This window comes from Paenibacillus planticolens, from assembly GCF_013141725.1.
Taxonomy (GTDB): Bacteria; Bacillota; Bacilli; order Paenibacillales; family NBRC-103111; genus Paenibacillus_E; species Paenibacillus_E planticolens.
In genome coordinates, this window is record NZ_WHNZ01000007.1 from 173,015 (window position 1) to 230,685 (window position 57,671).

Annotated in this window: 54 protein-coding genes and 2 pseudogenes (1 of these 56 cut by a window edge); 9 read left to right on the plus strand and 47 right to left on the minus strand. The window is 44.0% G+C overall.

Annotated elements, in window-relative coordinates; genetic code table 11:
* From GC097_RS01310 to GC097_RS01365, 12 genes are all read right to left on the minus strand, one after another.
* A protein-coding gene (locus GC097_RS01310) for a DJ-1/PfpI family protein (protein WP_171681538.1) crosses the window boundary here: on the minus strand, window positions 1-203 show its 5' portion. Its footprint begins 1,156 nt before the window's first position; 203 of the gene's 1,359 nt are visible here — the first part of the coding sequence; it begins with the start codon at window positions 201-203; its stop codon lies off the left edge, out of view.
* A 204-nt stretch (window positions 204-407) separates the two neighbouring features.
* Window positions 408-1,412, minus strand: a complete 1,005-nt coding sequence (locus tag GC097_RS01315; protein ID WP_171681539.1) for a Gfo/Idh/MocA family protein — start codon at window positions 1,410-1,412, stop codon at window positions 408-410.
* 24 nt (window positions 1,413-1,436) lie between these two features.
* Window positions 1,437-2,315 (minus strand): DMT family transporter, encoded by an 879-nt coding sequence (locus GC097_RS01320; protein ID WP_171681540.1) that lies wholly within the window; start codon window positions 2,313-2,315, stop codon window positions 1,437-1,439.
* A gap of 34 nt (window positions 2,316-2,349) precedes the next feature.
* A complete protein-coding gene (locus tag GC097_RS01325) occupies window positions 2,350-3,183 on the minus strand; it encodes a PIG-L deacetylase family protein (protein ID WP_171681541.1) in 834 nt (277 codons plus the stop codon).
* A gap of 62 nt (window positions 3,184-3,245) precedes the next feature.
* Complete coding sequence (locus GC097_RS01330; RefSeq protein ID WP_171681542.1) at window positions 3,246-4,277, minus strand: sugar phosphate isomerase/epimerase family protein; 1,032 nt, start codon at window positions 4,275-4,277, stop codon at window positions 3,246-3,248.
* Between the two features lie 44 nt (window positions 4,278-4,321).
* Window positions 4,322-5,896: a response regulator transcription factor gene (locus tag GC097_RS01335; RefSeq protein ID WP_171681543.1), complete on the minus strand. Its 1,575-nt coding sequence runs from the start codon at window positions 5,894-5,896 to the stop codon at window positions 4,322-4,324.
* On the minus strand, window positions 5,893-7,695 hold the full coding sequence (locus tag GC097_RS01340; protein WP_171681544.1) for a cache domain-containing sensor histidine kinase: 1,803 nt from the start codon (window positions 7,693-7,695) through the stop codon (window positions 5,893-5,895). The genes GC097_RS01335 and GC097_RS01340 overlap by 4 nt, the downstream gene beginning before the upstream one ends.
* A gap of 69 nt (window positions 7,696-7,764) precedes the next feature.
* On the minus strand, window positions 7,765-8,595 hold the full coding sequence (locus GC097_RS01345; RefSeq protein ID WP_171681545.1) for a carbohydrate ABC transporter permease: 831 nt from the start codon (window positions 8,593-8,595) through the stop codon (window positions 7,765-7,767).
* Window positions 8,596-8,616: 21 nt separating this feature from the next.
* On the minus strand, window positions 8,617-9,489 hold the full coding sequence (locus GC097_RS01350; RefSeq protein ID WP_171681546.1) for a carbohydrate ABC transporter permease: 873 nt from the start codon (window positions 9,487-9,489) through the stop codon (window positions 8,617-8,619).
* Window positions 9,490-9,531: 42 nt separating this feature from the next.
* Window positions 9,532-10,866: an ABC transporter substrate-binding protein gene (locus GC097_RS01355; RefSeq protein ID WP_171681547.1), complete on the minus strand. Its 1,335-nt coding sequence runs from the start codon at window positions 10,864-10,866 to the stop codon at window positions 9,532-9,534.
* A 208-nt stretch (window positions 10,867-11,074) separates the two neighbouring features.
* Entirely contained in the window at window positions 11,075-12,265 is a 1,191-nt protein-coding gene (locus GC097_RS01360) for a TIM barrel protein (protein WP_171681548.1), read from the minus strand.
* A gap of 36 nt (window positions 12,266-12,301) precedes the next feature.
* Window positions 12,302-13,123 carry a helix-turn-helix domain-containing protein gene (locus tag GC097_RS01365; RefSeq protein WP_312875592.1) on the minus strand — a complete coding sequence of 274 codons (822 nt, stop codon included), beginning with the start codon at window positions 13,121-13,123 and terminating at the stop codon, window positions 12,302-12,304.
* A gap of 155 nt (window positions 13,124-13,278) precedes the next feature.
* On the opposite strand from GC097_RS01365, the gene GC097_RS01370 reads away from it, so the two are divergent.
* The gene (locus GC097_RS01370; RefSeq protein WP_171681550.1) at window positions 13,279-14,433 is read left to right on the plus strand and encodes an epoxide hydrolase family protein; all 1,155 of its coding nucleotides are present in this window, start codon (window positions 13,279-13,281) and stop codon (window positions 14,431-14,433) included.
* A gap of 83 nt (window positions 14,434-14,516) precedes the next feature.
* Here GC097_RS01370 and GC097_RS01375 read toward each other — a convergent pair whose 3' ends face one another.
* The 6 genes from GC097_RS01375 to GC097_RS01400 all read right to left on the minus strand — a co-directional run bounded on the left by GC097_RS01375 (window position 14,517) and on the right by GC097_RS01400 (window position 18,423).
* A complete protein-coding gene (locus GC097_RS01375) occupies window positions 14,517-14,966 on the minus strand; it encodes an SRPBCC family protein (protein WP_246293875.1) in 450 nt (149 codons plus the stop codon).
* Window positions 14,967-15,012: 46 nt separating this feature from the next.
* Window positions 15,013-15,909: an RCC1 domain-containing protein gene (locus GC097_RS01380; protein ID WP_171681552.1), complete on the minus strand. Its 897-nt coding sequence runs from the start codon at window positions 15,907-15,909 to the stop codon at window positions 15,013-15,015.
* A gap of 115 nt (window positions 15,910-16,024) precedes the next feature.
* Complete coding sequence (locus GC097_RS01385; RefSeq protein ID WP_171681553.1) at window positions 16,025-16,273, minus strand: hypothetical protein; 249 nt, start codon at window positions 16,271-16,273, stop codon at window positions 16,025-16,027.
* Between the two features lie 83 nt (window positions 16,274-16,356).
* The gene (locus GC097_RS01390) at window positions 16,357-17,106 is read right to left on the minus strand and encodes a class I SAM-dependent methyltransferase (protein ID WP_171681554.1); all 750 of its coding nucleotides are present in this window, start codon (window positions 17,104-17,106) and stop codon (window positions 16,357-16,359) included.
* A gap of 397 nt (window positions 17,107-17,503) precedes the next feature.
* Window positions 17,504-18,028, minus strand: coding sequence for a GNAT family N-acetyltransferase (locus GC097_RS01395; protein WP_171681555.1), 525 nt, complete (start codon window positions 18,026-18,028; stop codon window positions 17,504-17,506).
* Window positions 18,029-18,153: 125 nt separating this feature from the next.
* Window positions 18,154-18,423: a hypothetical protein gene (locus GC097_RS01400; RefSeq protein ID WP_171681556.1), complete on the minus strand. Its 270-nt coding sequence runs from the start codon at window positions 18,421-18,423 to the stop codon at window positions 18,154-18,156.
* 316 nt (window positions 18,424-18,739) lie between these two features.
* Here GC097_RS01400 and GC097_RS35155 point away from each other — a divergent pair, with 316 nt between their 5' ends.
* The 4 genes and pseudogenes from GC097_RS35155 to GC097_RS01420 all read left to right on the plus strand — a co-directional run.
* On the plus strand, window positions 18,740-18,973 hold the full coding sequence (locus GC097_RS35155) for an RNA polymerase sigma factor (RefSeq protein ID WP_376768352.1): 234 nt from the start codon (window positions 18,740-18,742) through the stop codon (window positions 18,971-18,973).
* A gap of 65 nt (window positions 18,974-19,038) precedes the next feature.
* Window positions 19,039-19,206, plus strand: coding sequence for an RNA polymerase sigma factor (locus GC097_RS35160; protein WP_376768353.1), 168 nt, complete (start codon window positions 19,039-19,041; stop codon window positions 19,204-19,206).
* Window positions 19,207-19,213: 7 nt separating this feature from the next.
* Window positions 19,214-20,596: a DUF4179 domain-containing protein gene (locus GC097_RS01415; RefSeq protein WP_171681558.1), complete on the plus strand. Its 1,383-nt coding sequence runs from the start codon at window positions 19,214-19,216 to the stop codon at window positions 20,594-20,596.
* A 44-nt stretch (window positions 20,597-20,640) separates the two neighbouring features.
* Window positions 20,641-20,868, plus strand: a pseudogene (locus tag GC097_RS01420) (RidA family protein); the annotation flags it as partial.
* Window positions 20,869-20,943: 75 nt separating this feature from the next.
* On the opposite strand, the gene GC097_RS01425 reads toward GC097_RS01420, so the two are convergent.
* From GC097_RS01425 to GC097_RS01435, 3 genes are all read right to left on the minus strand, one after another.
* A complete protein-coding gene (locus GC097_RS01425; RefSeq protein WP_171681559.1) occupies window positions 20,944-21,483 on the minus strand; it encodes a GNAT family N-acetyltransferase in 540 nt (179 codons plus the stop codon).
* A 112-nt stretch (window positions 21,484-21,595) separates the two neighbouring features.
* Window positions 21,596-21,808, minus strand: a complete 213-nt coding sequence (locus tag GC097_RS01430; protein WP_171681560.1) for a hypothetical protein — start codon at window positions 21,806-21,808, stop codon at window positions 21,596-21,598.
* A gap of 163 nt (window positions 21,809-21,971) precedes the next feature.
* Complete coding sequence (locus GC097_RS01435) at window positions 21,972-22,883, minus strand: aminoglycoside phosphotransferase family protein (RefSeq protein WP_171681561.1); 912 nt, start codon at window positions 22,881-22,883, stop codon at window positions 21,972-21,974.
* A gap of 231 nt (window positions 22,884-23,114) precedes the next feature.
* Between GC097_RS01435 and GC097_RS01440 the strand changes: the two genes are divergently transcribed.
* Entirely contained in the window at window positions 23,115-24,572 is a 1,458-nt protein-coding gene (locus GC097_RS01440; RefSeq protein WP_171681562.1) for a flagellar hook assembly protein FlgD, read from the plus strand.
* 116 nt (window positions 24,573-24,688) lie between these two features.
* Here GC097_RS01440 and GC097_RS01445 read toward each other — a convergent pair whose 3' ends face one another.
* The 8 genes and pseudogenes from GC097_RS01445 to GC097_RS01480 form a co-directional block, all read right to left on the minus strand.
* Window positions 24,689-25,732 (minus strand): LLM class flavin-dependent oxidoreductase, encoded by a 1,044-nt coding sequence (locus GC097_RS01445; protein WP_171681563.1) that lies wholly within the window; start codon window positions 25,730-25,732, stop codon window positions 24,689-24,691.
* Between the two features lie 506 nt (window positions 25,733-26,238).
* Window positions 26,239-27,021 (minus strand): annotated as a pseudogene (locus tag GC097_RS01450) (SDR family oxidoreductase).
* A gap of 277 nt (window positions 27,022-27,298) precedes the next feature.
* Window positions 27,299-28,549: a CynX/NimT family MFS transporter gene (locus GC097_RS01455; protein ID WP_171681564.1), complete on the minus strand. Its 1,251-nt coding sequence runs from the start codon at window positions 28,547-28,549 to the stop codon at window positions 27,299-27,301.
* A 238-nt stretch (window positions 28,550-28,787) separates the two neighbouring features.
* Entirely contained in the window at window positions 28,788-29,351 is a 564-nt protein-coding gene (locus tag GC097_RS01460; protein ID WP_171681565.1) for a helix-turn-helix domain-containing protein, read from the minus strand.
* A 197-nt stretch (window positions 29,352-29,548) separates the two neighbouring features.
* Window positions 29,549-29,779, minus strand: coding sequence for a hypothetical protein (locus tag GC097_RS01465; protein ID WP_171681566.1), 231 nt, complete (start codon window positions 29,777-29,779; stop codon window positions 29,549-29,551).
* Between the two features lie 130 nt (window positions 29,780-29,909).
* On the minus strand, window positions 29,910-30,239 hold the full coding sequence (locus GC097_RS01470; RefSeq protein ID WP_171681567.1) for a hypothetical protein: 330 nt from the start codon (window positions 30,237-30,239) through the stop codon (window positions 29,910-29,912).
* 71 nt (window positions 30,240-30,310) lie between these two features.
* A complete protein-coding gene (locus GC097_RS01475; RefSeq protein WP_171681568.1) occupies window positions 30,311-31,066 on the minus strand; it encodes a DUF4184 family protein in 756 nt (251 codons plus the stop codon).
* Window positions 31,067-31,328: 262 nt separating this feature from the next.
* Entirely contained in the window at window positions 31,329-31,502 is a 174-nt protein-coding gene (locus GC097_RS01480; protein ID WP_171681569.1) for a hypothetical protein, read from the minus strand.
* A gap of 499 nt (window positions 31,503-32,001) precedes the next feature.
* Here GC097_RS01480 and GC097_RS01485 point away from each other — a divergent pair, with 499 nt between their 5' ends.
* Window positions 32,002-33,180, plus strand: coding sequence for a DUF4272 domain-containing protein (locus tag GC097_RS01485; RefSeq protein ID WP_171681570.1), 1,179 nt, complete (start codon window positions 32,002-32,004; stop codon window positions 33,178-33,180).
* Window positions 33,181-33,591: 411 nt separating this feature from the next.
* Window positions 33,592-34,680 (plus strand): M24 family metallopeptidase, encoded by a 1,089-nt coding sequence (locus tag GC097_RS01490; RefSeq protein ID WP_171681571.1) that lies wholly within the window; start codon window positions 33,592-33,594, stop codon window positions 34,678-34,680.
* A 443-nt stretch (window positions 34,681-35,123) separates the two neighbouring features.
* Here GC097_RS01490 and GC097_RS01495 read toward each other — a convergent pair whose 3' ends face one another.
* From GC097_RS01495 to GC097_RS01545, 11 genes are all read right to left on the minus strand, one after another.
* A complete protein-coding gene (locus GC097_RS01495) occupies window positions 35,124-39,527 on the minus strand; it encodes a glycosyl hydrolase 2 galactose-binding domain-containing protein (protein WP_171681572.1) in 4,404 nt (1,467 codons plus the stop codon).
* A gap of 252 nt (window positions 39,528-39,779) precedes the next feature.
* On the minus strand, window positions 39,780-40,628 hold the full coding sequence (locus GC097_RS01500) for a carbohydrate ABC transporter permease (RefSeq protein ID WP_171681573.1): 849 nt from the start codon (window positions 40,626-40,628) through the stop codon (window positions 39,780-39,782).
* On the minus strand, window positions 40,625-41,509 hold the full coding sequence (locus GC097_RS01505; RefSeq protein WP_171681574.1) for a carbohydrate ABC transporter permease: 885 nt from the start codon (window positions 41,507-41,509) through the stop codon (window positions 40,625-40,627). Before GC097_RS01505 ends, GC097_RS01500 begins: the two co-directional genes overlap by 4 nt.
* 25 nt (window positions 41,510-41,534) lie before the next feature.
* The gene (locus GC097_RS01510; protein WP_171681575.1) at window positions 41,535-42,797 is read right to left on the minus strand and encodes an extracellular solute-binding protein; all 1,263 of its coding nucleotides are present in this window, start codon (window positions 42,795-42,797) and stop codon (window positions 41,535-41,537) included.
* Window positions 42,798-42,981: 184 nt separating this feature from the next.
* Complete coding sequence (locus GC097_RS01515; RefSeq protein ID WP_171681576.1) at window positions 42,982-44,109, minus strand: ROK family transcriptional regulator; 1,128 nt, start codon at window positions 44,107-44,109, stop codon at window positions 42,982-42,984.
* 375 nt (window positions 44,110-44,484) lie between these two features.
* Entirely contained in the window at window positions 44,485-44,967 is a 483-nt protein-coding gene (locus tag GC097_RS01520) for a GyrI-like domain-containing protein (protein WP_171681577.1), read from the minus strand.
* 56 nt (window positions 44,968-45,023) lie between these two features.
* A complete protein-coding gene (locus GC097_RS01525) occupies window positions 45,024-45,971 on the minus strand; it encodes a helix-turn-helix transcriptional regulator (RefSeq protein WP_171681578.1) in 948 nt (315 codons plus the stop codon).
* A gap of 50 nt (window positions 45,972-46,021) precedes the next feature.
* Window positions 46,022-46,921, minus strand: a complete 900-nt coding sequence (locus GC097_RS01530) for an SDR family oxidoreductase (protein ID WP_171681579.1) — start codon at window positions 46,919-46,921, stop codon at window positions 46,022-46,024.
* Window positions 46,922-47,053: 132 nt separating this feature from the next.
* The gene (locus tag GC097_RS01535) at window positions 47,054-48,025 is read right to left on the minus strand and encodes an AraC family transcriptional regulator (RefSeq protein ID WP_171681580.1); all 972 of its coding nucleotides are present in this window, start codon (window positions 48,023-48,025) and stop codon (window positions 47,054-47,056) included.
* Window positions 48,026-48,066: 41 nt separating this feature from the next.
* Window positions 48,067-49,014 (minus strand): alpha/beta hydrolase family protein, encoded by a 948-nt coding sequence (locus GC097_RS01540; protein ID WP_171681581.1) that lies wholly within the window; start codon window positions 49,012-49,014, stop codon window positions 48,067-48,069.
* Complete coding sequence (locus tag GC097_RS01545) at window positions 49,011-49,286, minus strand: hypothetical protein (protein ID WP_171681582.1); 276 nt, start codon at window positions 49,284-49,286, stop codon at window positions 49,011-49,013. Before GC097_RS01545 ends, GC097_RS01540 begins: the two co-directional genes overlap by 4 nt.
* On the opposite strand from GC097_RS01545, the gene GC097_RS35465 reads away from it, so the two are divergent.
* The gene (locus GC097_RS35465; RefSeq protein WP_512699039.1) at window positions 49,244-49,411 is read left to right on the plus strand and encodes a YczF family membrane protein; all 168 of its coding nucleotides are present in this window, start codon (window positions 49,244-49,246) and stop codon (window positions 49,409-49,411) included. The genes GC097_RS01545 and GC097_RS35465 overlap by 43 nt on opposite strands.
* Here the strand turns inward: GC097_RS35465 and GC097_RS01550 are convergent.
* From GC097_RS01550 to GC097_RS01580, 7 genes are all read right to left on the minus strand, one after another.
* Window positions 49,408-50,517 (minus strand): GerAB/ArcD/ProY family transporter, encoded by a 1,110-nt coding sequence (locus GC097_RS01550; RefSeq protein ID WP_171681583.1) that lies wholly within the window; start codon window positions 50,515-50,517, stop codon window positions 49,408-49,410. The two genes, GC097_RS35465 and GC097_RS01550, sit on opposite strands and share 4 nt — an antisense overlap.
* A 33-nt stretch (window positions 50,518-50,550) precedes the next feature.
* Window positions 50,551-51,786, minus strand: a complete 1,236-nt coding sequence (locus GC097_RS01555; protein ID WP_312875593.1) for a Ger(x)C family spore germination protein — start codon at window positions 51,784-51,786, stop codon at window positions 50,551-50,553.
* Entirely contained in the window at window positions 51,752-53,374 is a 1,623-nt protein-coding gene (locus GC097_RS01560) for a spore germination protein (RefSeq protein WP_171681585.1), read from the minus strand. The genes GC097_RS01555 and GC097_RS01560 overlap by 35 nt, the downstream gene beginning before the upstream one ends.
* A 157-nt stretch (window positions 53,375-53,531) precedes the next feature.
* Entirely contained in the window at window positions 53,532-54,764 is a 1,233-nt protein-coding gene (locus tag GC097_RS01565) for an MFS transporter (protein ID WP_171681586.1), read from the minus strand.
* 157 nt (window positions 54,765-54,921) lie between these two features.
* Window positions 54,922-55,395 carry a MarR family transcriptional regulator gene (locus GC097_RS01570; RefSeq protein WP_171681587.1) on the minus strand — a complete coding sequence of 158 codons (474 nt, stop codon included), beginning with the start codon at window positions 55,393-55,395 and terminating at the stop codon, window positions 54,922-54,924.
* Window positions 55,396-55,631: 236 nt separating this feature from the next.
* On the minus strand, window positions 55,632-57,224 hold the full coding sequence (locus GC097_RS01575) for a GMC family oxidoreductase (RefSeq protein WP_171681588.1): 1,593 nt from the start codon (window positions 57,222-57,224) through the stop codon (window positions 55,632-55,634).
* A gap of 4 nt (window positions 57,225-57,228) precedes the next feature.
* Window positions 57,229-57,627 (minus strand): hypothetical protein, encoded by a 399-nt coding sequence (locus tag GC097_RS01580; RefSeq protein WP_171681589.1) that lies wholly within the window; start codon window positions 57,625-57,627, stop codon window positions 57,229-57,231.
* Window positions 57,628-57,671: the final 44 nt, after the last annotated feature.

Sequence of the window (57,671 nt, forward strand, 5' to 3'; positions counted from 1 at the left end):
GTCGGATTGGATAAAAGGACTGCTACAGTAGGCTTTTTCGGATTATGTTCAGGCACGCTCACACCTTGTAAAGCAGGCATTGGGGTTTGCCGAGTAGGATTCCAATATTCCTGTTTGGAACGAATATACTCAAACGCACCGATCCCTCCGAAAATGATAACGAACGTCATTACATAAACAATTACACGTAATATTAACTTCATCTTTGATTCTCCTCTGACCAAATTTTTGAATATTTGCGGTATGAAATCATTATAAAAGAGAGGATGACATAGGAACGCGCAAACAATGAACGTATTCCCGCAAATATTTGCGGACTACGCGCAAATTGCGTATGCCCCATTCCTGAAATACAAAAAGATCTCTCAGCAAATGCTAAGAGATCTCCGTATTTAGAGTCATTGCAATCATACCAAATTGGCCCGAATCAAACCAACCTTAGTCCCCTCGCGGATAGAGCGATATACAGCATCTATTAATTCAGCTAGCTGTATACCTTCTTCCAATCCGCTTAAAGGAGGTGTTTCCATGTCTGGATCAGATCCATTAAGCTTGAGTAACCATGCATCAAGCGAAGTTTCTGTATCCAAAACATGCGCGTTCTCCTGCCAGCCTAGGTCACTCTCAGCGTTTAAGCAATAATGTACGCTTCCAGTTAAACCGCCGGCCTTCATCGCACCGTTTACTCCATACAGTTCAATCGATTGAGGCGATTTAGGGGAAACGTAGCCGGTTTCCGCGATTGCGATAGCCCCATTCTCATACTGCATGATACAGACAGCATTATCTTCAGCCGTGCCGCCTGTATAATGGGTTGCAACGGCAGTTACGCTCTTCGGCTGCCCGAGCAGCCATTGCGTCAAATAGAGCGTATGCACGCCAAGATCCGTAAATACACCGTATGCGCCCGACGTAAAATGTGACGGCAGCATGCCATTACTGGCTGCGCCATGCGCATTTCGAATGCGTAAACTGGTTATCTCGCCTAGTTTTCCGCTGTCTAGGATTTCTTTTACACCACGCCCGAGAGGTCTATGTTTGAGTGACATATCAATGCCGAGGACAAGGTCGGAATTGCGCAAAGCACGCTCGATCCTTCCGGATTCATTCGCGTTTATAGCCATATACATATCCGCGAGTACATGTTTCCCCGCCTCAAGAGCGGCAATGACCAGCGAAGCCATCTTTTCCGGCGGTAGAGACAGGATGACACCATCGATGTTCGGATCTTTTAGGATATCGGCAAGTTCAGACGCAGCCTTCACTCCTATTGCTGTCTCAATAGCTGCTGCACGACTGTCATTCTCGTCCCACACAGCCACCAATCGAGCGTCCGAATGAGTATGCAAATCTTCAGCAAATTTTTCTACATGAATGGAATTCCAACAACCGAGGATCGCTATATGTTTCATGGCGAGTTGTTCCTTTCCCATAGGCTATCCAACACTTATTGCGATTATGGCAATGAGTCCCGTCATCATGCCGGCCACCCCGAATTTCGACACGCGTTCTTTGAACAAAATAAAGGAGAGCAACGATATGGAGACAATCATACTTCCGTTCACAATCGGAAATAACAAGACGCCTGACATTTTACCCGATAAAAAAGCAATGATGGCATTAGCTCCGCCCGTTGTCACTGCCACTCCTAGCGTATAGGGCCATGAAGTCGTTGTCAGACTGACAAAGGATGCCTTTTGCGGGCGGAAGATCAGCATACCTAACGCAGCAGCTATAGTAGCCGTAGCAAAGGATACCGTCATATATTCGATTACTTCGCCGCCACCAAGCTGACTCTGATGGAACTTAGAACATACGGATAAAGCTCCATTCAATAAAAAGGCTAATACACAGTACAAGTACCAAATTGGCCTCGGCTTTTGGCTAACTCCTTTGCCAAGGATGCTGATGCAATAGAAAGAGATCAGAAAAAGGCCTATTCCAATTATTTTCCATAAGCCTAGCGACTCATGCCATAGCAGCACACTCACCACAACCGGAAGCAGCATACTGGAAGAGAAATAAAACGTCGAATACGATAGCGGTCCAGAATCCATCGCGCTTGAATAGACGAACATCGTCAAGACGAATATGACGCCAAAGCATGTACCCACAATAAGTGTGACCGGACTAAAATGATGATGGCCAGAAAGAAAAGCATACCCGGCAAATCCAACTGCAATGAACAAGGAATAACTGGCATGGAAGGCAAAATTGTCGCCATGACCGCCACGAGCATGCCCCCGAAATAACTTAAGAATAAGCGATTGACCTACGAGCAGCGCTGCTGCAACCGCAGTTAACAAGCCATACACAGTTTATCTCTCCCTCTTGTTTGCCTCCCCGCTCCTACTCTCCCCACGTAAACATAGGGAACAGTTGTTCCATTTCCTCTTGACTCGGCTTTCTGCTGTATCTGGCCATTTCGAATGGCTCCGCATACACCACTTTGTTGGCATGCTCTGCGCCATAATATTTCTCAAGAATCGGCTTCATCTCTTGGGATACACGGAAGAATGACTCCCAGCCCCGTAAAAGGAAGTTTCTTTTATCCGCCCACAGCTCCGGAACCTCTTCCGTAAATTTGCCCTGCCATGGAGCAAATTCGTAAAATTGCGTAGCGTGCGCGTCGCAGCCCAGCAGCTTTTGCTCCAGCACTGACTCAAAATCAATAACAATGCTAGGCGTATAATAAGGACGCATGGAATAATCAGGCATCAGTAGGAAAATGGGTGACTTCTCCAAACAAGGCACTTCCGGAACGCAGTTAGGCGTGAGCGCAATGAAGGAGGCGGCATCACTTACCAATTTCCCCGCATACCGATTATCGGCATGACGGCCGCCTTCGGGGTGGAACGTAATGACAATATCCGCCTTCCATTCACGAATCAATCGAATCACTTTTTTACGAGTTTCAACATTAGGTTCCAGCTCGCCGTCAGGAATATCCAGCACTTCATACTCGATGACGCCAAGACGCTTTGCAGCCTCATCGGCTTCTTTTTTCCGGCGCTGAACCAGATCGTCTCCCATTTGGCTAAAATGTCCCGCACTGCCGTTCGTTAAGGATACAAATTTCACTTTATGCCCCATAGAAGCATACAAAGCAGCCGTGCCCCCTGCATAAATATCCGGCTCATCCGGATGCGCTCCAATGACAATGACTCGAATTTCTTTATTCATAGTAAATCTTCTCCTTCAGCCTATAAAATGTAGTTGATAGATTGGTTGTTCGTTCCCTTTGATTACAGCTTCAATTCCGTTAACACAGCTCTCAAGTGTTTTTGCGACGAAGAAAGACGCTCTTCTTTTTGCAAATTATAATGAATGGCTTCATACGCCTTCGGATCCATCATCTCGCCTGCGAGTACCTGCAGTTCCGTCTGGCGGGCCAGTCGAACCAGCTCCGTTACTTCGACGATGGATAAATCAGGATGCGCCTGTCTCCATACTTCCACATAAATGTCAACGTGCATGAAGCCTTTATGGTCTTCAATCTGGATATGCAAATCGGGATCATACGGAGCAATCGCTTGAAATATTTCTTTATAATTCACGATCCCCTCACCGGATGGCTTCACTTGGCGAACTAATCCGTTATCGGAGAAAAATAAGATGCAATCCTTGGCATGCATTTGATGAATATAAGGAGCAGCCCGCTTAGCAACAGCTACCGGTTCTTCGGCGCGGGACACCACATTCGCCGTATCGAGCGCTACGCCCAGCACATCATCGCCAATCTCTTCTATCATTCTAATAATCTCGTAAGACGTAATTTCTTCATGGGTTTCCAGATTAATCCGGGTACCCGTATCTCGAAGCGTCGGAGCTATTTTTTGGATAAAACGCGTTGTCGCTTGAAGCTGTTCCTCCCAAGTCACATCGGTTCTAAATCGATCGTAGACATGGTAGCCGATGTGCTTGCCTTTCCAGCCGGCCGTTACACCAATGAGCTCCTTAGCGCCGATGGATGCGGCTGCATGAATCATTTTCTCTACAGCCAGTTTATAATCTCCGCCTCCCAGCTGCCACACCTCAGGCGTTTCATTCGTGTTAAATGGATTCACGCGGCCGATGCCGAAATCGATGTACAACCCAAGCTCATCTGCACATTGTTTAGCTGCTTTCATCTCGCCCAAATCCAGCGTTTCGGAAACGGCCATCGGATTTTTATAGTAAACGCCGTCATAACCGTCTCTTTTGGCTTTTTCCAATGCTTTATCAACTGGTAAATTTTCATCGTTGTACCCATGATGCATCTCAATGCCGATTTTCATGAAGATCTACCGCCTTTATTAAAATTAAGCTCTTCTAGCCTTTTTCATTGAATAATGCGCTTTCTGTAATCCGTTGGAGTTAAACCCGTATAGGACTTGAAGATAGAAACGAAGTATTTGTACTCCTTATAGCCGATCTTTTCGGCAATCTCAAAAACACGGTCGGCAGAGTGAGAAAGCAGAAATTTAGCTTGCTCAATACGAAGCTCATTCACATATTCTGTAAAGTTCTTTCCTGCATTTTGCTTAAACATCAAGCTGAAATAATTAGGCGTAATTTGCAGGCTCAAGGCAACGTCCGACGCTTTAATATCGCAATAGTGATGCTCGATAATATATTTCTTTGTTTGCTCGATAATCCAATGATTCTTATTGCCGTTCAACGATACAGCCAATTGCGAAAGGCCCCCGAAATCTTCACGGATCAACCTCTCTATCGCTTCAAAAGAATTGCACGTATGCAAATCAACCGAAGATAAATCCAGTGTCGATGCGGCAAACCCTTCTTTGAGGTCGTCATTCGGCCATCTATGATAAATCAGCATGCGTAGCTGCTCGTAGGCTTGCAGAACTTCCTTGAGCATATAGCCTTCTGTTCTAAAATGTGCCAACCACAGCTCAAACGTAACGTCAGCTTCCTGCTGATTTCCTTGAATTAACGCTTCGCTTAATTGCTTTTCCAAATTTTGCGGTAGACGGTGCATGACAGTCTCTCGTCTTTTGACGCTATCTTCTGCACGGAATATTCGTTTCTCTGGCGCTAGCGGTCTGAACTGCAATACGTTAATAGCTTCCAAGCACGCATGACGCGCGAGATCTACGGATTGAAAGGATGACGAAACTCCAAGATAGATAGATTCCGGTCCGGTCCAATTGTTGATGACTTCCTTCGCCAAATTCATGAATACAGAGCTATCAGGGTTTACAGGCCCAATGCAAAAGGTCAGAAGCAAGTTACGATGGAAAAAATAAGAGACTGTCTGAACACCGCATGCCTCGAAAGCTCCCTCTATTTGTTCACGCCACCGTTGCTGGAAAGAATCCCGGGCCGCTTCGGTCGAGTTATCCAGCCATTGCACATAGCGGTCCATCTGACCTGCAATCATATGAAGCGAATAAGCTTCCGGAACATCATGAAGCAGCGCTGCTGCACCTGCCGCATAAACAGCTTCACTCTGCATCAGGCTGCTTAACCACTTCACGCCTTCCTCTCGCACGCGCAGCCGTTCTTGTTCCCGCTCCTGATGCGTTTTTTCGAAAATATTCGCAACTAGTTTCATCAATTCGTCCACATCTACAGGCTTCAATAAGAAGTCCTCGACACCGAGCCGTATAGCATTGCGGGCATACTCGAATTCATCATATCCGCTGATAATAATCACTTTAATATTGTGTTTAAGCCGCTTTAACTCGCGGGTAAGCGCAATTCCGTCCATCTCCGGCATACAGATATCAGTAAGAACTAAGTCAACATCGTTGTTCGCGATGAATTCGAGCGCTTCTTGACCGTCATATGCCTCTCCGATCACTTCCACACCGATGTTCGCCCAAGGTACGGTGGATTGCAGACCCTGACAAATAATCGGTTCATCGTCTACAATCAGCATTTTTATGCTCATCGCTCACCCTCCTTAACACTAGGGGCCGTCGGATCGCTCATGGTCGGCATTAGCGGCATCTTGAGACGAACACAGCTTCCTTCATCTACTTCAACGATTTCCAAACCGTAGTTTTTACCGGATACGATTACGATACGTTCGTGAATATTGCTTAGCGCATGTCCAAGCCATTCTTCACGAGCCGATCCATGTTCAAGCGCATCCTGGATGCTGGCCCTTTGCTGAGCATTGAAACCTTTGCCATTATCCAGTACGTCAATCCATACTTCCTGATCACAACGATAAGCCCGTACTTGAATACGTCCGCCCGTGCGAACATGAAACCCGTGTTTAATACTGTTTTCAACTAGCGGTTGAATAATTTTATTCAGAATGGGTACTTCTTCTAATTGCGATTCCATGAAAATGGAGTAAACCAGCTTCTGACCGAGACGTTTGTGCTGCAGTTCCAGATATGCTCTTACAAAGACCAATTCATCGCGGATCGTTGTCCATCTTTTATCCCTCGACAAGCTTGTCCGGAAAAATCGCGATAAAGTTTCAATCAGCTGACTCGTCTCCGGAGCCTTCTCCATCCTTGCCGTCCAACGAATCATATCCAATGTGTTATATAGGAAATGCGGATCGATCTGGCGCATCAGCATGTTTAAATCGGATTCACGCTGCCTGATTTCCAACTTATATTTGTATTCGATCAGTTCTTTGATCGTCACGACCATGCGATTGAAGCGATGTCCCAATTCCCCAATCTCATCATGCCACCTCACCACCACGTGCGCCTCGAAGTCCCCTTTGGACAGCCTCGCCGTTTGCTTCGTTATGGCCAAAATGGGGCGAATAATAGCTACAAAGAAGCCGATCAAGGCAAGAATACCGAGAAACACGATCGTAATCAGTAATGTTCTAACCGATGATTTAAGCGCATTGGTCTGCTCGGTAATGGTCTCTTGAGGAACCATGGCCACCAATTTCCAGCCATTAATTTGCATATTGCGATGAATCACCGCATAGGTGGTGCCGTTATGACGATAAGTTAATGCTTGTTCTGTGGTACTGTTCAGCAGCTGCAGCAGCTGAGAATCAGGATACGATTGACCGATTAACGATACATTATTGTGCAGCAGGACACTGCCATCCGCTTTCAAGATGAATGCTGAATCAGGCTTCGACGGAATAACCGACGTCATTAATCCGGTAAATTCCGCTTCATCCAATCTGACCGTAATGCGCCCGATCGGTTTCGTTAATTCTTCGTATGAATTAATTTCCCGCAGCATGGAAATCACACGCTTCGGACCGCTCCATCCACTGATGATCGGATAAGAATCTGTCCAGACGGGTGCTCCCTTCTCCTCAGAAGCAAGCCGATTCCATGATGTCTCAACACCCTCGACGGGTTCTCCGATCTGCAGCCCATTGCCGTTATAGCCTTGAATCGAAATCGATTTAATATATCGTTTCGATATGAGCTGAAAGGTAACGAAGCCTTCTACCTGCTGCTTATATTCATAGTATTTTTCCATATTTACAGGGATAAAAGGCGTTGTCATAAATAACCGGAATTCATCTTTATAGATCATATAATCCGACATATCTTGAATCGCTTTAATTTTATCGGATAAATTGAGTTCAATCGCTCGCAAGTTATTTTCCGTCGTTGTCGTAAATTGGTTGCGAAGAATCTGATCATAGCGGAGTAACACCATGTTGCTGACGAATAATGTCGGAAAAGTGACCAGTAAGACGAAAATAATGGATGCCTTCCATTTCAGGCTCATTCTTTTCAAGCTGATTTTCATGATGCGAATCCTCTTTTCGGCCTTTTCCTACATTATAATCGAAATCAACCTGAAACCTTTTGCGATATATCAACCTTTTACAGCGCCAACCGTCATCCCTTGCACTAACTGCTTCTCCAGCGCTAGATAGACCGTAAGAATAGGAAGCAGCGCCATCCCGAGCGCAGCCATTTGCAGGGTGTAGCTCGTCGTTTCCTTGCTGGCAAAGTTCGATAAACCAAGCGGCAGCGTCTTTAAAGCGGAGTCGTTAATCAGCACAAGGGCGAATAAATATTCATTCCAGTTATAAATAAAATTTAGAATAACGACTGTAGCTAGCGCCGGTCTTGTCATCGGTAGAATGATCGACCAGAAAATGCGGTAAACACCGCTGCCGTCCATAATGGCCGACTCTTCAATATCTTTCGGATACGATTTCATAAAGCCTACCAAAATGTACACGGTGAGCGATAAATGAAAAGCCACATAGGCCAGGATGAGCGATAAATGCGTATTCAGCAGTCCGATTTTATTCATCGTAATAAACGTCGGTATAATCGTAGCGTGAATCGGTATGACCATACCAAGCAAAAAAATGCCGCTTACCAGCTTTTGTCCTTTGAAAATAAATCGTGATAAGAAATAGGAAGCTAAAGCCCCCAACAGTACCGTTGCAACGACAGCCACAGCCGTGACGAAGATACTGTTCCAAAAATAGACGCCAAGCTTAGCCACTTTCCATGCTTCCATATAGTTGCTAAAGAACCAAGCTTTCGGCCAAGTGAGCGGATGCTTTGAGTAATCCTGCTCGCTTTTGAATGAGTTCATCAACATCCACAAGATAGGCATGATATTAAAAACGCCGATGATACTTAAAAATGCATAGATAAGAGACTTTTTCCAAACTGGAGCTTTTCCCATACTTGGCCTCCGCTTTTCCTGTTAGTTATCCTTGTTAGTAAATTTGTTGGCCACATAGATGACAATCAAGCTGAATGCCAAAATAAAGATGGAAACCGCGCTGCCGTATCCGAATCGTAATGACGTAAATGAATTATTGTACATATAAATCGTCATAACCTCTGTGTTATGCGCAGGCCCACCCGCCGTCATGACATAAATGAGATCGAATACCCGGAAACTGTTGCTGATCGAGAATATGACCGTCACCCAGAGCGTGTCTCTAATCATCGGCAGGGTAACGAAGAGCACTCGCTTTAACCCAGTAGCGCCATCCATTTCTGCAGCCTCAATAACTTCGTTTGAAACACCCTGCAAGGCCGATAAGAAAATGACCATGAAAAATCCGCAATTTTGCCAAATGTAGGTGATACATAGGGACACCATTGCCCAATTGGGATCACCCAGCCAATTATGCTGCCAGGCATCTAAGCCAACGGCACTCAGAATGCCATTAATAAATCCATATTCTGTGTTATATAGCATCCCCCATGTGAGGGATACTATAACAGATGAGATAACGACTGGGAAAAACCCAATGGTCCTGAATATCTTGATGCCTTTTAATGGTCGGTTGAGCAGCAGGGCCAGTAACAAACCAAGCGGGATTTGAAAGATAAGGCTGGCTCCCATCATGATGATGTTGTTCTTAACTGCGCTCCAAAAAACGATGTCTTTGACAATTTCAATGAAATTATCCAAACCGACGAAAACCGCTGGGGAGAACCCGTCCCAATTGAGAAATGAGTAGTAGAATGAGATGGCTATGGGCAGAACGGCAATGCCGAGATAGATGACAAGGGAGGGCAGTATGCCTAGGAATATCGCCAATCTTACTCTTTTTAATGTATGCAATTTGTTTCTCCTCCCGCTTTCGTTACGCTTGCAGCGATTCGACTATTTCTTTAATTTGTTTTGCACAGACTGAATTTCCTCAGCGATTTGCGCGGACGTTTTTTGCTTCGTCAAGATGGCTTGTAGCCCGTTTTGCAAAGATTCATTCACCGAAGTAGCCAGCGTTTGGTCGATAATCGTCGTCGTTCCTTTGCTATTGAGCTCAACCATTTCCTTCATATAGTTGTTGGCACTTGAAGCAAGTTCCATTTTAGCCGGTACAATAATACCTTTGGCATTCAAGTCCTTATACAAGTCGTTGCTGTAGAAAAATTTCAAGAATTTATAGGCAGCTGCTTTCTTGTCTTTATCCTTTTCGAGATCCGCGTTCAGTGCCAAGCCGAATTGGTAGTTGCCTGAAGAAGTTTGCGGATTACCCTTGCCGCCTTCCACTTGCGGGAACAATGCAATGCCGATATTCGCTCCGTTGTCGTTTGTTTGTCTGTATTTCGCATCGATCGTAGATGTCGTCATGCTCATTGCAGCTTTGCCTTGCAGAAAGTAGTTTTGCTCTTGAACGGTATCGATCGTGTTGATATCTTGGTTAAACGCACCCAGGTTGGTTAACTCTTCAATGACACCGAGCGATTTTACAAAGTCTGGATCCGTAAATTTCGCTTCCCCGGCAGCCGCTTTTTCCAAATATCCGGTGCCAGCGATTCGGTCCGTAATAATGGACATGAAAGAGGATTGCAACGGCCATCTGTCTTTGTTGCCGACAACGATTGGCGTAATGTTAGCCGCTTTCAACTTTTTGACCATATTCACAAATTCCGTGTAAGTCTTAGGGAACTCTTTATAACCGACTTGTGCGAGCAGCTCTTTGTTGTAATAAATGACATCGGCATACGTCAGCTTGGCCGGAACCGCATAATGCTTGCCATTGATGCTGTAAGCTTCCAAAGCTTCTTTGGGTAGAATGTCTTTCCAGTTATCAAGGATTTCATCGATGGGCATTAATAAACCCGCTTCCACGTAAGGCCTCAACGCTGCTCTCGGCTGGAAAACAGCCATGTCTGGAAGGGTACGTCCAGTAGCTTGAGTTTGCAGCTTGGTCGGATATTGGTTGGAAGGAACCTCTTCCACTTCAATCGTGATATTTTTGTTTTCATCTTGGAATTGTTTGATTCTCGCTTTGAAGATTTCATTATCTACATTCGGGTTCGTCCAGTTGTGCATCATTTTCAGCGTAACTGGTTTCTGTGCATTTGGCGTTGCACTAGCGTTCCCGTCCGGCTTTCCACAGCCTGTTAACGATACAGCAACTGCTGCAGTTAACGTAAGCATTGTCATTGTTTTAAGAATCCCTGGTTTAGCTTTACCTCTAGCTCTCAGCATCTTACAATCAACTCTCCCTGTTGTGGTTTTCTACATGTTTACCATTAGCTCTCTCATGTATGTACTCATTATAAAATCAAACTGAAAGCGTTCACATACCTGAAAACTACAATATCATCCCACAAATCTATGCTTAGGGGAATTTATAATAAACTTTTGAGTCTCTACTTATAAAAAAAAGCCGCGATTTACGCGGCGCTAATTATTGCTATTCAAATGTTTTCAATATTTCACTTAATGGCATACCGTCTTCAGGTATGAACTGCCTCCAGTAATTTATCGAGTCCTGCAATTTCTTTATAATATCAACGTTCATCTCGCTAGTTCCGGAGAAAATCTCTAGCGTTAAATAAATTTCGTTGCATTTAGGAGGCAATCCCTCTTCATCAGGAGTTTGATAGGATTTTGCGAGTGCCCTTAACACTGGTTCCCCAAAAATTAAACCGTTTCGGTTGCACGCCTCCGTAAAAGGCTGGTGGGATGAAGATGTGCCTGTTGTTTGTTGCAAATGTACGATTGGCGAATAACAGCCGAGCTCTTCAAGCCAACGATACGTGTCACCATCCGATTCATCTGCGAACAGATACGGATAACGATCTATTTCTTGCAAGATCTGCTCCATCATACAGATCGCTTCGTCTTCTGGCTTATGTATCATTTGATTAAATAAATCATAAGCGGATTTAGGGCCTAACCAACATGAATCCAGATCCCCTTTTATTCTAAAACGGTTCACCATTTCCTTCATGCTTCGAATATCAGGGCGAAGAAACTTGCACTGACCGCTTTGATGTCCGGTATCCAGTGTTAAATAAAACGGTGCTTGTGAGCGGCCGAACACTTCCTTAAGCAGTCGTTTTGACCCTTCGATCGTCCAAGGTATTTGATGCGGCGTATACATTTGCTCGACACCAGGGGTGCGAATACCGATATCACGGCAATATGCTGCAATATCTGCAAGTCGGGTATATAAATCTTCTTCCGTTTCACTGTAAATATCTGGATTTTGCAAGACATAATCAGAGAAGGCATGGCAATAAAAACCGATCCCAGCCCCTACGTTTGCCGCAATGTCGGCCAATGGTTTAATCCAATCATTTTGAATACGTTCGCGGACAGCAATGTCAGGATGAGTCAATCCTAATGTGGCATATGTCCCATGCCCGGAATATAAATTCGCTACCTTTACCCCCGTATTCTCACTCGCGGTTCTCACTTCCTGAGCCCAACGCAGCATATATTCTCTCCCCATATAAAGAGGATCGCATTCATTATCGGCGCTAGCCTCAACGAAATAAACACCCATTGAACTGAGTACATTCATCCATTCTGCCGGACGCGTCCATCTCTTGGAAAAGACACAATTATCTACAGCCAAAAAAATCTTAGGATCTATCATACGATTTCTCCCTTCTTTTCCGTTCATAATTGTTTGTTATTGAGCAGAACTGAACTTGCGGGATGTAACTCGATATGTTGTAGGAGACATCCCTTTTTTAGCTGTAAACTGTTTAATAAAGTAAGTGTCATACTCGAATCCAGTGGAACGTGCAATTTCATTAAGGCTCATATCGGTATGTGTCAAAAGATCGCTCGCAACCTTTAAACGATGAGTAAGCAAGTAACCAAATGCTGTGTTTCCACATCTCTCCTGAAACCATTTATTCAGAGACACGCGGTTCAAATGAGCACAATTCGTCAAATCGTTTAATGAAATCTTTCGCGGATAATTCATGTGTATGTAATCTAATACTTTATCAACGGGTGAATGTTCACTATTCTGATTTAATTCCTCCAACAAACCTAAAATTTGAATGAGATACTTTTTTATTCTGCAAACCCAGAGTGCATCACTTTGCGCATGGACTTCGGTGCCAAGTACGAAAAACCATTCAAACAATAGAGGGTATGCTTTCTCGGTTACACGAGGTACTCCGGAATACAAATGATCCCTTTGAAAAAGGGAAAGTCCTGTTTGAATGCTAGGAGCTGCGGGAAAATAATCCTTCGTTTCGGTAAGCGTAACGGTGTTAAGAAAATCGGGATGAAAACGAAAGGATTGAGCAGATACATTCCTCCTTTCAACCACTTGCACATGATCGCCTTCAGCCAAACAAAGAACACCAGGAGCGCTAATGGATATAGGTCGTTCATTCAATATCCCATGTATACTTCCTGTCGTAATGAAAATCAGCGTATACCGTTCAGGGTAAGGAAGAATACTGAAATCCTCCATTGCGCCAAATTCGATGTTCACCGTACGTTCTTTGTGTCGGTCCACTTGCGGCATTTATACTCACCTATCAAATAGTATAGTCAGTTGCTTCACTTATAACAGTGTAGCATACAAGTACAAAGGTTATTATTAAATTGTGAATCAACTTAGTAAAAGATTTAAGGGAGGAAAACAATATGGCTGTTGAACGTTTTCAAATCCAGATATCCGATGAAGTGCTTGACGATCTACAATACAGACTGAATCACGTCCGCTGGCCGGATCAAGTAGAAGGCGCCGCTTGGGAACAAGGCACTGAGTTAAGTTATTTACAGTCGCTCGTTGCCTATTGGCGAGACCATTTTGATTGGCGTGTTCAAGAAGCGAAACTAAACCGCTTTTCTCAATTTCGCAGTAATATTGATGGGATAGATATTCACTTCGTGCATGAACGCGGTAAAGGACCCAATCCGCTGCCCATCATCCTTACCCACGGATGGCCGGACAGTTACCTGCGTTACCAGAAGATGATCCCGTTTCTTACTGATCCCGCTGCATATGGTGGTGACCCTGAAGATGCTTTTGATGTCGTTGTCCCTTCACTGCCAGGGTTTGGTTTCTCTAGCCATCCTAATCGTCGTGGCATGAACAATTATCATGTCTCCGAAATGTGGGCTAAACTAATGACACAAGAACTCGGCTATACCAAATTCGCTGCTGCAGGCGGGGATATGGGCTCCGGTGTTACCAGATATCTTGCGGCGAACCATCCTGAGCTGCTTGTCGGAATCCACTTAACCGATATCGGAATCATTAGAGATCTAGTGAATGCACAAGATCCGTCAGGGCTCTCAGAAGCAGAACTGCAATATAAGAAGAAGGCTCAGGAATGGCTTGCCCTTGAAGCTGGCTATATATCCATTCAATCGACAAAACCCCAAACTCTTGCTTACGGACTATCCGACTCGCCAACAGGTCTGGCTGGTTGGATGATTGACAAATTCCGTGCATGGAGCGATTGTAACGGGGACCTGCGGCAACGATTCAGCGAGGATGAACTGCTCACGCATATTATGATCTATTGGGTTACAAATACAATAGGATCCACAACTCGCATGTATTATGAGAATTCGCGTTCTTTGCCGCCTCTTGGCCGCATTGAGGTACCGACAGCTGTCGCTCTTTTCCCGGCAGATATATTATTGCCGCCCAAGGAATGGGCTGTACGCAATCTTAATATAACTCGCTGGAATGCAATGCCCCGCGGTGGCCATTTTACTGCTCTGGAAGAGCCGGAATCGCTGGCTAAGGACATTCGCGAATTTTACAGACCTTTTAGAACGATGAAGTAAAAAGATACAATATGTATGTTTCCACGATAAAAACAAGGAGCCTATCACTATGATAAGCTCCTTAATTACTTACGCAGAAAAAATTAATTATTCGCCATCATACATTTGTCGAGCTGTTCAAGTACAAATGGCCAAGCTTGTTCGTGCCGGCTCTTCGATTCCTCATCTGGAAACCCCGCATGCGTCAGACATAATCGTGTTTCCGTATCAATAGGTTCAAGTTCAACCGTAACAACCGTTTCAGCTCCCTTGGTTCCCCCATCCCCCGTTACCCATGTGATTTCGACCAGGCGGTTTTCCTCAAGCTTCAAAAATCGTCCGTAATGCGGATGGCGATTTCCCTCGAATTCTGTGTAAAAGAAAAAGGCCGTGTTGACTTCTCCCTGCATGATCACGCTCCCAGGTGCCGCAAACCAGAGGTCGAATTGCTTTGTCCATGCTCTGAAAATGACATCGGCCGATGCATTCATCTTGCGCTCGACCGTTAGATTATGCGGTCTTGATGAGTGGTCAGGTACATTTAAGTTATTCATAATAATTTCCTCCATTTTCGTTTTAAGTCAGATGATATATTTAAAACTAATTGCCGGGCAATTGAATGCCTCGCCAGTCGCTTACATCGCATTGGCCATATTCATTATCGCCAACAGCAATCACCGTGCCGTCCGCTTTGAGGCCGAGAGTATGAGCACAACCCGCTGTTACCGCCACTATATCGCACCAGCCGCTTACATTGCATTGGCCATGCTTATTCCAACCCACAGCCTCCACAGTTCCGTCCGATTTAAGGCCGATTGTATGACTACTACCCGCCACTATTGCCACTAAATCGCGCCAGCCGCTTACCTCACATTGGTCATACTTATTCCAACCCACAGCCGCAACCGTTCCGTCCGATTTAAGACCGACGGTATGAAGGTACCCCGCGGCTACCGCCACAATATCACGCCAGCCGCTTACATTACATTGCCCATACCGATTATTACCCGCAATCGTCACCGTTCCGTCCGATTTAAGTCCGACGGTATGCCAGTCACCCGCCGCTATCGCCACTATATCACGCCAGCCGCTTACATCGCATTGGCCTTCATTATTTCGCCCCGCTGCCACCACCGTGCCATCCGATGTAAGCCCAACGGTTCGACGCCACCCCGCTGCTACCGCTACTATAGCTCGCCAGTCGTTTACATTGCATTGGCCATGCATATTCCAACCCACGGCCGCCACCGTTCCGTCCGATTTAAGACCGATTGTATGAGCATTCCCCGTGTTCGTCGCCATATGAACATTACCAGCCGCAACCGCCACAATATCGCACCAGCCGCTTACATCGCATTGGCCATATTTATTATCGCCCACAGCCGTCGCCGTTCCGTCCGATTTAAGAGCAACGGTATGACGACGACCCGCCGCTATGGTATCTTTTGGCCACCGTTTCACCTTTAACGCCGCTTCGATCGGTGAATTGTAATTCATGTTTTACCTCCTTGAAAACGAGACCTATCGGTTCACCGATTAAGCAAGATTAGTTCAACCGATTCATCTTGAGGTACAGATGTGATCCATAAATCCAGATATATAAGTAACTAAGTTATTTTTTTCTATTTATTAATAATTTAATTAACCCACGAACGCCTAAAAAGGTAAAAATTAAACCCGGGATCAATAAAAGCAATGATATGGATATTGAATCTGGGTAGAGAATGGGTGAAAACGTCCCCCCTGATCTAGAGCCAAGTGTTATTTCCCCAATTAACAATCCCTTTAAGCCCTTGTATGAATGATATATTCCCATTCCTATGAAAACAAAATACTTTAAATATTTTGAATCCAAATCCATTATATGCACTCCCTGCTTTCAACAAACGTGCGGCGATCTGATCCCGTTTTTGAACTAACGTCTGCCGTTAGCGTAACAACCCATTATTTCCTTGCCACAATCATAAAGCGTTTAGTATTGGTCTTGATACCCTTCTCCGTTAAATTTGACTCAATAAACTTTTGAAGTATTTCGAAATCATGATCAGTTTGCTCGAAGTTAGGAATAACAGGGGTGTATTTCAAAAAGAAGACCAAATCCTCGTAAGTTTGGAAATACTGCGTTGCATCATATTCAAAGGACTGAATATCGGTAAAACCAGCGTCTGCTAGCTCTGTAAGGTATTTATCTTTTAATATCCCTTCATCAGTGCCAAAACCCTGTCCTCTGCCGAACGCTTGTTTAATGTTTAATTTGTCATTTTCGCTTACCTGTTGAGTTAAGAATATACCATCATTAGCTAACACTTTTGAGACTTCAGTTGCATAAAACTCACTGTGCCGACAGGACACAACATTAAATAAGAACATAGGAAAGATAATATTTTCAGCTTCCATTTGTAAGAAACGAATATTTGTTTTACGTGATTTTTTTAAGTTTTCAGTAGCGGACTGAATCATTCCTTCTGAATGATCAATGCCAATAAGAAGCAAAGCAGCATCGGCCATAGATATTAAGGCTTCCCCACCACCCGTACCAATATCAAGCAATAGATCGGATTTATTACATCTTTGAGTAACTTCATCAAGAAAATTCCATTGTTCTCCTTCAGAAGTAGTTCTTAATTTACTAAAGTCCCAACCGTTGAATTTTCCAACCTTGTCGTAAAAATCCTTGTACTCATACCTGTTCATACTATGTCCTCCATCTTTAAATGAGATAATAAAAAGCCAAGAGCTGGCTGTGCATGAATAAGAGCAAACGAAAATTCATTTGTTCCGTCAATCAAGCAATACGAGTGTCCTTGGCTTAAATATTTTGGATAACAACCCGACACCGTTCAATGTTTTAGTTTCATGAGACCAAAAGGACGGAATATCCCCTTTGGCAGCTGGTACGCGTTTTACCCAGCCCGTAAACTAGTTACTTCGAACGATACGGAATGACATCCAGTTCACCTCATTTTGGAAGATAATTCAATTTTAAATGTTGATTGCTCTACATTCAAGCATGTATTCAACGTAACTCCCGTTACTTTAATAAACAAAAGAGGAGCTGCCACGAAGCAAGCCCCTCAACTTTTGTTCCGCTTTAGCGCAATTCCCAACGTTCTCTTAGCAAGAAAAAATATATCAACTGATCTCTTAATTCTGTTTCTCTTTCAAAATTAAGTTTTTGAAGTAAAGTTATTGATCTGTCGTTATCTTGCTCAACAGTAGCTTCGATTTTGTCTAAGCGCATCTGTTTGAACCCAAAATCTATCACAGGCTTCAATGCTTCTTGCATAATCCCTTTTCCCCAATATCCTCTTGCTAAATCAAATCCGATTTCAGATCTAGGTTGTTCTCCCTGAATCCAGCAATGGAAGCCACAAGTTCCAATAAGTTCAGCATCACTCTTGCTAACAATCCCCCAGCGGCAACCGGTATCTTCTATGTGAAATCTTATGATTTCTTCAGCTTCATCTCTATCTTTACATGGGCTTATATCCATAAATCTTGTAACATTCTCATCTGAAAAATGCTTAAATACAGCTTCTGTATCATCCAAAGTCAGAATCGTGAGTTTCAGCCTATCAGTATCTAATTCAGGAAATTTAAGGTTTGAGTTAATCAATTCTTACGGCCTCCATTAACGTGGATTTCGTCACATCAAGATAATCCTATATATTGGAGCTAATCATTACTTCAACGGACAAAGGTAGCCGATCGTGTACCGGCTACAGTCATGTTGTGATTGAACTAACGTTTCACGTTAGCGTAATCGAACAATTTTCTCTTAAACAATGCAACGCCAATTATTATGATTCCAATTAATAGGAATATCGGTGCAAAAATGTTATCACTGAATGCTGGCATTCTAGGGTCTGGCACGACTCCTGACATTCGTCCCGCATAAAAACCTGCCAATGTGATATTGCCAGCAATATAAACTGTAGCTCGTTCTATCGTATAGATAAGTCCTGATACTATTATAAAAAGTGCTCCAATCACATTAATTCGTTCCCTCACATTTTATCCTCCCCCATCTATTTTTCGTTACAAATCCGACACCAATATATTACCACATATTGGAACTATCCTGCCCAATACCTTAATGAGGCTGCCCGACCGATCTCCCCCTTCCGGCAGCCTCATAACTTCTCTATACATAAACTTCAAGCACGCCGTTTCGGTTTTTATTATTATGACGTTCTTTTTATTTCAGCGGATCGAACCTTTTTTATCTTTTTGGGATATATACAGTAGTAGAATTCTGAGGGGGTGATATGAATTGAACATTTCTCGGGAAGAGGCGGAAAAGATATTTGAGGAACAGTCCGCGTACGTGTACAGATTGGCTTTATTCCTAACCAAATCCAGAACCTTGTCAGAAGATATAATGCAGGATACCTTTATTCAAGTTTTTCAGGTGTATCCCCAATATGATTCTACAAGACCGATACAACCTTGGATTTACAAAATTACACTAAATACGGTTAGAAAGACACTTCGCAAACGACATTGGACGACCTTATGGAACAGGCAACATAAGAATGAATCCTTGGAAGAGATATCGTAAAAGATGAGGTCAACGAACAATTATGGGACGAGGTTTCTTCCTTATCTTTTAAAAGTAGAGAAGTTATTTACCTCCATTATTATCTTGATTTGAAATTCACAGAGATAGCAGAAATCCTAAATATACCAATTGGCACTTGTAAATCCAGGTTAAATACTGCTTTAAAGTCATTAAGAAAGAAAATTCCGGAATGTGAGTACACAATGAAACCATCTAGCAGATTTGGAGGTTAATCGTCATATGGATGAACTTAATTCTACTATTAAAAGAACTCTGAACAAAAAACTAGATCATGAGTTTCCATCTACATCTTTTAACCGAATATGGGAGCGATCATTTACAAAACAGCCAATGCTGATTCGAAAAGCAGTTCAAAGTAAGCTTAAATATGGTTTTTTGATTACGGCTGTTAGTTTCTTATTGTTTGTAGTTTTACTTATTCCGACCCCTATGATACCGATTACGGCTCAATCTCCTATTTTCAAATCCGTCTTCCAAATGATTGGTTTTTTCAGTGAAAAACATCCTGATCTGGGAGGTGTGACATCTGAAGTTCAGCAATCGGTTAAGGACAGTAATGTCAAGATTACAATCTCTGAGGTATACTACGACGGCTATGATCTAACTGCCAGCTATACAATGGAAACAGACCAAAGCGTCAAAAGCGTTATGACCCCCTACGATATTGAATTCATTATTAATGATCGAAGAATTCCAGCAATCGCAGGATATGGGAAGCTGATTAATGATCATCAATATGCCGGAGTTATTCAAACCTATGCGAATGATCAATTATTGAAAGGACTGTCGGAACAGAATGAAATGAACATTACGATCGGTAAAGTTGGTTATACGCTAGCGAACGGAGACATAGTCAACAAAGAAGGAAAATGGTTTTTCTCATTTAACAGTAATATAGGGTTGTTCAAAGAAGGAATTCATACGCTAGATCTAATGAAAACTGTTCGCCAGAAGCATGTGCAATTCACATTACAGAAAGTAAATTATTCAGATTCGTTCATTGATTTTATCGGTGAAACAAGTGTTGACATGGAGGGAAATGAACATTTGGAGAACTATATCGACATGGAAGTCACTGATGAAAACGGACGCTCCCTTGAGCTAATCAATAGTGGTACGAAATACGCCAGAAAGGAAGGACAAACAACCATATACAAATGGAAAATATCCTCAAGAGTCACCGGCAAAATACCAAACTCATTGACGATTCGTCCATATTCGCTTCCTTTCGATCCTCCACGAAAAACAACGGTAGTGCCGATGGATCATACCCCGACACAAGAAAGTCCATTCGTTGTCCAGCGTGGGAATCTTAGCAGCTTGGAGTTGACTGGCATTTCGTTTCTATCTGATAAAACCCTTGTTTATTATCGAACTCTGGGTGAACAGCGATCTGATCACGATAATGCTGCATTTCGATTACTTGCGGAAAATGGGAAAGAATTGGAAATGGTAGGTGAACGTACCATCGAGTCTGGAAATGACATGTTTGTTCGGGAGTTCCCACCCTTAGAACCGAAACAAAAGCTCAGCATAATTGCACAAGATCTGGTACCGAGAACTTATTTAAAGGATCTTGAAATGTCAATTCCTCTCCCGTAGTCGTTGCTTGCATTGCCCCTTCGATCGACTATGAGTGTACTGAATCAGCATTAGGTTCTTTGGAAAAAGTTAAAAGGGTGGTTAAACTTCAAGGTTTTGTAAATGCAGAGCCAACATTTGAAGAGCATCACAAGGTGTTGAATGGTTGTTCTGATTTAATGTTGGACGTTTTCGGCGAAAAAGGTATTCATGCTCGTTCTGTCTTTGGTGCTGTATCGGTAAGAGACAATCTTCCGATTATCGTTGATTCCATTTTTGAGGCTGAAGAATAGAAAGAGATCTGCCCGGTAATTGAAAAGGCCGCCGTTCTTGCTGGCGGCCTGGTGTCATCATACTAACGCTTCTCGTTAGCGGAATTGTTGTTGCTGTTTATGAAATAGAACATGTTTGCTTAAAGGACTATCTTTCTCAATTCTCGGGTGATGAAACATTTTAACAAAATTCATCCCAGTTTTTATCATTACGTTTTTTGAAGGAGCATTAACATGAGCTGTAAAGCTGTAAACATCATTAAAACCCAAGTTGTTAAATCCATATTGTAGACAGGCTGTTGCCCCCTCAGTTGCATACCCTATTCCCCAAGCCTCTTTTTTCAGTCGCCAACCTATTTCAATACATGGCGTGAAATCAGACTCAAATGTTGCTCTGTGAAATCCTATAAACCCTATAAAGTCTTTCGTTTCCTTTACTTCGACAGCATATAACCCAAAACCGCATTCCTTAAATTCCGCTATAATTGATTGATAAAATCTATTTGTTTCTTCAGTCGATAAGGTTTTAGGAAAATACCTCATGACATGTTCATCTTCATTTAGACTCCTAAGTGGCTCTAAGTCTGATTCTTCCCAGTCACGAAATTGCAATCGCGATGTTTCAAAATATATCATTTTGCACCCCCGATCGAAGTTATTTTTGGATTTGTCAGCATTAATACCCCTAAACTTGATAGTGTTGAATTGAATAAACGATCCCTGTTAGTTGAACGATTCGAAATACAGATTACCATATCAAGGAGCCATTTAATTTCTCATCTTGAAGTAACTTTTTTTCCAAGAGCCAATTATGTAGAATCCTATATGCTAACTTATCACGTAACTCTGGATCTGTAGAAGAAAGTAAATCAACAACTTGCTGAACTATCGAATTTTCATCTATTCCTTGTGGTAGAGTAAAATTATTTCCCACGATTATTCTTAATTCTTCTTTGAGCACTTTCTCAACTCCAATTTCCCATTCATTCTTCCAAAAATAAATGCGTTATATCACACCATGCAGAAAACTCCTACTAGTATAACATCTTACCAATAAAGCTAATTGCTATATGTTAACTTAGTCACTTCAAGCAGATTCGCCCTCATAACTTTTATGATAGACCTCAATCCAAGAATTTGGCAAAGCGTTCTGTGATTTGGATCCCTCTGTGCCAATCCGTTCCTCCGTCTTCAATCGTCCAGCACGCCTCCAAAACGCCTCGTGCCACACCCCACATCGCGATTCGACGAGGGTCAAGACCCAGGCGATCGGCCATAATCGCAATCCTGTCCCGCAGCACAAGTTCGCAGTCACCACCCCGATTCTCGTAGTTAAGCAGATACTGGATCGTATCAAAATGGATGTCGCCTACGATACCTTTGGGGTCAATGACAGCCCATTTCTCTTCGCCTTGGCGAAGAATGTTATCATGATGCAGATCGCCATGCAGTAAGAAATTCTCACTCGTGGTCGCGATGAGATATTCCAGACATTCTTCGGCATTCTCAACCCAACTCGGAGGCAGTGGACCGTCTACATTCATGTCTGTGAATCGATCTCGGTATCGCTCAATTGCCGCGAAATGCTGCTTCATTGACGGGTACAGACTTCCAGTTGGCGGTGAGAGGTGAAGGCGGCGAAATACTTGGCAAAAGATATCCGTCGCTAGTGCATCCTTCTCAATTGTCGACAAAGGCATGCCAGGCTCGGCACCCTCCAGTAGTACAACTCCCCAATCCTCGTCTGCATCAAGCACATGAATAACCCCTCGCCCCTCAAAAGCGCGAAGGACACTAACTTCTCTAGAAAGCTCACCCTTCATGAAAGATGATTTAAGAACGACTCGCTTCCCGTCGCTGCGCGTTGCGCGGAGCACGAAGTTATATGATAAATTTGGAAATGGATCCTGAGGGTTAAAGTTGAAGCGGTTTGCACATTCGTCGATGAGCCTAGGCAGCGCCTCTGACCAAGCGACACCTTGCTCACCGTGGAGTTCTTGCATTCTTTTAATAAATGTATCGGGGATCACGATCATACCGGAATGGCTCCTTTTTTCAAAAATTTCGAACATCAAATATTTCTTTCCTAGCTGTCTTCCTCAATTTTACAATATAAACGAAGTTATGTTATAGATAATAATTTTATATAATCACTTGGCAGCTCGCTTGATATTCGATCAATAAATTAGCGAAACATTTGACTCCCCAGATGCGTCAATTTATATATCCTGTAAATCGGCTCTAACGAGCATTGGAGGAAACCTTGTATGCGAAAACAAACGCTTACCTTACTATCCGTAATCCTGCTTAGCGGATTGGTCCTCGACAAAGGCGTACATGCCGCTGATTCGAGCTCTGCGCTGCTTCCGTTACCCATCGAACTCGTTTTAAAAGAGCAACTTACGCCTGTGTATGACTCGATCGATGGTCAGCAGCTATATTCCGCTGCACCGCAAGTCGTGAAGGTCGATGGAGCAGAATCGGGCTGGGATCGTAAACTGATTCAGAATCATGAGGCTGTCTGGTTCGAAATTAAGACGTCTGACGGGGAACGTTGGGTTCACCTGCAAAACCCCGAGTTTCGGGAAGACTACTATCAACATATCCTGCTGACCGATAAGGAGAGCTTTTATAATGACCAGCGCGCTGGCGCTCGGAGCGCAGGATCCGTTTCTCCCCAACTGCTGCGCGTCCTGTATGCCGTCGAAGGCAATTATTTGGTCCAAACCTGGCTCGGCTATCGGTGGATGCGTCCGCTGCACCCCATCATTGACGATGTGCAAACGTATGGTGCGAACAGCTCAGGCATATCGTTTGAATTACCGACAACCTCACCGATGTTCGATTCCCCGGACGCCGGCAGTAATTTGGCAGGCTGGCTTGCCCCGCAATGGTTCACATCGAAAATCGTATGGAACGGTTGGTACTATGTAGACACTTGGGATGGCCCCCACTGGGTAAACCCGAAAGTGGGGTATCCTGCGGACTTACGCAGCGAAGATACGACGCTAATGCTAGACGAAACCGCGGTTGTTTACGAACATCCGAACAAGGCGGCCCGCGTGCTTGGTTCCTTTGCTCCTCAGACCGTTAGTTCTTTCGAGCATGGAGGCGGCTGGTATCATATTCACAGCTCGTGGCTCGGCGATTCGTGGATATACTATGTGAAACAGGACCAGGATCCCGATGCTTACGTCCCCCCGACGCATATAGAGGTAAAACCGATTACAGTAGTCAATCAAACTAAAATCATTACCGAACTCGGATCCGGGGGGCGAAATTATCCGTTTGATTTAACGGTTCTTGTTAAGAATGAAGCCGGTAATATCTCCAACGAAGCTTTTCAACCATATGGAAAAGATGTCGGTATCCAATTCACAGTCCGGAATATGAGTGAGGGTGCGCTGACGATGCAGCCAACTACCTCGTTCAAAATCAACATCTCCCGTCGGGATACGATGGATGGATCGTTGACGCTAGTTTGGTCCGGTCAAATCGATTCTCTGGATGCGAAAATGGCAAGCGGTGAAGTACATTCGCTTGACTTTATCTGGGACCAGAAAGATTCCGACGGGAAGCAAGTTCCTTTTGGCGAATATTCCGTTGAAATCAAACTGCCGATGAGCATCAGCTATACGAAGGATGGCGAACCGAGCACGGTTCAGCACGAGGACGCCAAGTCAGCCATACTTACAAGCTTCCCGTTGCGAATCAGCGCGAAGTAGGGAAAAGAAAGTTTAGACGGATCCGATAAATGAAACAGCGGCAGACAAAGACGTTAAATAAAGTCTTAGACCTGCCGCTATTGTGGCTCTGGCTCGAAGCACCCATAATGGTCAGATCATTTCTGGATTGCCTTTCGCACAGCTGGAGCGATCTCAGTTGCCAATTTTTCAATGTTCTCCACTACTTTTTTAAATGGCATCCCGCCCATATCTATTTGGGCCATAAATCGCTGATGTCCAAATAACTCGTATTGGTGCAAAATTTTTTCAATAATTTGCTGTGAACTTCCAACCAACAAGGCAGTTTCTTCTCCAGACAGCCGTTCAAAATCCGCTCTTGAAATCTCATTTTCCCAATAATTAATATGATAGGGATAGAATTCATCTCTTGCCTTCTGAGTTGTTTCAGCAATATAGACATGCCCGGTTACTCCAACCTTCAAATCTGCCGGAGCATGGCCTGCTTCATAAGCAGAAAGTCGATACCTGTCTACAAGCGGCTTGAACCGAATCGGGTCGCCTTCAAACACCACTAGCGCAAGTCCAGTACCAAATCTGCCGGCCCTTGCAGCACTTTCTAGACTTTCTTGAACGGCAATCCATAATGGGATACTTTTCTGAACAGGTCGCGGAGAGATTTCAGCGTCCAGAAATTCGGAGCGAAAACGCCCCGTCCAGGTAACCCTTTCATGGGCGCTCAGCTCTCGAAATAAATGAATATTTTCTTCGAACAAATCGTCGCAATTCTCCAAATTATAGCCAAATAGAGGGAAAGACTCTATATAGGCTCCACGCCCCGCCATGATTTCGGCGCGTCCATTGGATAAAAGATCCAGTGTCGCAAAATCCTCAAATAGACGTACAGGGTCTACCGTATTGAATATAGTTGCAGCACTGGTCAGTTTAATTCGCTTGGTAACTTGCGAAATTGCAGACAAGACCATCTGCGGCGATGATACTGCATAGTCCAGACGATGATGCTCGCCAACGCCAAAAACGTCCAGCCCTGCTTCATCTGCCATTTTCGCTGCTTGTATGATTTCGTTCAGCCGCTGTCTTGCACTGATACATATCCCCGTGTGTGGATTTGATCTTAAATCTGCTAATGTATATATCCCAAATTCCATGCCTGAATGATCGATCTCGGGATCTACCTTCATAATTTTTTCCTCCTAACACCCCATTTAACGACCAAGAAAGATCAGATATTTAAATAATTCGCCATAACCTTCTTTAAAAATGCTGATTGATCTTACATAATATTCTGCTTTTTCAAATAGTTACGACTTAAGCATGCTTAATCTGAATCTTTATTAGGTCAAGAAAGTTTTCCGTAGCCGCGGCGATCTGTTCCAATAACTTAATGAGGCTGCCGATTGATTTATCGGCAGCCTCATTAAGTAGCTTGTTAAACTAACGTTCACTTTCTAGTTCGATTTCTATCATTCTGGGACCATAACGATTCATACCCTTTGGGATAACAAAATCAATTTTTTCACTAAGTGATTCAAGCAAGAGTAATTCAGAATTTATCTCTTCGGTGCTCATTTCAGAATGGATTCGAAGTAAGAAAGATCCGCTCTTGCTTGTTTCAAGAACGAAAGTACATGTGTCTGATAGTTGGTTAAACCGAATCCGTTCCCAATCTCTATTACGTATTCATCTGTTAGTTGAACCCACCCGTGGAATGTAATACTTGGCCGGTAATCCACTCCCCATCATCAGTCGCTAAGAATGCAACCAGACGAGCTGCATCCTTAGGCAATCCTACTCTACCTGTTACAAATTGCTTAGATAGCTGGTGTCGTAGGTCAGGAGTCATCCACCCTGTGTCTGTGGGGCCAGGATTTACCGCATTTACGGTGATGCCTTTCGGTCCTGCTTCTGCTGCAAAAGTGCGTGTGAAAGCATCAATTGCCCCTTTCGTCGTGGCATAAGAAATTTCACCAGTCATGGGACCTAGTGATTGGCCCGATGTCATATTAATAACTCGGCCACCTGTCGATTGCGTAAATCGTCTGGCGAATTCCACACTAAGCATAGTTACCGCCCTAACATTAATTGCGTAGTGTGCATCCAAAGACTCTGGTGTAATCGTGGTTAAATCATCGTTAACCGAATATCAAGCATTATTTATAAGAATGGAAGGTTCTCCTAGCTTCTGCTCAACTTTATTTAATAAATCCACAAAGCTTTCAGGTAAAGAAAGATCCATCCTTACGTGTTCGCAACGAACGCCCAAGGAGCGTATTTCCTCACAAAGTTGCTCTTGCTCCTCGTAATTGCTACCCCAGGGCATCTGTTGATCGTAACTAACCCAGTGTGTAAAAAATACATCAGCCCCTAGATAGGCCAACTCTTTGCACACCGCTGCACCGATTCCTGCGCTGCGACTTGCCCCTGTTACTATTGCGATTCGACCTGTTAATCTGCCAGGTATAGTCTTCATGGGTCTTTTCTCTCCTTTTTGTGAGTCAGGTCCCGAATAAGTCATTCACAAAATGATTGTACTCCTACAAAAGTAAAAACATCTCTTCTAATTCGGTGCATCCTCTGTCCTTTTATGTAACTTTAGTTTACCATTGACCCCCAGAATTTGGACGTACTAAACAATTATAATAAAACTATACTCCAATCGAAAAAGCAGCCACTTGTTGTCGACTGCCTTCACTGCTATTTTTATTAAGATATAGTTTCACGTTAGCAAGGAAACCGAACATTTTGAATTATCTTTTCCTTTGCAAGCCATAATTAACTTTAGGAGCACCCACAAATCGGTTCCTTGCTGCACCAATACCAAACATAAACAGTAATATAGAAGCGCCAACTAATATGAGGAGTGGCATGGTCCAACTATTTGTCGCATCATGCAGATATCCAATCAACGCAGGACCAATTGCTGCCAGGAGGTATCCGATCGATTGCGCCATTCCAGACAGTTCAGCAGCCTGTTGAGAATTTTCTGTACGCAAGCCGAAAAACATCATGGCCAAGCTAAAGGCAAAGCCTCCACCAATTCCGAGTATTATGATCCACAATAGAATTAGATTGGAACTTCCATAAAGTAGTCCGAGTGTTCCCGTCAAAATCAAAATGGACGTGATGATCACTAATGAACGTTGGTTTGACATACGCCCAGCAATAACGGGGACAATAAAGGTAAATGGAAGCAGAGCTAGTTGCATAATCGAGAGATACCATCCTGATTGACCTGAATCAATTCCTTGCTGTTTTAATATTTCAGGCAACCATGCAATCAGCACATAGAATATCATGGATTGTATGCCCATAAACAAGGTTACTTGCCAAGCCAGGGACGAACGCCAAACATTCACATCATTGTTGATCGGTTGTTTGTTGCCAGAGGTGGGAACTTGTTTTGATCGATTTTTTAATTGCGGTAACCAACAGAGTATTGATAAAAAACTTAGAAACCCCCAGATTCCCAATGCGCCTTGCCACTTTAAACCTGCTCCTACTGCTAGCGGCACACTGATTCCCGAAGCGATCGCTCCACATAAATTCATTGAAATAGAATATACACCTGTCATGGCGCCGATTTTATTCGAGAAATCCCGTTTGATTAGACTTGGCAATAATACATTACACACTGCAATTGCAAATCCAAGAATTGCAGTTCCAACATACAGATTAGCTGCCCCAGATAAAGAACGTATTACAATTCCAACGGTTAAAAATATGAGGGCTATCAAAATGACGCGTTCCACGCCATATTTTCGTCCTAATTTAGGCACAAAAGGAGATAATAAGGCAAAAGCAAGCAATGGCACCGTAGTAATCAGGCCCGCTAACGTATTTGAAATATGAACATTATCCCTAATGAGACTAGCTAAAGGACCGACCGAGGTTAAAGGAGCACGTAGATTAGCCGCGATAACAATAATGCCTAGAATTATCAGCCACGTAGAAGATGGAACAGCTTGTTTGTTCTGATTTTTTTCTATTTGATTTGACATTCTAAATTTCTCCTTACTGCCGATTGAAAAACTAATCACTAAATAACTATTCGCGCGAATACAATTAGTATAGTATAATATATTTTATTTTGCAATAAGTATATAATAAAGTACCAACGATAGTGCGTAATCTTCAAATATTTACTTTTCTAAAAACAAAAAAACAACAAAGAAAATTCCATGTAACATGGACTTCTTAGTTGTATTTTGAAGAATAATCCAGTAATTTATTCGAATTTTACATTCCATATTTTAATGAAATATGAAGCACAGCTTCGCTATCCGTATGATTAGTATAGGAATGTGGACTATCTGCACGGAAACTGATCGAATCATATTGATTCAATAGGTAGACCTCTCCATTAACTTGAATTTCAATTGCACCTGTCATGACTGTCGCAATTTCAGTTGAATTCAGATGATGACCTTCAGGGTGATACGAGCTATTTGGTTGCAAATAAGCACGACACATTTCAATATCGTAAGTTGCGTTTTTAAAGATTGGTTCAACAACCCAATTCTTTTGATCGCTAGTAAACCGCAACCCCTCGCCTGCTCGGTAAAGACATACAGGATCTTCTGATTTGAACAAGGCCATTAACGGTAAAGATACGCCTTTTGAAATTTTCCATAAAATAGCTATCGTTGGATTTGTTTCGCCACGCTCAATATTTCCAAGCGTGAGTTTACTTACACCAGTTAACTCCGCTAACTCTTCTAGGCTCATATTTTTTTCTTTTCTAAATTTTTTTAGGGCAGCGCCGACTTGTAATATGATTTGTTTTGAATCATCGACTTCCATTTGAATTTCACCTCTGTAAAAGAATAACTATTGCTAAGTATATGGCTTATCGAGACTTTTTCAAAGAGCAGTTGCCGTTATACCACCACCATGCACTTCTTCAAGAGTCGGCTAAAAAAGCCTGCTGTATTTTACAACACAATCAGGCTTGTGACGTTACAGTAAATATCCTTTTCAAAATTATTGCCGTTTTCCACTTAAATTAAGCTTTTCATGCCCCGCAGCCACTCATAAAAACCATCATCGAAAAAGAGATCAGGAATGTATGTCTGAGTGTAATTGCAATTTGGGCAAAGAAGTACCAACCCTTGTTCAAGCACCTTAGGGTATAATTTCTCGTGTTTACTGTTGTTTCCGCAAGTAAGAGGATGCACTCCTTCTAACTGCTGGTAATCTTTAATACGTTGCTTAACTTCCTCTTCGTTCATTTATATCCCCTTTATTTACATTGATTACTTACGATTCTGCCCTACTATCCTTGAAAACCATCTAACAGAAATTCACCAATCTTTTCGATATAATTATACACGATGTACTCTTCTACAACATAAAATAATCTTATTTCGGGAGTTCCGAAATGACTCCATCCAAGGGTCCTATCACCCGGACAAATTCTCCTGTATTAGCCTGAATATCTACTGAATAACCATCAATCATAACAGACCATTGCGTATTTCCTATGATTTTGTTCCAAACAGTATCTTTCGTAAGCACACAATATTCAGCTGATTTCTGCGTATCTATATCTACGTTCATTTTTTTGTTGATGACTTGAATATATTCTTTTGCTTTGATAATAGCAATATCTTCTGTAAGAACGGGTTTTTGAAATTGATAAATGATAAATAGACTTATTGATATCAGAAAAACTAAAGAAATCTTCTTCATTGTTTTCACCACTTATTATTTAAAAATACTGAAGCGTTTTGTTGCTTATCGCCAAACTATTGTGTCGACAACTATTTTGTCCGATGCCTCTTTGTGTTCAAGAATAAGGATATCAGAAGTACTCCTAAACAGAAACCGGAAATTGGTGCTACGACCAAGATTCCGATGATATTGCCACTTGAGGTAAATATTAACTTGCACGCTGTAATGAAGACAGCGCCCATCAAGGCAAAACTCCAAAAATACAGCTTTTGTTTGTATGTAATTGCTGGAAGCATTTTTCTATGGGGTACTGTCTTGTAAAGCGCCAGTCCAATGACGCCAACTACATACATTATTCCTATCATCGACAGAGTATGCTGCAATATTTTATAGACCGGTAGGTTCCAAACAACAATAGACTGCAAGATGATAAGATGCCGAACCATATAACCGCTCTCATGCGTGAATGCATCCAGCGCTATGTGTGAGAGAAAGCCGATGAAAACAGATAAAATGAAGACTAACCAGTCGCGAAGCGTTTGTAGACCCCAAGAGGATACAAGGCTGTACCCTCTACGATTGATGTCTAAGAGAGACGGCAGGTGAAGGACGAGCGATTCCCTAACAAAAGTGTGAAAAAGATATGCAAACAACAAACTTAACGGGATCCCCTGGATGAAAAATCCCGCAAACGAGTGGCCTATCTTCTGATACGGTTCCAAAGCTAGAAAATATTCAAAATCAGGGGCCATGCTCCCCAGCACGAGGCCAGTTAAACTGAACCATCGAGTGCTGATGAATTTTACGGGAAAAGCATAAGCCGGGTGCGCGAAGGTAAAGGGCATCGTTTGCCTACTCCTTTTTCGGGAAGTCATAATTAATCCACTTTGCTTTATAACCATCCACTCCATGTCGTTGTAAAAGTAAATCCAGTGAAGCTACAACTGCTTTTACAAACTCCGATATAGTACACCTCTCATTAAAATTTTGAATTAGTTTCTTCCTTCGAACCAAATCTTCAAATGAATCAATGTTAATGTTTAGATGACTTGCATCTACTTTATTTAATGTCCAAACCGTCCCGCCTGGCTCCTCATGCATTTTGAATTAAGCACTTTTCACAGGGAATGGAACCAATTCAGGTAAGAGTGAAATTAGTGCTTTCAACATATCGTATAGTGCATCCGATAGGAAGCTTGCTGAGAAATATTCAGTATTGGTATTTATTTCGATTAATCCATCAGCCCAACCAGCTCCGCATAATTCATATTTGAACTCCATTTCTTACCTCCTTTTTATTGACTTAATTGATAAATAACTGTTATTCCTATAGTTATTAAGGCAATCAAGCATGGCATAAAACCGAGTAATACTTTCAGTAAATTTATTCTTTATTGACCTTTCCCTTCAAAGATAATGAGCAGGTTGCATCAGTACTTGCCCATAAAGGTCATTACTCAACAAACGTTTTCGAGGGAATGCTTACTTTTAGCTTGCTTAAACCCCATTTCTTCCATGAGCAGTTCCAATTTCTTCTTTATTTGCTCCATTTATTAACACCACCAAAACTCATCATTAATTATACATATATTACCACGAAACTGGCATATTTTTGACCTATCTTCATTGAACTATTCTGCCCATTCGTATGCGGAACCTATATTGACACAATTCAATTGAACATGATTTTAGTAACGACTAAATTGCATGCCAAGCAAGAATTTGACAGCCGCTTAGGGAGACTAGTAGTCTATTTATGTAGCCCAAAGGAGGTTAGAACTTGAAGTATTTTACTATCTTTGCATCCAGAAACAATATTGACGATATCAGCGATATCATCGCAGACCTGTATGCGAAAAACCATACTATTGAGAAAAACGGCAATAATTATGTTGTTAAAACTGGTTCGCTATTCTATAAGCGGAAGACGACGATTCGGGTCTCCAACGAGACGGCGGATCCCGATTATTTCGAAACAAATATTCCTGGGATGATAGGCTTTTACAATCGCATACCTTTTGCCGACGAGAATCGAAAGGGGCTTGTCCTAACGCAAATCTCCGTATTCAATACGTTGATTACGCTGGAAGCGGAGAAAGAGCTTGGCGAAGAGCAGATGCGACTGGGCATGGCACTGATGTCCAGAATCGAAGGGATAGGCTTTTTACAGGACGGAACGTTACTTGATTATGACGGGCAAGTCATTGTGCACCCAGACGGGACATCAGGTCCAGCCGACTTCCGCCCACGAGCCAGCACAAATAAAGTGTTAGGGCCGGCGGCGGCGGCGTCCGAAGATGGCGAGCGAAGGAAGTGGGCGTCCATCGATTATATCCGGGAACGCGGTATTCCACATCTGGACACATTGCCGCAGCTCCTGCCCGCAGCGAAGTGCCTGTGGAAGTCTCAAGAAGAGATTGCAAAGAGAGCTGTTGCTCTTCTAATCGTAATCCAATACGCTTGCGATGTCGCCCAAGGCGGTGATCTAGCCGCTTCGAAGGATTTTGTGATGAACATGCTCCGCAAATTCGGCGTAGAAAACCAGCTGACCGTGAATGAACGCCGCCTGTTGGAAGCGGAGGAACCGACGCCACAAGTGGCCATTAATATTGCTTGGCAGTATGAAGCTTACTGGCCTCTGATCTGGGCACTGCAGCTGGTGGATACTCTTGATTTCCCCGATCATACGTGCGACTGCAACTTTGCTATTGAGGCCCTCTCAAGATGCGAATCGTTCGATGAATTTTATCGGCAGACCACCATGCGAAGCCGGGAAGAAATTCTGGATGAAGCGGATAAAACCTACCGTCTTCATTGGGCGTGCGTCAACAGTCGCATCCAAGGACAGGATGCCCCCTCTGGCATGAATGAGAGCATCGTGATGGAGAGACGCAGGGGATTGTTCTGGATGGTCGGCTGCGACAATGAGGAGTGGGACCGTATCTCGATGGATACATAGGCACGATATGTACGATAGACACGCATAAAGGACCTGCCGGTCCTTTATGTATTAACGGTACTCCCCTAGCGGCAGTAACCAGTTCGGAATAGACGTTATTACTTTGCGAGTCATATTTCACAACCGCAAATGTCGCAATCTCGCTGAAATGCCAGTCCATCCGGTCGGCACCACGAAGTTCCATAATTCAACAATTACAATCACATAATTATTCCGCGATACTGCCCGTCCCTCGGTTTCCGCAACGCTTAATGAGATAATCTTCTTGTCACCCGATACTTACTAACATTATAATGGGTCCATTATGTAAAATTCACGCTCAGTGGCATTAAAGTCACTCATTTACCGATAATGGTTATGATGCGATTTACTTATTATCCGTAAACGGCGAAAGGATGGTTGATTGATTTAATGAATACTCGTATAGAACAGCTAGTTGCATATATGGATCGGCAGGCGATCGACGCCGTACTGATTACGATGCCGAAGCATGTGTATTATTTGACCGGGTTTGCAAGCGACCCGCATGAGCGTTTTCTTGGTCTGCTGATTCCGCGCGGAGCCGAACCGCTGCTAATCGTACCGGCTCTGGACCTTGAAGCGGCGCAAGGCGCATCGTCCGTGAAGGATATCCATGCCCATACGGACACCGATAACCCATACGAAGTTCTCAGCAAGCTTATGCCTGCGGGCGTCCGAACGCTGGGACTGGAGAAGGACTACATGACTGTTAGCCGGTTCGAGGCAATTAGCCAAGCGGTCCGTGCAACCGTTTATGCGGATATCGACGAACCGCTGCGCGAGATGCGAGTCATTAAGACTCCGGACGAAGTGATGCGCATGAAGCATGCGGTGCGGATCATCGAGGATGTACTGAGCATCGGCATCGCGCAAGTGAAGCCTGGCGTTACGGAGATTGAGCTTGTGGCGGAGCTGGAGTACCAGATGAAGAAGCTCGGTGCGAGCGGACCATCCTTCTCGACGATGGTGCTGGCAGGCGAGAAATCTGCGCTGCCGCATGGCGTCCCGGGCTCACGTGCCGTCCGCGAAGGAGAGCTGCTCTTGTTCGACCTCGGTGTCTATGCAGACGGATATGCATCGGATATTACGCGAACGTTCGCGGTAGGCGATATTTCGGAAGAGCAGGCGAAAATTTATCAGACAGTGCTGCAGGCGAACCTGCACGCCATTGAAGCGACTCGCCCCGGCGCTACGCTGGCCAGCCTGGACCACGCGGCGCGCAAGCACATCACCGACGTCGGCTACGGGACGTATTTCATGCACCGGCTTGGGCATGGGCTTGGCATGGATGTACACGAATATCCATCCGTGCACGGCAATAACCAGGAGCTGCTGCGCAGCGGCATGGTCTTTACGATCGAGCCAGGCATCTACGTGCCGGGCGTCGGCGGTGTGAGGATCGAGGACGATGTGCTCGTCACGGACAGCGGCTTCGAGGTGCTGACGTCGTTCCCGAAGGAACTTACAGTCATCGGGTAACGGTTCTATACAGAAGACAAAGAGGCTATCCCCTGTCATTTCTTTGACTTATCGGACACAGGTAAAGTTTCTATGGTCAAAATAAGGGGAAAATTCCCTCTAATTTGGCCGCAGAAGCCTGCCAGTCCTATATAACAGGAAAAACTCCCACTATTTGCACCGATTTCGTGAGAATTCACAAAATCCGGTCCAATTAACGGGAGTTTTTCCTTATAAATTCCTTGCGAGGTCATCTTTCGAGCAATTTAGAGGGAGATTTTCCAGTTATCTTCCTTCGGATTTGGTACCATCAAGAATCTACTTATGTGACAGCTTCCTCCTTTTCAATATTTGGGAATGTAACATCATTCACCAATAATTCCACTTGATCCCATTGGCAATCTTTCCTCACATGCATGCACAAAAATAAAAAGAGGAAGGCTTTTCAGCCCCCCTCTTAATCCTTATTCGATTTCAAGTATCTTACTTGCAATAATCGCTAAGTCGACAATGTCAATCTTGCCGTCCCCATTGAGATCCGCAAATTTGTAAAGATCCCAATCCGGATCGGTGGACGATCTACCGTAGTTGCTTGCGATAACAGCCAAGTCACCAATGCTCACTTTTCCATCCCCGTTCATATCTCCAGGGGTAGGTTTAATGACCAAAGCATTGAACGCTGCCAGCGCCACTCTTAAATCATTTGTTGCCTGATCGACTTGAGCCTGAGTAGCCCCTGCATTATTGTAAACGGTTCTTGCGCTGGCAATTGCCGCTAACAGAGTTGCTTTCGATCCTGCTGGATATTGACCGGCTTTGGTGCCTTCAACGGCGGAGTCGTGTGAGCTCTGAGCCGTGTTAATGATAGCGGAGAGCGCCTCTTTCTCAAGAATTATGATTTGAGCTTTGAACGCTGCCAACGCCGCATTTAAATCGGTTACTGCTTGAGCTATTTGATTTTGGGTGGCTGCCCCATTGTTTAACACAGCTTCCGCGCTCGTAATAGCGGCTAACAGGACTGCCTTCGTTCCTGCCGGATACTGGCCGTAATCTCCGCCTTCAACTGCCTGATTATATGTGGTTTTAGCTTCGCTAATTTTGAAGGAGAGTACGGTTCTGTCCGCCGGGTTCACAATAACGACGTGGGAAGCTTCTGATTCTAATGCCGGTGTTGTTTCATCCCCCACATTATCACCAAGAACAACTTTAGACAGCTCCAAGGTTACAGGTCCGGAAGCATTCTGCTTAGCCTTCCAGTTCAGCTTGATTACCTCGCCGCCGTTTATTACCATATTATCGCTTCCCAAACTAGCCCCAATAATTCGAACTTTACCTAGCTCCGTATTATTTTTGAAATCCACTATTGTAAATTTATCCTTCAGTAAGGATTCCGCTTTGACAAATTCAACTTGAGCCGGATTATAAGATATCGTCACATCTTGGGCAAAAATCCCATTCTTCACGTTTGACAATCCATAGATCAAGCTAAACTCATCGCCAGCATTCACCGTACCGGTTCCTCCCAAGAACGGAGTAAGGCGATCGCTCGATTGGTCATATACTTCAAACTCGGCAATATTGAAACTGGTTGATGCAGCTGTAGCGCCTAATCCAGTAACCCCTTGACCTGTGCCTCCTGAACCTATTTGAGGACCTGCCGGACGTTTCCCGGACATCGTCAGCCTGATATACCGCTTGGTAACAGGTGCAAACTGTAGATCACTCATAGCGGAACCGTTGCTGTTCTTCCCTGTGTATACAGTCTGCCAGTTGGTGTTGTCGTCAGATACTTCAATCGTCATATTCTGCGCATAGTTTGCATAATCCCATCTGACGATCGCTCTGCTGAATTTAGTCGGTGTTCCGAAATCAACTTTGTACCATTGCGGATCAGCACCGGTGCCGGTATTCGTAGAGCTCTGCCATTTGGTATATACCGTGTTGTCTAAAGCATTGCTTGCATTGTTTGAACCTTGTGTCGTTGACGCTGTTGCCGATTTTCCACGGGCAAGATTAGCCGAAGTAGGCGTCGGATTTTGCTTCGTTGTTAAGTTATTATAACTGTTGACTTCAACGTAAGGGTTCGCATTACCCAAATCGGACAAATTGTACTTGGCCGTAAGGGTTCTCTCTTCTCCTGGAAGCAATAGGAAATAATTGTCTTCCATTCTAACCGGAGCGATCAGGTCGCCATAAACGCCTTTCCTGATCTTAGCGAATACGGCATAGGCTATGGAGTTACCATTGTTTTTAACCGTATAGGTAAGAGTTTGCTCTTGTCCTTGAGTTACCGCCTTAGGAGTACCGACAATTTGCAGGTCAACCGGCTTCAGCTTCTGCAGTTGTGTAAAGTCTGCATATTGATTTTGCGGCGTGTAGTTCCAGCCATGGTTCGCGTAGCGGACCAAATCTTTTTTCGTAGTTTGCGCATAAGAATTGACACTTACAAGCTTGTTATTGGCGTCTCTTAATTCCAATCTAAGGAAATAAGTCGGCGTTACAGCAATCGACCCTTCATCAATACCGTCAACTACTGTGATACCGTAAGCATTGTTAATTTTTCCTTGGAAATTAATCGTCTGGTAACCGATTTGCTTCGGTACGCCCCCCACAGCCGCACTTGCTCCATCCGGAGTCACGGCCAGGTTATTGAACTCTTTTTCATACACTTTGCTGCTGTCGGTATTATAAATCTGTATCTTCGCATTTAAACTGTTGTAATTATTTTGCGTGCTGTTAATGATTTTGACTTGTTTGGACGCATAGTCGTACATGATGTGGAGCGGTTCGTTGGCGATCTTCGCACCGAAATAGGAGCCGTTCGGGTTCATATAGTAATCGAAAAGATTCCAATAAAAACTAGGCCAAGCATTGTTGAGCATCCACTGAACCCAACCCGACGCCTTGGTATATTTGTTAGCATTCACCGCTTCATACTGTGCACGCTGTGCATCATATTGTTGAACTTGAGCCTTGATATTGTACTCTTCCAGACTGTTCGATTGACCGTAGTGGTTATCCATAGCCCGGTTGAAATTCGAAAGATCCCTGAAATTGCTTCTGGCATTGTGATAATTCCATTGTTGAAAATTATCTCCGCCCACATTGTAAGGCCACAAGGCATTAGCCGGCAAGATTTTCTTCATCGTTTCGATTACCGGAATGCTTGGACCAGGCCCTGCTTCGGAAGTGAAACCGAATGCACCGCCGTCGTTCATATCCTCAAAATACATCGCCGGAGGCGCATAGTCATACGTAGCGTCCATATGCATGCCGCCAACCGTTCCCGTCAACGTCGCTACCTTCGCAGAACCGCTGGAGATGATGGCTCCATACTCATCCCAGTGCATCTGGTGTTCAATATCCAGATACTTCTGCTCAACTTCCTTTCCACGACCCGTACTGCTTAAAGACGCCGGATCGTCACTGCCGTTCATCCACGCGATCATACTTGGATGGACTCTTGCGATGCGAAGCTGCGAATTTAAAGACGCGCTCGCAACGGCAATATCCGCATCGGTATATTGAGCCGGTTGCTGCCACTTGCTGCAGCAGACCCATCCGGTCATGTACATAATACCGTTTGCGTCCAAAAGATCCAACAAGCTGTCGTCGAAGAACATCCCCTCATCCCGGATGGCGTTCATGCCCATATCTTGCAGGTACTGAACAACCGCACGATTTGTATCCGAATTGCGGCGAAGGAACAGGTCGGTCGGAGAATAGCCTCCTGCCTTGATAAGGACAGGTTTGTGATTCACGTAGAACTGCACCATATCCTTAAGAGGCGGATTTGTTCTTACGGAAGGAGATACATTCATCTCCGTGTTGATTTCACGAATACCAAATCTTTGAGTAATGGAGTCGCTAACTTTATTATTTGCTGTAAATTTGAATTCAATGGTGTACATCGGCTGTCCGCCCATATCCTTTGGCCACCATAACTGAGGTTTACTAATATTGAGTTCGTTAAATTTATTCGATGTAAACGCGACTTCCTGATCCTTGGCTCCCGCGTTCACGGTTAGAGGCTGAGATACCACTGCCAATACGGTATTGGAAGGGTCTTTAATGGTCGCTTCCATGATGCCTGAAACGGAAGCACCACTATTATTGCTAACTTCCACGTAGGCATTGAGATGTGCGGCAGAAAGATCATTTTCCACCTTGGACGTTACAAACGGATTGCGTGTCTTAACAACATCGCTAGTCGTAATGAATACGTCGCGCCATATCCCCATGTTGTTATCCGGTGGTCTTGGAACCCAATCCACCCAATAGAGTGAAAAGTCTTTTCCATAATCCGACCTGGATACACTGACAGCAATCGTATTTTTGGTGACGCCGTCACTGATGATATAATCCGTAATATCCAATTCGTAAGTTCGGAAAGAACCAACAATATCAGATGTTTTAGCAATTTGATGTCCGTTAACCCAGATATCACCTGTATAAGCGATTCCTTGAAAATTCACTAATATTCTCTTACCCTGTTCAGAGGCAGGCAAAGTAAACTCCGTACGATACCACCAAGGAACTGTAAATCTGCTTTCATCGATTTTGGCTATGCCGTCGCCAATATACGGATCGGGAACATTGCCCGCTTGAATCAAAGCTCCCAAAACCGTATTGGGAACTGTCGTTTTAAACCAACCGGTTGTATTATAGCTGCTGGCTGAAACTGCTGCCCCATCTTGCGTTGCAATTGCCGACGACTGAATCTTCCAATTGCTGCTCAATGCGTACACATTATTCAGAGAAATCGCTTTACCCACTGTGTTCGTATCGTTGGAATTCGTCGACTCTGCATTCGCCGGTGTACTGTTTGTAAAAGCTAAGCTGGTGATCGACATCAACAAAGCCATCATTAGACACAGATTTTTTGTGAATGATCTGCTGACATGCATCCCCTTATCCCTCCCAATTAAATTAAAAGTTCCTTGATTGCCAAAAACCGAATCGATACGTTTTGTATCCAATGCAACACAGACAGACTACCTTTCATGAGCTTTGCATGCAGGCTTGGAAATTACGAGTGGTTAATGTACAAAGGAAGTATTCTAGCTGGTTGACAACGTGGATGAACTTTCTTTATCACCTTCTTTCCTGCGGAAAAGTATTTATTCCTTTACCCCGCCTGAAGTCATTCCGGTAACGAGATATTTTTGGAATGCGATTGTGATAATGAGAGGCGGCAAACAGGCAAGCACACCGCCAGTTGCTACCATACCAAAATCGACTGCGTTTTTTCCGCTGAATTCTGCGATCGCGACAGGGACTGTTTTGGAGTTAAGACTAGAAGTGAATAATAATGAGAAGAAAAATTCGTCCCAGGCGAGAAGAAAGGCGAAGATTCCCGTTGCCATCACGCCTGGGCGCACGATGGGGAGAATAATAAGCCTCAGTGTTTGAAATCGGCTGCAACCGTCCATATAAGCGGCTTCATAATAATCTGCAGATAAAAACTTAAAATAACTTTGCATGATCCAAATCACATACGGGATGATAAAAGTTAAATCAAGGAAAATTAATGACCATCTTGAGTCAATCATTCCCGACTTCTGGAGCATGGTAAACAGTGGAATAACGATGACGACCGATGGAATCATATAGGTGAATAAAAACATATACAGCATCTTTTGTTTAAATTTAAATGTATATCTCGCAAAAGCGTGGGCGGCCAAACCGCCAATTAACAGTGCGATGATCATTGTGCACAGGGCGACTATAAGGCTGTTGTACATGGAAATACGAAATGCGTACGCCATGTTATTCCCTTCATTGGCAAAGATGTCTATATACCTTTGAAACGTTATATCTTTCGTAACCCATTTTAACGGCACAGCTGTCAAGTCTTTTTGAAAGGATATGCTGGAAATCAGCAACCAGACAAAGGGGGCGAGCGTACAAAAAGCTACCAAAACGCCGAACACGTACTGAATAACTCTGAATGTTTTGCTGCTTTTCATGCCGATTCTCCCTCTGCCTTTAATGTTTTGACATAAACAAGGGTCATCAGTCCTATCATGATGGCGATCAGGAATGAAATCGTAGCCCCTTGCGAGAATTGCAAGTTGTTGAATGCTTTCACGTAGGCTTGATAAGTGAGTACCTTTGTTCCATCAGAAGGTCCTCCCATCGTCAATGCATAGACAAGATCAAACACTTTGAAAGTTTCCATCGTTCTCATGACGATAATCACCAAAATCATCGGCTTCAAATGAGGAAGCGTCAGTATGAAAAATCTCCGTATCATGTTTGCGCCGTCAACACTTGCAGCTTCGTACACCGATTTATTGGTCATCTGCAGCGAGGCCAACAGGAAGATGACGACAAGCGGAGTCATCTTCCATACGTCGGACACAATCACCATGTTCATCGCGAGCCACGGTTTGCTGAGCCATGATTGGTAATGCGGGATGATATGCAATTGGGTCAAGAAAGCGTTCAAGGCTCCGTACTCCGGGTGATAAATCCATTTCCACATGGCGCCGTTCACAATCGTCGGCACTGCCCACGGCAGAATGATGATTGAGCGCAGAATGGCCATACCTTTAATCTTCTCGTTTACTAACAAAGCAATCATCAAACCGAGCACGATTTCTATGCTGATCGATACAAAGGAGAAGTAGGCCGTTCTTCCTGTGGAAGCCCAGAACGTCGAATCCGTTAGAGCATTTATATAATTTTGCAGCCCTACAAAATCCCCCATCGATTCTACGGTAAGCGACATGCTATACAAACTTAATATAAACGTATAGATCAATGGAAAAAGGACGATTCCGAATACCACCAAGATAGCCGGAGTGATGTTAAACCAGGCATAGGCGCTATCACTCATTCTTCGCATGAGGCTTCCCTTCCCTTACTCTTCCTTATTTGCTTTCGGAGATTTTTATCGCTTTTTGCTGTAAGGCATCCAACGCCGCTTGCACGGTAACGGAACCGTTCAACGCTTTGCTTATCGCGACCTGCAATTCGGTGGAAAACTCGCCGTACCATGGAACAACCGCGCGGTTAACCAAATAGCCGTACTGCGTTTTCGATAAATTCACAAGATCTGGATTGGTTGCGATTACGGCTTGATCGTCAAAAAGCGACTTCCATATCGGGAGGGCATCTTTCGCATATTTCTTCTGAAAATCCTTTGCCGCCAAGAACTGAATATATTTCCACGCTGCATCCGCATTCTTGCTTCCTTTCGGAATCGCGAGTCCCATTCCACCGTTCACTGTTGCGCTTGCCATTTTGGATGTGCCGGGGCTTAGTGCAATTCCCACTTTTCCTACAACTTGGGATTCCTTCGAATCATTATTCGCCATGTCATACATATACGTCCAGTTAAGCGCAAACGCCGCTTTACCGCTGGAGAAAGCACCTCTCACGTCTTCTTCCAAAAATTCGAGCGAACTTGGATTGGAAAGTCCCGACTTAAGCGATTGAACCATGAAATTAATAGCTTCCACATTGGCGGGACTATTGACGGTAGGCTTGCCATCCGTGACCAAATGACCGCCGAAGGACTCCGTGATCGACGTCACATCGCATACCAGCGCCTCGGCTTGCTTCCACGACCAAGCAATTGGAAAATCCACAATTTTCTTGTCTTTCAAAATCTTCGCGTCGGCAATCAGTTCATCCCATGTTTTCGGCGGAGCGGCAATACCTGCTTGCTGCAGCATTTCTTTGTTATAGAAGAGATACTTCGTATCGTTCAGCCACGGCATGCCATACAATTTGTTGTTGTAAGATACCGCATCGAGCGCACCCTGAAAAATTTCCTTCCGATCGCTGTCCGGCAGCTTATCTGTAACGTCCATAATAATGCCGGCTTTGGCGAATTTTGCAGTCCAAGGAGCATCAATCAATACAACGTCATAGCTGCCCCCGCCTGTGATGATTTTCTGTTCCAACGCCTCATAAGGCACAAAGATAGGCTCTACCTTAATCGTTGGATTTGCTTTCATGAACTCGTCAGTAGCCTGCTGCGTCGTTTCTTCACTGTACCCCGCCTGCTTCATAAAAATGGCTTTCAACGTTACATCTTTGTTGTCTGTTTGACTCCCCTTGGTTGAGCATGCTGCTAGTGATCCGAAACTCAATGTAGTGGCCAACACTAGAACGACAGATTTGTTCATATGCCTTGCCTCCTTCACTCATTTTTCATGTATTTGATGAAAAATGTAAGTAATCACGCCGATGGCGTCGGCATTCCGCCGAGCAGAGCAGGTTCTATCATCGTTAGGATCGGTTTTAATTGCTTACTTTTTTCGAAATACCGCGAATTGATACCGCTTACATAACGTTATTCCTAACTTCGGATCATTCATTTTCTTGAATTTGTTCAAAAGCGTATGTAATCGCACCAATGGCTCCGGCATTTCCCCCGAGCAGAGCTAACTCTATCTTCGTTTCAATGGGAGTTGAATTGGCAACTTTCTTCTTAATAAGATCTAAGAAAGGTCCGAGCAATTCGGAAATCTCTCCTCCAATAATCACTTTCTCGGGATTCATCAGGCTAACAATATTGGAGATGGCGGTTGATAAATGAATGATAAACTCATCCACAATGGCACTGGCTCGCTGATCGCCGGATAAAGATAATTGAAATAGTTCTTCTGGCGAGTATCCGCTCTGGGCAAGCGCCGTGCCGGAAATTTTATTTTCCAACAAGCCGAATTTTTCAGCATCATTGACGATATTGTTTCTTACTTCTTCCGGGGTGACAAAATATCCGATTTCTCCGGCGGCATATCGATGCCCGGTAATTAATTCACCGTTGGCGATAATCGCGCTGCCTAGTCCAGTACCGATGGCGATAAATACGATATGGCTTGCATTGCCTCCGGACCCTAGCCATTTTTCCCCAAGAGCTGTGCAATTCACATCGTTGTTGAAAAACAACGGGAATGTAAAATGAGGCTGAAGCTCCTGTCTCAAATTTACATTTTTATACCCCAGAGCAGGTGCATCGTTCATTAGGATGCCATTCTCTATGTCAATTGTACCCGGAAGACTCACGCCCATGCCGATAATCTCGCTCGACTCTAGAGGAGATCTTTCTATACAGGTTTGAATAAGTTCAATCAAGACCGAAAATTGTTTTGGAATCGGATGGGTCTCTTTGAAAACTACATTTCCGTCTAAATCCGAAATCAGAATGAGCGTTTTGCTGCCACCAATATCGACGCCGATCCCATATGCCGACTTGGTGTTAAACCCTAGCTTCATCCCCCGGCGCCCGCCTTCGCTTGTCGAGCTGCTTAAACCTAATTCTTTAACAAATTTTTTATGGATCAATTCATCTACGATCAAGGAAACTGTCGAACGGCTTAGATGCAATTTTTGAGCAATTTGAGCACGTGTGATAGGTTCATCTTCGCGAATGAGTCTTAGAACAAGAGAGCGGTTCACCTTCTTGATCATCTCCAAGTTACCCGTTTTGGCCATGGCAACCTCCTTGCAGCGTTTTGTTTGTCCGACGTAAAAACTAACTAAACCTAGTATATATTCGGCTCCTAATTTATGTCAATACAATCTTTGATGATGTTACTTCTATGTCAAAATAAGGGAAAAGCTCCCTCTAAATGGACTGCAGAAACTTGTCAGATCCATTTAACAGGAAAAACTCCCGCTCTTTGCGCCGATTTCATGAGAATTCTCTGAATCCGGTCAAATTAACGGGAGTTTTTTCTTTTATATTACTTACGTGGTCCTCTTCCGAGTCATTTAGAGGGAGATTATCCAGTTATTTCACTACGACTTCTTCGTCATGCTCAGATTTGGAGCCCTCAAGAATCTACTTATGAGGCAGCCTATATTTACCTACTTAATTGCTATAAAAATCTGTATCTGCGTCTCAGCGGGATCCCAATTTCTGGTGTCATACAGCTCGTAATCCCCGGTAAATGTTCTTACTTCTCCTGATTCCTTAAAATAAGCCCAAATGGTTCCCCACGCCTGCGCGACCACTTCATAGACAGGGCCCTTTTCAGCCGTAAATACTAAGTATTTGCTCGCTGGTACTTGAGCGGTATGGAACTTGTCCTCATTTTGCGATTTATCGCCGGTTGCTTCGTGCCCAATCAGAGTGGTGTACGCGCCTGCGGCATCACTTTCATACTCCGTGTAGAGCGCATAAATCAAATGGGAATTGATTGTCGAGGTTTGCGACGTGATTTGGCTTTGAAAGTACGTTTCCCACAGCTGTGGCAGCCGCCGATTCGGACCCGCTTCGTCCGCGTTTGTTGTTCGTACATGTACACCTGTTAGTGTTATTGCTGGTTGCTCCGTGATAAATGTTTGCATAGATTCGTCCTCATCTCCTTGTATTTATCATCAGTATACAGGGAGAAAGTGGACACCTATCTGTCCAGTTTCTTATAACGCTCCATAATTTTTCGTGCCCGATTTACCATTTCTTCGGCTATGTGGAGCGGTTCCTCGACTCTGACATGTTCACCGTAACTAAGCAGCATGCCGTACAGCCATTCATCTTCGGTGAAGGTTCCTTTTACCTGTAAAGAACCATCCTCTTGTCTTGTAACTAGCTCCGGATCGAAGGAGTCCCCAACGCGGTGCCGAACTTTCGAATCGAACAGAAATGTCATCTCTTGCAAATTCGTATTCGACCAATCCGACTCCCAGGCGTAGCCCTCCAGCGAAGGAGCTTGTTTTCTTACAAAGGATTGCTCCAGCACCCGCAGCTCCTGGATGCGAGATAATCGAAACACTCGAAATTCACTTCGAAGCGTGCAAAAAGCCTGCAAATACCATAGGTATCCTTTTAAAATTAAAGCTGCAGGCTCAACGATTCTCTCACTCTCCGTACCGTTCATGTTCAAGTATTTGAAGCTAACCTTGCTTGTATGCTCAATCGCCTGTCTCAGGCAGTTCACTTTCTCCCGCGCAGCAGGTCCTTGCCCCCACGGATTGAAATCGAAAACAATTCCCGTTCCCTGCTGCTCCATTTGAAGGCGATCTACCCGACTGAGCAGCGCCTTTACCTTATCCAGTAGAGTGCCAAACATACGGTCATCCACGGCTGTATGTATCCCTTTTACCGCCGCGACGATCGCTTCAATTTCACTGAGCGTTAGGAATTGCCGAGCCATGGTGTAGGGTTCCATGATTTCAAATCCGCCGGAGATGCCCTGATGGGCCACAATCGGAATGCCCGATTGATTCAAGGTCTCCATATCCCGATAAATCGTCTTCGTCGAAACTTCAAAACGGTCAGCCAATTCTTTGGCACTAACACGCCCGCGATTTAAAAGCAGCACTGTCATTGCCAGCAAGCGGTCAATTTTCATAAGAAATCAGCATGATGCCCCATCCTTCTATAAATATATGTCGTTCTTCATCAGCTCTTAAAATAATAATCCCCTTCCAGATCACTCAGAAGATCTGCATGCTCAGGCTTCCACCCGAGCAGTTCTTGGGTCAACTTACTCGAAGCCTGAATGTTCTGCGAAGCGAAATGCGCCAGCCAACCAAAGTGACCAGGAGCAGCTTCCATCGACTTGCTGATCACAGGCAAATCGAGGCGGCGGCCGATATTTGCTGCGATCTTGCGAATAGACACACCTTCCTCGCCGATTGCATGCAGTTTGGAGCCTGCTGGAGCAGCTTCGAGTGCCAGTCGGAAAAGTCGTGCAGCATCCAGTCGGTGCACAGCGGACCAGTGGTTTGAACCTTCGCCGACATAGGCTGAGGCGCCTGTACGCCGAGCGGCATGAATTAATGCCGGGACAAAACCGCCACGGTCACCATCGCCATGTACCGAAGGCGGGAGCCTCAACACGGATACACGCACGCCTTTAGCAGCCAAGGAAAGAGCCTCCTCTTCAGAAGGGATACGGTGCTTGCCTGCTGTGTTGACATCAGGAACATCTTCCTCTGTGCCAATTCGACCAGGTGTTAGATGACCAATCACGGAAGTAACAACCAAAGGGCGGTCAGAACCGGCAAGCGCTTCTCCGAAAGTCTGAACGGCGCGTTGGTCCGTGAATCCAGCAGCCGCCATGTTAGAAAAGTCGTGGTTGAAGGCGGTATGAATGACACCATCCGATACTTTCGCACCGCTTCTAAGACTTTCGAGATCATCCAAAGAACCACGGTGTACAGATGCTCCGACTTTAAGGAGAGAATCGGCCGCTTCGGCCGAGCGAGCCAGACCAATGACTTCGTGCCCTGCTCTTAATAATTCACTTACTACGGCAGAGCCTATAAAACCAGTCGCTCCAGTTACAAAAACGCGCATAAAGAACCCCCCACTAATTATCAGATCTACTTGAACCGACGAAGTGATTAAAACGAAATCGAATTCGTGGTTACAAGGTTATTTTAGAACACTTCCTTTCCCGATGATTGCCTATTCTGCTTCACTTTTTGCCTATTTCAACGAAAGATTCGAATCCATAGTCACTTCTTGGCGTAATCCTGCAACGTCTCTTTTGGGCGGACTTCCAAAAAGGCGGCTGTAATCTCTACTAAATTGCGAGGGACTAGCGTAGCCTACTAAATAGCATGCTGTAGTCGCATCCATAGATTCGGATACCATTAATCGTCTCGCTTCATGCAGACGAAGTGCTTTTTGGTATTGTAATGGACTCATGGAAGTAAGGGACTTAAAGTGCACGCGAAAAGTGGATTCACTCATATGTACCATTTCAGCCAATTCCGCAACTTTCATTTGAAGGGTGAAATTATTGCGAAGCCACGCAATTGCTTTCGTAACTGAATGCGCTTCAGAGCCTGCATAACCAAGTTCGGCGATCCGAGCTCCAATAGGGCTGCGCAGGACGCGGATCAAAATCTCATCCATAACAAGGGGGCCGAGTAATTCAGCATCACTGGCATTGGTCACACATTCCACAAGTCTGGCTGCAGCGTTAATCATCCCTACATCGGCGTTAAGAATGTAACCCCCGTTCCATTTCGTTGCGGCAGGTACACCCTGAGGATATATTCTGAGGGCCAATTCCGCAATTTTCTGCGGGTCAAGAACCAGTTTCACACTTAGGTAAGGTTCGAAATGGCTAGCGTGTGTGACCTTCAAAGCAATCGGCAGCGCAACAGGGAGCAACAGGATTTGCGATTGATGGAATCGATAGACCTCATGCCTTACTGTCACGGTCTTAGCCCCTTGTGCAACAATTAACATGGAGGGCAAGTCGAAAGTTTTCACATCGTCCTCATTTGCTCGAGAAAAACGGCTCACGGACAAACCAGGAATGCGCTGGCTAAAGGAACCGTCATATGGAGCTTTGCCACTAATCAAGTTTGCCAAACGAACCGTTTCTACAGCAAGAGATTCCTTACCGTTCGCAGGTGTAGCCAGTGTATGTTCGGATTGGGTCGTCATTAGTTTGTTAACACCTCCAATGGCTCCATCCTGTCTTGTATTCAAATTGTTGCCGCGGTCTTAACCGACAATATCCACTGTGCTATATCTTCTACAACAGTTCTGTCCACGGTTTGCGGGATATTATATTCCTCCCAAATGTCTTTCAACGTACCGTACACAGCTGTCATAAACATATGATTCAAACCGGGATAGAGCTTGAATGTGGCATTCGGGTGGTCTTTTAACATTTCACGGAATCGGTCGAAATCTTTTTCTACGGAAACCTGTACATCTTTATCACCCTGAATGACGAAAATTGGTTTTTTGCTTTGCAATAAATAATCTTTGATTGGATGCTGCTTCATTTCTTTCAGATACCAAGTATAGACAGAACCGAACAAAATGGTCTGTTGCGCCATCTCATCCGTCATTTCGGATATAGCATCAAACTTGTCTTGCAGTTCTTTTACCTGCTTGAAGGCTATCTCTTGTTGAGATTTTTCAAGCTGCTGTATGGAATCTTCATTTTGGTTAATGATGACTTCTTCAAGCGTTCGGGAAGTACCGGCTAAGATTAATACTCCTGCCAAGTCGCCGCCTTCGGCTTCGATTCTGGGGGCCAGCATCCCGCCTTGACTGTGCCCAATCAAGAAAACGCGGTTTGCATCCACGCGAGGATCTCTCTTTAGCATTTGGACAGCCATAATCGCATCCTGAATGATCTCTTCTTTTACTGTAAGTTTGCCGCCGAGTTCTTGAATTAACTGCTTGCCATAGGTATACGTGCGTTTATCGTACCGGAGCGATGCAATCCCTTCCTTGGAAAGTCCGTCCGCAAGGTCTCGAAACAGCTTGTTTGCGCCAATCGTTTCGTCTTTATCCAAGGGACCGGAGCCATGCACAAATACAACTGCCGGGACTTTGTCGTCAGTATGAGAATCCGGCAACGCCAAAATTCCTTCCAATGGGTAGGCTGCGTTTGCCATAACCGTAACTTGTTCGATCATTTTTTTAACCTCCTGTCCACAATTAAGTAATTCCATGCAATTGTTCTATTATCCTGCCAGACGCCTTTCAGATCCATTTGTAAAATGGACAATAAAAACCAAAAAGAATGGTAATCATAAACGGTGAGCTGTAGCTGAAAAACAACGATCGATTTTATGACTGGAGCTGCCGATGATGAAAATACTGCTGCTGGCTTTCTTAATGTTTGTATTAACCACTGCTTATGCAATGGCCATTGATCTGTTTTCGGGGATAAGTCTGCACTACTCAATCCGAGGCATGTTAAGCACGCTGAGAATGCTGTCGCCTGCAGAGATCGTTATTTTGATAGTAATCGTAATGATGTTACTGGCACCGCCTCTTCTGTCTCGATATCTCAACAAATCAGAGAGTTAAGGGCTGGTTTTCGTACGGCTCCAGTACTGTCGAAGCCATGAGATCAGGAGTAGCAGGATCGGGATAACCGTTTGGAAAGGAAACAGCAGAGAAAACGGAACGAATTTAATTCCTTCCTTCATGTGTTCCGTGAAAGAGCTGGCAATCGTCATGGAACTGAAAAGAATGACGACACCAATCGGTAAAACAAGTTTCTTCTGTTCTTTAATCTTAAATAAATCTGCGATCGCCAAAACTGACGCATAATAAAACATAGCGATCTTAAAGAAATCACAAATAATAAAGGTTAAAATCGCGATCGCGTCGAAGCGCTGCAGGAAGTCTGCAATTTTTACAATACTGATCGTTAATAACAAAGGAAACGCATTGCGACTTACCATGTTGTAACCAAGTACGGAGATTTCAAGCGTAATCGTATAACTTAATACGAGACCGCCCAATACCATGGCAAATAGACCGGTTTTCATAGCAGTGTGAGATTTTTGCAGGTACGGGAACAACATTGTAAAACAAATCATTTCCCCGAATGGGAAAGCCAGCGTCTGCGGAAAAGCTTCGGTCCAAATCGGTTTCCAACCGTTTTCGAGTACGGGCAATAAATTTTTAATCTCTACGAGACCGGACAACCAGACAAGCCCGTTGCCCATGATCCCCAAAAAAACCAAAATCAAAAAGAAGATCTCCCCTGTTCTTACCAGAACTTGAACCCCTTTATACAACACATAAGCAATAACAATAAACATGATGAAGTTCACAACAAATAGCGGCGTTTGATCATAAAGAGCCGTTACCAGCAAGTCCCCGGCATCTCTCAAATCTCTTGCGGCACCATAAATAAACAGAAGAAGATATAGTAATCCTACAAACCACCCGATATACTTTCCAAGTATTTCTCTCAAATATCCGGTTAACGGCAAGCCCCTATGCCTATGAAATAAAGTGACATAGACACTATACAGGATCAATCCTCCAATCAGACCAAGCAAAATGGCAATCCATGCATCCTTCTTGGCAGCTACCCCAAGACTCACAACTATCGCAGTTCCGAATTCAAATAGAAGGATGAGCACAAAGTATTGCCACGCGTTGATTTTCATTTTTTCCATAAGCATCAAACACCTTCCCGCGACTGCACGAACTTATTTTTTGTAGAAATAAGGCTTTGTCACTAAACCGGTCCTGCGTATATAAGCGGTCACCTCAACATTTACAGGAACTTCGGCAAATGTAGTGCTCCAGTCACCCTTGAGCTTTTTCCATGCCTTTGGGTTTTCCATGTTCACATATTCCCCAAAACCAAAAATATCAGTTCTTGCTTTTTGTGCTTTCTGAACGGCTGCGAGCACCATTCGTTTCGTCTTTTCAGCAAATGCATTCTCTAATTTCATTATTTCTTCAGGATCACTCAGATCCAGACCGCATCTTACTTCAGCGACGTCGCCTTCTTCTTTGATCTCGATATCAATAGAAGGTTTCCCAGCAGTAACTTTTGCGTGCAGTTTTGTTTTTGACCGGAGAACAATGATATCGAGTGAATTTTCTTTTTGTTGACAATCGAGAGTGACAATCGTATTCTTCATTTTATTTAATGTCCATTCTGTACCGTATAACTCGTCTCCATCTAACCATGTTGCTAATTTCATATCCTTGAATACCGCAATTCCGCTAATTGCAAGCATCGCTTTTGGTTCCGTTGTCCGAAGATTCGTTTGTTGCCTTCCGGATTTAGGGTTGCCCAATATTTGTATACCGCTAATGCTAAGTTCTTTCCCTTCACTGACGATCATTTTTATGACGTCTACCACTTCGCTGCTCATATTCGACGAAAATTCACTTGATGCTAATTTTAATTGATCCACAACGGAGGTTCCGGGTACTTTTTCAATGGGAGAAAGGATGTCGATAACGGATTTCGCGTCCCCATTTCTGGCGATAAGTACATTAATGTTCAGCCTGGCCTCGTAAAATCTTTCGATAAAATCAAAGAGCTCCTTTATGCCGTCTTGAGCTAACGTCTCTCCGATGACCATTAGACGTACGTGAGAGAAAAATATCCTCCGCGGCAGTTGCTTCGAAACATTAAGAGTAGCCTCACGAATCGTCTTACCCGCCCCATAATACACGCTTACAGGCAGTGAATATCCGCCGCCCCCGCCGGAAGATTTGCCTGCTACTTCCGAAGGATTAATAATTTGAAAAGAGACGCGGTACTCATCATCTTGCAATTTATCCACGCCTATGGCGGAAACAATGGATAGATCCGATAGCTCTCTCCGGTTCCAGCACCCCGTCATCATCATCGTTCCCAAAAGGATTAAGATTAATAAAAACCGTTTAACGTTAATAATGGTCTTCATCTTCATTCCTTTCTCCATGATTACTGAAAGAGGATGGGTTCCCTTTCCAAGGCTGGTTATTTTTCTTAAATTTGAGTAGTTTAGACTTCACGATGACCGACCAATGTGGCAAACGAATCAGAGCATCTTTTTGATCGAATAGATTGAATGGCGCGAAAGGCGACAAATAAGGTGTCCCGAACGACTGCAGGCTGGTCATATGAGCAATAAAAAAAATCGTCCCCATCGTAATGCCGAAAGCACCGAAGCTTGCGGCCAAAATCATCAGGATGAAACGAAGCATTCTTGCAGTTATGGCAATATTGAACGCAGGCGAAGCGAAACTGGCAATTCCGGTAATAGCAACAACAATGACCATAGCCGGGGAAACAATACCAGCTTGTACCGCTGCTTGACCTAAGACGAGCGCGCCTACGATGGAAACAGCTTGGCCGACAGAACGGGGCATACGAACGCCCGCTTCCCGCAAGATTTCAAAGCTCAGTTCCATCATCAATGCTTCAACTAACGCGGGGAAAGGAACCCCTTCTCTTGAAGAAACAAGACTGAACAAGAGCTGTGACGGAATCATTTCCTGATGAAATGTGATCAAGGCGATGTAGATGGCAGGTCCCATGATCGATATAAAAAAGCTGATATAACGCAGCAGACGCACAAATGTTGCAAAATCGAAACGATGGTTATAATCATCCGGAGATTGGAAAAATTGAGAGAAGATCGTTGGTACAATGAGTACGAATGGTGTTCCGTCCACGAATATGGCTACTCTTCCTTCAAGAATATTGGCGGAAATAATATCGGGACGGTCCGTATTATAAATGGTCGGAAACGGCGTAAATGTCTGGTCTTCGATCAATTCTTCAATATTACCGGTCTCTTTAATGGAATCGATGTCGATTTCACGAAATCTCTTCCTAACTTCTTTTATTAGATCCTCATTGGCAATGCCATGGAGATACAAAATAGATACATCTGTTGGCGTGATTGTTCCGATTTTAATATTTTCCAACCATAAATTCGGATTTCTGATGCGGCGGCGGACAAGCGCGATGTTGGTGCCGATCACTTCGGTAAATGCATCTTTAGGACCGCGGATAACAACTTGCGTCGTAGATTCCGAGATTGGTCTTTGTTCTCCTCCTCTGGTGTTGGCGCTGATGGCTTTATCGGAACCGTCAATCAAAATAACCGTATCGCCAGACAAACATGACATCATCATATCGCTCCATGTATCCATCGTGTTCAATTCATGGATCTCTAGAGCATGATCTCTTAAAAAATGCAATAAGCTCTCGTGCGGATTTACGTTTGTCAGCGACAGATCCAGGTTTTCACTACCCAGAAAATGTCCCACAAAATGCGTGATGGCATCTTTGTTGACTAATCCATCCATATAAACGGCAGCTGCTTTAAGCACGGACTCCGTGCCTAGGTGGAATTTACGTATGATAATGTCAGGGCTATAACCGAATTCCTTCTTCATTTGATCGATATTCGTTTGCAAATCGGTGGACAGATTCCGCTTTCCCGAATTGGTTTCGAACTCTTTTTTCGGATTCTGGGATTTTCTGCTCCATTGTTTGCGAAATTGTTTCCAGAATGACATATTCAAGCTCCGATCGAAGATTTAGGCATATTCTTTCCTGTCGGGATTCTCCTTATACATAAAATGGTAATGGCGAGGCTAGATGAAAAGAGGAACTCCGTTAATATGGAGTTCCTCTGATTGCGTCCTATTCCATGATAATTTTTCCTGTTTATTGTCATGCAACTTGCGTTCTCTTATACAAAACAGAAATCGCCGCTGCTATAAGGATCATACCCATAAAAGCAGGTGCAGCATGACCAAATGATACATAAATTTGACCTCCAATGATAGGCCCAATCATTCTTGCTAAAGCCTGAATAGACTGGCTGCCTCCTTGAACCCTCCCTTGCTCACTAGCATCGACAGACTTCGAGAGCATCCCATTGAATGAAGGCCCAAAGATCGAATCGCCAAAACCAAATATAAACATTCCAGCGATTAAAAGAGGATAGAATGCGAACAAAGAAGACAGCGCAATAAGACTGTAGCCTATAATCTCTGATACCATTCCAAGAATGGCAATCTGTTTATCACTTCTTTTCTTCAAAAGCTTAGGCATGATGAAACCTTGTGAAATGATGTCTTGGACGCCCATAATTGAAAACATAAGTCCGATTAGTGCAGGCTTCCAACTGAATGTATCCATAGTAAATTGTGAAAAAACGGCCTGTAAAGATCCATTAGGTATCCAAAGTAAGAACGCTGAGACAAGCAGCCTATTTAAGTTTTTCATAGAAAGTAGGTTGGCAAGCTGTGTAAATGGATTCAATCTTATAAAGGTAATCTCTTTCAGTCTGTTATTTTTGGCTAGGCTCTCAGGCATAAAAAAGTATCCATAAACAACATTCAATAATGTTATTACGGCTCCAAAATACATGGGTACCGAATAACCAAACTTGGCAAGCAGTCCACCTAGCGTTGGGCCAATGACAGTGCCTACACCTACAACTGCGCTCACCCATCCAAAGTATTTGGTTCTCTGCTCTGGAGGAATGATGTCTGCAAAATAGGCGAAAATCGTGCTAATGCTCCCTCCAGTTATACCTTCTATGATGCGCCCAGCAAATAATATCCATAAAGCTCCTCCTATGCCAAAAACAAAGTACCCGATTGCGGAACCCAATAGGCATACTAAAAGCAATGGACGACGGCCATATTTATCGCTTAAAGCGCCAAGCACGGGGGCCGCGAAAAACACGCAGACTGCATAAACAGAGGTCAACAGCGTAACAACGATAGCCTGTTCTCCCGGATTGTTAATATAAGGCTGCACTAAGAATGGGACGACAGGTGCTATGATACTGAAGCCTATTCCGCAAAGAAACACAGAGATAAGACCGAATAATAAAGCATGTTTATCTACGGTTTGTTCTGTATTCTGTTTATTGAGTGATCTAGATTTGAACATTACATTCTCCCTTCAAAAGAAATTGCAATTTTGATTCCTTGGAAACAAAATGATTTTCTCATATTTTTGTTTCCTTGTCAACAAAACAACAACACAAAAAAGCAGCCCGTTCACGATAGTGCCCGGCTGCTTGTGTTTTCTTTTTCATTATTCAAATTTATTCCGACTTCATATCTATACCCTGTTTCTTAATTTCTGTATCCAAATGCTGATTATACTTTTCCAAGAAGCGTAGCATACTCTCAAATTGCTCCTCGGTTACCTGCTCAAATACGGCTTTATCCCGCTTTTGAAACTCTTTGTGCAGGTCATCATGGATTTTATAAATGACTTTCCCTTGCTCAGTAAGCCTAAAATAAATTTCTTTCTTGTTATCCAACTTTTGGTAGCTTTCGATAAGGCCTTTTTCCATGAGCTTCCTCGTTATTTTACTCATTGCGCCGCGAGTCATATAAAAGGACTCCGCAAGTTTTGTCACGTTGGAGTCAATATTATTTCCAATGTATTCGACGCAGTGCACTTCGGAAGACTTATACCCCTTAAGACTCTCTTCCATCTTATCCTTATTAAGCCAAACTATCTTGTTATATACGTCCCTGAAACCCAGGATGACCTGGTCTTCTTTGTTCATGGCCTGTCCTCCCACAATGAGAGGCTATCCCCGGCCATTTCTATGACTTGAGGGGACAGACTTCCCAGCAGTTATACTTCTCTAGTCAAAATAAAGGAAAATTTCCCTCTAAATTTAGTGGGAGATTTTCCCGTTAACTTACTTCGTCTTCTTCATAAAACAAAGGAATGTATTGGTTTATCGGTATTATACACCAAATTCTATGGAAAGTCATAGCTGGATAAGCATGCAATTCGCTAAACTGACCTCGCCCCCAACAATTCAAACCGTTTTGCTTTCTCTTTAATATATTCCGCGGTTCTCAGCGCAAGCGACATCACCGTATTCGTTGGATTCCCAGCGCCAGACGTTACAAATATACTTGCATCACATATAAATAGGTTAGGAATGTCATGGGTTTGTCCATAAGAATTGACAACTGAAGAATTCGGGTCATTCCCCATACGGCAGCCCCCCATCATATGCGCGGTGTCAGGAACGACGTATTCGACTTTCCCACCCGCCGCCTTGAGAATTGCACTCATGTTCCCGACAGCATGTTCGATCAGTTTCTGATCGTTATCACCATAACTGAACGTTACTTTTGCGCGTGGCAAACCGTACTCATCTTTTTCGTCCACCAGTGTGACTCGGTTAGATGGATTCGGAAGTACTTCGCCAACCAATGTAACTCTCCCGTAATAATTATAGTTCAATAACGTCTCCCTGAGACGCTCCCCCCATACGGGTCCACCTTCCGCTTGCGAAATGGCTTTGGAAAACTCGACCGGCCTCGAGCCATGAGAATGAAGTGTATATCCGCGAGTAAAATTGTTTTTAGGATCGGTACGGTAAAAATCTTGCGTTGTTGCTAAAACCGGTGTGCCTTTATACAGTCTGATCTCATCCTCAAATCTGGCATAGACGTCTTGGGAGCTGTGAACCATGATCGATTTCCCAACCCATCCGCTGCTATTGGCTAGCCCGTCCGGAAACTGTGCATTGGCAGAGTTAAGAAGCAATCGTGGCGTTTCTACAACAAAAGCAGACAGAATCACAATTTTAGCTTTTTGCTCATAAGTTCTTCCCTCATGTACAAAAGCGACTCCTTTCGCCATCCCATCTTTCCCCATTACTACCTGCGTCACCATGCAATCGGCCAACACTTCTGCTCCAGCTTTTATAGCTTTAGGAATATGAACGATGAGGGTGCTGAATTTAGCATCAGGCATACATCCTTGATTACAGAAGCCGCGATTGATACATGGAGGCCGGCCTTCAAACGGTGCAGAAAGAATCGCAAGAGGAGCTACAGAAGAACGAATCCCAAGCTTCTCACATCCGCTCCTAAACATATAAGCATTCGGACTTAGAGGCTCCCTCTCGGGATAAGGATAGGGACCATGGTAATTCCCCCATGGAAAATGCTTAGGTCCAGATACGGCAATTTCCTTTTCGGTTCTGGCATAGTAAGGCTCTAGATCCTCATAGCTTATCGGCCAGTCATCGGCAACGCCGTCCATGGTTCTAGCTTTAAAATCTGCATCATGAAATCGTAAAAAAACCGCCGTAAAGTGCACCGTCCCTCCGCCGATCCCCCAGCCGGAATTGTTGTGCCCCATTGTTAATGGGTTAGTTCCAGCCACAATTCGAGTATCCTGCCATCCTAAGCTTTGCATGGTAAGCTCGTCACTTGCTAAGTCTTTTTGCGTATCACGAAAAGGACCCGCATCCAGGACGACAACGCTCATTCCGGCTTCGCTCAACTCTTTGGCGAGCACACCTCCGGCTGCCCCTGCCCCAACAATCACTACATCTACTTCTTCATTCCTATAGTTTTGCGTTTGCATGGAATCAGCTCACCTCCCAATACATGGCAATCAACCCGAGAACACTCATAGCGGAGAATAATAACGGAAGCATAATTGGCGGGCCTTTGAGAAAATTGCTTAATGACCAACCATCAACTCGAATACCCACTCCCCGAAAATGGAAAAAGAAGCCCACCAGGCCAAATAAAACGCCCAACCACATTAGAACCGAAAACAAACTATGCAGCCAACCAACATTACACCAGGTCAAAATCATGCCCGCTATAAAAAAAATAGGCGCTGAAATGACGGGTACCCACATCGATTTATTGTGAAAGTTTTGCCGGTAATGAAACATTGTCACTTGGATACCGAGAGCTAAAAATGCCAAACTGACGAAGAGAATAAGAATTCGATCAATAGACCATGCGTGCCAAATCATGCTGCTACCTCTTTTCATGAATACTCTATTCGTTTCTAATCATT

What these genes read in the sequence shown, in the direction of transcription:
- GC097_RS01315 (WP_171681539.1), bottom strand. Translation starts at nt 1,412, where the DNA reads ATGAAACATATAGCGATCCTCGGTTGTTGGAATTCCATTCATGTAGAA.
- GC097_RS01325 (WP_171681541.1), bottom strand. Translation starts at nt 3,183, where the DNA reads ATGAATAAAGAAATTCGAGTCATTGTCATTGGAGCGCATCCGGATGAG.
- GC097_RS01330 (WP_171681542.1), bottom strand. Translation starts at nt 4,277, where the DNA reads ATGAAAATCGGCATTGAGATGCATCATGGGTACAACGATGAAAATTTA.
- GC097_RS01335 (WP_171681543.1), bottom strand. Translation starts at nt 5,896, where the DNA reads ATGAGCATAAAAATGCTGATTGTAGACGATGAACCGATTATTTGTCAG.
- GC097_RS01340 (WP_171681544.1), bottom strand. Translation starts at nt 7,695, where the DNA reads ATGAAAATCAGCTTGAAAAGAATGAGCCTGAAATGGAAGGCATCCATT.
- GC097_RS01345 (WP_171681545.1), bottom strand. Translation starts at nt 8,595, where the DNA reads ATGGGAAAAGCTCCAGTTTGGAAAAAGTCTCTTATCTATGCATTTTTA.
- GC097_RS01355 (WP_171681547.1), bottom strand. Translation starts at nt 10,866, where the DNA reads ATGCTGAGAGCTAGAGGTAAAGCTAAACCAGGGATTCTTAAAACAATG.
- GC097_RS01360 (WP_171681548.1), bottom strand. Translation starts at nt 12,265, where the DNA reads ATGATAGATCCTAAGATTTTTTTGGCTGTAGATAATTGTGTCTTTTCC.
- GC097_RS01370 (WP_171681550.1), top strand. Translation starts at nt 13,279, where the DNA reads ATGGCTGTTGAACGTTTTCAAATCCAGATATCCGATGAAGTGCTTGAC.
- GC097_RS01375 (WP_246293875.1), bottom strand. Translation starts at nt 14,966, where the DNA reads ATGAATAACTTAAATGTACCTGACCACTCATCAAGACCGCATAATCTA.
- GC097_RS01380 (WP_171681552.1), bottom strand. Translation starts at nt 15,909, where the DNA reads ATGAATTACAATTCACCGATCGAAGCGGCGTTAAAGGTGAAACGGTGG.
- GC097_RS01385 (WP_171681553.1), bottom strand. Translation starts at nt 16,273, where the DNA reads ATGGATTTGGATTCAAAATATTTAAAGTATTTTGTTTTCATAGGAATG.
- GC097_RS01390 (WP_171681554.1), bottom strand. Translation starts at nt 17,106, where the DNA reads ATGAACAGGTATGAGTACAAGGATTTTTACGACAAGGTTGGAAAATTC.
- GC097_RS01415 (WP_171681558.1), top strand. Translation starts at nt 19,214, where the DNA reads ATGGATGAACTTAATTCTACTATTAAAAGAACTCTGAACAAAAAACTA.
- GC097_RS01425 (WP_171681559.1), bottom strand. Translation starts at nt 21,483, where the DNA reads ATGATATATTTTGAAACATCGCGATTGCAATTTCGTGACTGGGAAGAA.
- GC097_RS01435 (WP_171681561.1), bottom strand. Translation starts at nt 22,883, where the DNA reads ATGATCGTGATCCCCGATACATTTATTAAAAGAATGCAAGAACTCCAC.
- GC097_RS01440 (WP_171681562.1), top strand. Translation starts at nt 23,115, where the DNA reads ATGCGAAAACAAACGCTTACCTTACTATCCGTAATCCTGCTTAGCGGA.
- GC097_RS01445 (WP_171681563.1), bottom strand. Translation starts at nt 25,732, where the DNA reads ATGAAGGTAGATCCCGAGATCGATCATTCAGGCATGGAATTTGGGATA.
- GC097_RS01455 (WP_171681564.1), bottom strand. Translation starts at nt 28,549, where the DNA reads ATGTCAAATCAAATAGAAAAAAATCAGAACAAACAAGCTGTTCCATCT.
- GC097_RS01460 (WP_171681565.1), bottom strand. Translation starts at nt 29,351, where the DNA reads ATGGAAGTCGATGATTCAAAACAAATCATATTACAAGTCGGCGCTGCC.
- GC097_RS01465 (WP_171681566.1), bottom strand. Translation starts at nt 29,779, where the DNA reads ATGAACGAAGAGGAAGTTAAGCAACGTATTAAAGATTACCAGCAGTTA.
- GC097_RS01470 (WP_171681567.1), bottom strand. Translation starts at nt 30,239, where the DNA reads ATGAAGAAGATTTCTTTAGTTTTTCTGATATCAATAAGTCTATTTATC.
- GC097_RS01475 (WP_171681568.1), bottom strand. Translation starts at nt 31,066, where the DNA reads ATGCCCTTTACCTTCGCGCACCCGGCTTATGCTTTTCCCGTAAAATTC.
- GC097_RS01480 (WP_171681569.1), bottom strand. Translation starts at nt 31,502, where the DNA reads ATGGAGTTCAAATATGAATTATGCGGAGCTGGTTGGGCTGATGGATTA.
- GC097_RS01490 (WP_171681571.1), top strand. Translation starts at nt 33,592, where the DNA reads ATGAATACTCGTATAGAACAGCTAGTTGCATATATGGATCGGCAGGCG.
- GC097_RS01495 (WP_171681572.1), bottom strand. Translation starts at nt 39,527, where the DNA reads ATGATGGCTTTGTTGATGTCGATCACCAGCTTAGCTTTTACAAACAGT.
- GC097_RS01500 (WP_171681573.1), bottom strand. Translation starts at nt 40,628, where the DNA reads ATGAAAAGCAGCAAAACATTCAGAGTTATTCAGTACGTGTTCGGCGTT.
- GC097_RS01505 (WP_171681574.1), bottom strand. Translation starts at nt 41,509, where the DNA reads ATGCGAAGAATGAGTGATAGCGCCTATGCCTGGTTTAACATCACTCCG.
- GC097_RS01510 (WP_171681575.1), bottom strand. Translation starts at nt 42,797, where the DNA reads ATGAACAAATCTGTCGTTCTAGTGTTGGCCACTACATTGAGTTTCGGA.
- GC097_RS01515 (WP_171681576.1), bottom strand. Translation starts at nt 44,109, where the DNA reads ATGGCCAAAACGGGTAACTTGGAGATGATCAAGAAGGTGAACCGCTCT.
- GC097_RS01520 (WP_171681577.1), bottom strand. Translation starts at nt 44,967, where the DNA reads ATGCAAACATTTATCACGGAGCAACCAGCAATAACACTAACAGGTGTA.
- GC097_RS01525 (WP_171681578.1), bottom strand. Translation starts at nt 45,971, where the DNA reads ATGAAAATTGACCGCTTGCTGGCAATGACAGTGCTGCTTTTAAATCGC.
- GC097_RS01530 (WP_171681579.1), bottom strand. Translation starts at nt 46,921, where the DNA reads ATGCGCGTTTTTGTAACTGGAGCGACTGGTTTTATAGGCTCTGCCGTA.
- GC097_RS01535 (WP_171681580.1), bottom strand. Translation starts at nt 48,025, where the DNA reads ATGACGACCCAATCCGAACATACACTGGCTACACCTGCGAACGGTAAG.
- GC097_RS01540 (WP_171681581.1), bottom strand. Translation starts at nt 49,014, where the DNA reads ATGATCGAACAAGTTACGGTTATGGCAAACGCAGCCTACCCATTGGAA.
- GC097_RS35465 (WP_512699039.1), top strand. Translation starts at nt 49,244, where the DNA reads ATGGCCATTGATCTGTTTTCGGGGATAAGTCTGCACTACTCAATCCGA.
- GC097_RS01550 (WP_171681583.1), bottom strand. Translation starts at nt 50,517, where the DNA reads ATGGAAAAAATGAAAATCAACGCGTGGCAATACTTTGTGCTCATCCTT.
- GC097_RS01555 (WP_312875593.1), bottom strand. Translation starts at nt 51,786, where the DNA reads ATGGAGAAAGGAATGAAGATGAAGACCATTATTAACGTTAAACGGTTT.
- GC097_RS01560 (WP_171681585.1), bottom strand. Translation starts at nt 53,374, where the DNA reads ATGTCATTCTGGAAACAATTTCGCAAACAATGGAGCAGAAAATCCCAG.
- GC097_RS01565 (WP_171681586.1), bottom strand. Translation starts at nt 54,764, where the DNA reads ATGTTCAAATCTAGATCACTCAATAAACAGAATACAGAACAAACCGTA.
- GC097_RS01570 (WP_171681587.1), bottom strand. Translation starts at nt 55,395, where the DNA reads ATGAACAAAGAAGACCAGGTCATCCTGGGTTTCAGGGACGTATATAAC.
- GC097_RS01575 (WP_171681588.1), bottom strand. Translation starts at nt 57,224, where the DNA reads ATGCAAACGCAAAACTATAGGAATGAAGAAGTAGATGTAGTGATTGTT.
- GC097_RS01580 (WP_171681589.1), bottom strand. Translation starts at nt 57,627, where the DNA reads ATGATTTGGCACGCATGGTCTATTGATCGAATTCTTATTCTCTTCGTC.